A 56421-nucleotide genomic window follows, 5' to 3' on the forward strand; every position below is an offset into this window, starting at 1 on the left:
TGATGCGGTTGATACCGGCGCCAATCACGCCGCGCATACCGGCGGTGCCAAATTCCAGCGGGGCATAGAATGCGTCTTCTTTGGTTTTTTCATCCATGGCCGACAATTCTTGTTTTAAGAAATCGGGCATGTCGGCAAAATCCAACCATTTTTGATACGTTTCTTGATAGGCCATCTGAATCATCCTTTGAGGGTAATAAACGGATTATGAACAAGATTATACGTGATTGCGACGCAATGCGTGCGATAAACCGATATACGGCAGCATCAGCGCATCAAGTAGCCAAGTATGCCCGATGAAGCCACACCGATGATGACAGTAACCAACATCGAAAAACGGCTGGCAGCCAATACAGTCAAGGCGATGGCAATCAGCTCATGTGGTTTGTCTGACACAAAATACGGCGCAATCACCGAAATCAACACGCAGCCGGGCGCCGCTTCCATTACTGTTTGCGCGCGTTTGCTCAAGGTGCGGTTGCGCAGGGCGAAAAAACCGATGAGACGGGTGGAATAAGTCACGCACAACATGGCGCAAAAAAGCAGGAAGGAATCGAACGTAATCATTCTGGTCCCCCCAAAAGATAGGCTGTGAGTAAGCCCGATAATGCGCCGGCCGGTACATACCAAGGGCCATCAATGCTCAAGCAGGTGATGCCTGCCACAATCAGGCTGACAAACCAAGGCCGCGCCGCCGAAAAGCTCTTCCACAAGCCACGCATAATCACCAAAAACACTGCTGGAAACGCCATGCCGAAGCCCCATGCCGCCACATCGCCGAACATCGGGCCGACCGCCGCACCGATGGTGGCAAACAGAATCCAAGTGGTGTACATAATGAAACACGTACCGCCGTAATAGGCAAAATTAAAGCCGCTCAAACCGGCCGCTTTGCGCTTTTGTGCATCAGCCAAGCCCAGCGCCCACGATTCGTCACACATAAAAAACAGCGATGGCAACACTTTTTTCATCGGCGCATTTTTCATATAGGGTGCATAAGCCGCCCCCATCAAAATATGGCGTGAATTGATCATGAAGGTTACGCTGGCAATCAGCAGAATCGGCAGCGGATGCATCCATAAATCGACCGCGGCAAATTCCGAACCACCGGCAAAATTCATCCCCGTCATCAGCATCATTTCCAGCCAACTCATGCCTTTTTGCCCGCCTTGTACGCCCAAAATAATCGCCCACGGCAACAAGCCGATAAGCATGGGCGAGCAGTCTTTGATGCCGCGTAAAAATTCTTGTTTGGGGGAAGCCGTCATGGTGTGGGGGAACATTTCAATATTAAAAAGGCGCATTATACACTCATTGATTTTCAGACGGCCTGTTGATATATTAATCGAATGAATTAGTGCTTTATGATTATAAAAGGGCATAAAGAGAAATGGTACAACAACGTTTTTTATTCATCGGATAGGCCGTATGAAAATCCCTTATGCCTTTTTGTTGACTTGTTTTGTCGCCAGCCAAGTATCCGCGGCGGAAATCACCGTATCCGCTGCTGCGAGCTTGAAAGATGCGTTCAACGACATCATCACGCGCTATCACAAGCAATATCCGCAAAGCAAAATCAAGCTGAATACCGCCGGTTCGGGCGCATTGTTGCAGCAGGCAGTGCAGGGCGCGCCGGTGGATGTGTTGGCGTTTGCTGATGAAGTCACCATGAATCAGGCGCAGCAGAAAAATGTGATTGATGCGGCCAGTCGCAAAACGTTTGCGCTCAATGCCTTGGTGATCGCCGCGCCGAAAAACAGCCGATATGCGGTCACGAAACTCAGCGCTTTACAAAGCCGACAGTTCGGTCGCATCGCCGTAAGCAATCCGGCCAGCGTACCGGTCGGTCGTTACAGCAAAGCCAGCTTGGAAAAAGCCGGTTTGTGGGCAGGTTTGCAGCCGAAAATCATCACCACGCAAAACGTGCGCCAATCCTTGGATTACATCGCGCGCGGTGAAGTGGATGCCGGTTTTGTCTACCGCACTGATGCGGTGCTGATGAAAGACAAGGTCAAAATCTTGGCAACTGTGCCGACACAAAGCTCCGTGTCTTACCCGATTGCAGTGAGCAAAAACGCCAAGCAGGCGGCGGAAGCGAAGCGGTTTGTGCAGTATGTGTTGTCGGCGCAAGGGCAGGTGGTGTTGAACCGTTATGGTTTTAGAAAGCCTTAATGTTTTGAATGAAAAATAAAACAGGCCGTCTGAAAGCATATTTTTTCAGACGGCCTTGAATCCATCTATGAACGAAACTTTACTCACTACCTTATTCCTTTCGCTCAAAATCGCCGCGACCGCCACGCTGTTGAATACTGTGTTGGCGGTGGCGGTCGGCTTTGCTTTGGGGCGTTGGCGTTTTATCGGACGCAACGTGTTGGATACGCTGCTGACCCTGCCGATGGTGTTGCCGCCGACGGTGCTGGGCTATTATCTTTTGGTGGCATTCGGCCGCAACAGCGCATTTGGGGTGTGGTTGAAAGACACGTTCGACATCAACCTGATTTTCACATGGCAGGGTGCGGTGATTGCAGCGATGGTGGTGACGTTTCCGCTGATTTTCAAACCGGCGCGGGCGGCGTTTGAAGAAGTGAATCCGCAATTGGAGCAGGCAGCGCGGGTGTTGGGCTTGAGTGAAGCGGCGGTGTTTTTCCGCGTCAGCCTGCCCTTGGCGTGGCGTGGTATTTTAGCCGGTATTTTGCTGGCGTTTGCCCGGGCCTTGGGTGAATTTGGTGCAACTTTGATGATTGCCGGCAGCATTCCGGGGCAGACGCAGACTTTGTCGATTGCGATTTACGAAGCGGTGCAAGCCGGAGATGATGCGCTGGCCAATGGTTTGGTGGTGCTGGTGTCGGCGGTGTGTATCGTGATTTTGTTGGCCGCCGGACATTTAATGCGCGTGAAAGACGGGAGAAAATAATGCTGTTTGATATTGAATTATATAAAAAGCTGCCGTCGTTTGCCTTGAATGTCGCCCTGAAATCCGATGCGCAGCGCATTGTGATTTTAGGTGCATCCGGTTCGGGTAAAAGCCTGACCCTGCAATTGCTGGCTGGCTTGATTCAGCCGGACAGCGGCCATATCCGTATCAACGGCGAAACATGGGGGGACGAGCGCACAAAGCTGAACACACAAGCGCGCAAGGCCGGTTTGCTGTTTCAAGATTATGCCTTGTTTCCGCATTTGACCGTGGCTCAGAATATCGACTTCGGCTTGAAAACAGGTTGGTGCAACCCAAGTAAAAGGCCGTCTGAAAAAGCGCAGTATTGGTTGGATTTACTTGAATTGGCGCACATTGCCGACCATTATCCCAACCAAATTTCCGGCGGCCAAAAGCAGCGCACTGCCTTGGCAAGAATGTTGATTACCGAGCCAAAATTGCTGCTTTTGGATGAACCGTTTTCCGCATTGGATGCCCAATTGCGCGAACACACCCGCCGCGAAGTATTGGCTTTGCAGCAAGTGGCTGGCGTGCCGATGATTTTGATTACCCACGACCGCGCCGATGCCGAAGCCTTGGGGCAGGAAATTTGGCACATGGAAAACGGGGTGTTGGAGTTGGAGAAAGAGTATTCATATTAAATGATGAATGGAATAAAAGAGCTCAGGCCGTCTGAACGGATTTCAGACGGCCTTTGAGGTATCAATGTTAAAGAATCGGCATAACCTCGCAGGCGCATAGTGGTTTATCCATCATTTAGGAGCGGTACTTTGCGTTATAATCCACGCAAATCATTTAGAAAGGCAGAATCATGAGCATGAACACAGTGGCCGTTATCGGTGCGATGGCGCAGGAAATTGAATTGTTGAAAACGCGTATGGACGACATTAAAGCACATCAATTCGGTAAATTTAATGCCTATGAAGGTACGCTCAACGGCAAGCGCATGGTGCTGGTGTTGAGCGGCATCGGTAAAGTCAACGCTGCAATTGCTACCGCATGGGTGATTCATCAGTTTCAACCCGATTACGTGATCAATACCGGCAGCGCGGGCGGCTTAGGCAAGGGCTTAAAAGTCGGCGATGTGGTGATTGGTGAGCGCGTAGCGCATCATGATGTAGATGTGACCGCATTTGGCTATGTGTGGGGACAAGTACCGCAGCAGCCTGCCGTGTTTGAAAGCGATGAACACTTGATGACCGTAGCCAAAGACGCAGCGCAAGCATTTGAACACGCTCAAGTCAGCCGCGGTTTGATTGTCAGCGGCGACCAATTCGTCCACAGCAGCGAGCGTGTGGCGGAAATCCGCGGTCATTTTAATGATGTGCAAGCGGTAGAAATGGAGGCAGCCGCCATTGCCCAAGCGTGCCATCAATTGAATACGCCATTTGTCGTGATTCGAGCGGTATCCGATTCTGCCGATGAAAAAGCAGATATTAGTTTTGAAGAATTTTTGAAAACTGCGGCAGTGAGTTCGGCGAAGATGGTGATGGAGATTGTCGCCAAGCTTTAAAAAGCCATGCAAAAACAGTAAATTTCCGCTAAAATACACAGCTATTTTAATTCTATTTGGAAGGCCGTCTGAAAGCTTACCGTGTTTTTTCAGACGGCCTTTTGAGCCATCGAACTTCTCATCAAAATAACCACATGAAAAATATCCGAAATTTCTCCATTATTGCCCACATCGACCATGGTAAATCAACGCTGGCCGACCGTTTCATTCAGTATTGCGGTGGTTTGGAATTGCGTGAAATGAGCACGCAGGTGCTGGATTCTATGGATATTGAAAAAGAGCGCGGCATCACCATTAAGGCGCAAACTGCGGCTTTGAGCTACAAAGCGCGTGATGGTCAAACTTACCAGCTCAACCTGATTGACACCCCGGGACACGTTGACTTTTCTTACGAAGTGTCGCGCTCGCTGTCTGCTTGCGAAGGCGCGCTGTTGGTGGTGGACGCGTCGCAAGGCGTGGAAGCGCAAACCGTGGCCAACTGCTATACCGCCATTGATTTGGGCGTGGAAGTGGTGCCGGTGTTGAACAAAATCGACTTACCAGCCGCCGACCCTGAACGTGTGGAACAAGAAATTGAAGACATCATCGGCATCGATGCCATCGGCGCGGTGCAGTGTTCGGCCAAGAGCAGCTTGGGCGTGGAAGATGTATTGGAAGAAATTGTGGCCAAAGTGCCGGCGCCGGAGGGTGATGAAGATGCGCCTTTGCAAGCGATGATTATCGACTCGTGGTTTGACAATTATGTTGGCGTGGTGATGCTGATTCGTATCAAACAAGGCCGTCTGAAACTCAAAGACAAAGTGCGTTTCATGAGCACCAAAGCCGAAACGCAGGTTGAGCAATTGGGCGTGTTCACGCCGAAATCGGTGCAAAAACCGGAATTGAAAGCCGGTGAAGTGGGCTTTTTGATTACCGGCATTAAAGAATTGGGTTCCGCCAAAGTGGGCGACACCATCACACTGATGGCCAATCCTGCTGCCGAGCCGCTGCCGGGCTTCCAAGAAGTGCAAAGTCAGGTATTTGCCGGCCTGTATCCGGTGGAAAGCCACGATTACGAAGCCTTGCGCGATGCTTTGGAAAAACTCCAACTTAACGATGCAGCTTTGAAATTCGAGCCGGAAGTGTCGCAAGCCTTGGGTTTCGGTTTCCGTTGCGGCTTCTTAGGCTTGTTGCACTTGGAAATCGTGCAAGAGCGTTTGGAACGCGAATTCGACATGGATTTGATTACCACGGCGCCGACGGTGGTGTATGAAGTGGTGATGAAAAACGGCGAAAAAATCGAAGTGGAAAACCCGTCCAAACTGCCCGACATCAGCCAGATTGAAACCATTCTTGAGCCGATTATCACCGCGACCATTCTCGTGCCGCAGGAATATGTCGGCAACGTGATGACGCTGTGTAACCAAAAACGCGGCGTGCAGGTGAATATGCAATACATGGGCCGCCAAGTGATGCTGACCTATGATTTGCCGATGAATGAAGTGGTGATGGATTTCTTCGACAAGCTCAAATCCACATCGCGCGGCTATGCTTCTTTGGATTATCAGTTTAAAGAATTCCAAGCTTCTGACTTGATTAAATTGGATATTATGGTCAACGGCGAAAAAGTCGATGCCTTGAGCCTGATTGTGCACCGTCAAACAGCAGTACATCGTGGCCGCGAATTGGCTTCTAAAATGCGTGAGCTGATTCCGCGCCAAATGTTTGACATTGCCGTGCAGGCCGCCATCGGCAGCCAGATTATCGCCCGTGAAAACGTCAAAGCCCTGCGTAAAAACGTATTGGCAAAATGTTACGGCGGCGACATCACGCGTAAGAAAAAACTGTTGGAAAAACAAAAAGCCGGTAAACGCCGTATGAAACAAGTGGGCAATGTGGAAATTCCACAAAGCGCGTTCTTGGCGATCTTGCAAGTGAGTGACAAATAATGGGTACAAATTTATTGTTTGCAGCCATCGCCGCCTTTGTGTTCGGCGTGGTGCTGTATGTGAAAAGCAGCAAAGTGCGCGAAGACAACGGCGAATGGAGCGGCGGCCTGCAATGGGGCTATTTGCTGATGATGATCGGCGTGTTCGGCGTGTTGTCGTTTTTCATGAGTTTTACGGCCGTATTGCTGGTGTTTGTGGTGTTTACCGGTATTGTGTGGTTGATTCACAAAGGCCGTCTGAAAAAAGATCCTGCGCATCAAGATGAAGGTCACTTCACTGATTACATGAGCGGCTTTTTCCCGATTATCTTAATCGTGTTTGTGTTGCGCACCTTTATCGCCGAGCCTTTCCAAATTCCGTCAAGCTCGATGCGCCCGGGTTTGGTGGTGGGCGACTTTATCTTGGTGAACAAGTTTTCATACGGCATCCGCACGCCGATTATCAATAATGTGCTGATTCCGACCGGAAAAGTTGAGCATGGCGATGTGGTGGTGTTTACTTATCCGGAAAATCCGAGCATCAACTACATCAAACGCGCCATCGGTTTGCCGGGTGATGTGGTTGAATATAAAGACAAAGTCTTGAGCATCAACGGCCAAACCATTACCGAGCAATCCGAAGGCATGCAGACTTACGCCGAAAACACCCGCCAATACGGCATGGTGGATATTGAGGCCGAAGCCTTCCGTGAAAACATCGGTAGTCACAGCTTCCAAGTGCTGAAAATGGCTGAGCAGCCAAGCTTCCTGCCGCAAGCCGTGCGCGCCAATTTTGCTCACCGCGAAAACTGCGAATACGCGCAAGACGGTTCCGCCTTTAAATGCACCGTGCCGGAAGGCCATTATTTTATGATGGGTGATAATCGTGACAACAGCGAAGATTCCCGCTATTGGGGTTTTGTCAGTGATAAACTGATTGTCGGCAAAGCATTTTTTGTGTGGATGAACTTCGGTGACATGAACCGAATCGGTACATCGATTAAATAAAAGCTGATATGAAAAGGCCGTCTGAACATCGTTTTTCAGACGGCATTTTGTTATGCAGATTAATCTGCCGATTTACTTTTAAGCGAGCCCAAATAAATCGCCACTAGCGTCATCGCTGCACCCAACCATTGCAAACCGTTGATTGGTTTGTCGAGCCAGAAATAGTCAATGACCAAGGCGGCAACGGGTTCGGAAAGCAGCAGCAAACCGGTGAGTGAGAGCGACAGCAGCGGAATGGCATAAGCAATCAAGCCCCAAGCGAAACACTGCATCACCACGCCGTAAATCAATACCAAGCCGACATCGCGCAAAGTGGTCGGATACAGCGCGCCCGCATCGAAAATCAAGGCCGGCAAAATCAACGACAATGCGCCGCCGAAGCTTAAAATCATCATTAAAGGAAACAGCGCGGTTTGTTCGATTTGATGGGTTTTGCGGATAAAGACCATCGATAAAGCCAACATTGCACCTGAGGCAATGCCGCTGACAAAACCCCACACGGCATCGCTGTTGTAGCCAAATTCCGGGCTGCCAATAAAGGCCACACCGGTGATGGCAATCAGCAAACTGAGCATTTGCAGCTTGCTTAAGCGTTCGCCGAAAAAGAAAAAGCCGATGGCGGATAGAAAAAAGATTTGCAGGCTGTTGAGCAGGGTGGAAATGCCGGGGCCGACGGCGTGGATGCTTTCGTGCCACAACGCCAAATCAAATGCAAGGAACACGCCGGAGAGCAGGGCGGTGTAAACGGCTTTTTTGTTTTGCGGCAATTTTTGGCCGAAAAAGTGCGCCAAAAAGAAAAACACCACGCCGGAAATCGCCAGCCGCCAAAAGGCAATGGCATACGAGCCGACATTGACAAATTTCACAATCAGGCTGCCCAAGCCGAAAATAATGCAGCCGACCACCAGCAGCGGCGCGGCATGTGAGGCGTGTCGTTCAGACATGATGTTCCTATAAATATGGAGAAATCGGGCTTTGGATTGTGCCATATTTTTGGCGTAAATTGAATCATTGTTAAAGGCCGTCTGAAATAAAAAGCCGTCTGAAAAGTAGGGTTTCCATACTTTCAGACGGCCTCATTAATAAATAAGGTTTACACCAAATCTTTTACCGCTTCTTGTTCTTCCAATAATTCTTTTAAAGTCAATGCAATACGCTGTTGGCTGAATTCATCCGACAAATCCAAACCTTGCACAATCTGATAATCGCCATTTTCGCAAATCACCGGAAAGCCAAAAATCACATCTTCAGGAATGCCGTATGAACCATCCGACGGCACGCCCATGGTGACCCATTTGCCGCTGGTGCCCAAAATCCAATCGCGCAAGTGGTAGATGATGGCATTGCCTGCCGAAGCCGCTGAAGATGCGCCGCGCGCTTCGATGATGGCCGCGCCGCGTTTGGCGATTTTCGGCATGTAAACGTCGGTGTACCACGCTTCATCGTGAATCATATCGACTACCGAATCGCCATCGCTGGTGGCGTAGCGGTAATCGGCATACATGGTCGGGCTGTGGTTGCCCCATACGCACATTTTTTCGACCGAAGTGACTGGGCGGTTGATTTTTTCAGCAATTTGGCTGACCGCGCGATGATGGTCAAGACGCATCAAGGCGCTGAAATTTTCTTTCGGAATATCTGGTGCCGATTTCATGGCGATGTAAGTATTGGTATTAGCCGGATTGCCCGCCACCAAAACCTTCACATCACGGCTGGCCACTTTATTCAAAGCTTCGCCCTGTGTTTTGAAAATTGCCGCATTGGCATTGAGCAAATCCGAACGCTCCATACCTTGCGTGCGCGGACGGGCGCCAATCAAAATCGCAATATCCGCATCTTTAAATGCTACTTCCGGGTCATCGGTGGCAAACACATCCAGCAGCAGCGGAAACGCGCAATCGTGCATTTCCATGATTACACCCTGCAAAGCTTTTTGCGCATGTGGCAAATCCAGCAGCTGTAAAATCATCGGCTGGTCGCGCCCCAACATAATCCCGCCGGCAATGCGGAACAAAGTCGCATACGCAATTTGTCCGGCTGCACCGGTGACTGCGATACGGATAGGGGGTTTCAAAGTCATCATCAATCTCCGCAAGAAAAACAAAAGTTTAAAGAAGTAGGATTATAACAAAGAGTGATGGCAATAATGTGGCAAAAAGAGAAAATTTATTACAAAAATAGAAAAGGCCGTCTGAAAAGCAACAATAGATTGTTGCTTTTCAGACGGCCTTCATAGCATGATTATTCACAATTCAAATTTTTGACCTTTTCCGGAAAATCATGCAGCGCGATTTCACACATTTTCACGCGCTGTTTTTCATCGGCAGCAGGCAGCGATTGGCGCAAGAATGTGGTATTGCCGCTCTGAAACAATGCCTTTTTCTCGCCTACCTTGCGATAACACGCCTCCGCACGCTTGAAATATTCTTGGCAAACCGGCGGCATTTCTTCCAAAGCCAAAGGTTTGTGTTTGTGCATACTTCGTGCCGAGGCAGTGGAAGTCGAAGCTGCTATGGCTGCCAGCAGCAGCCACTTGAAAGCATGATTCATCATAAATTCCTTTAAATGATTAACTTCATCATTATAAAGCTGTATATCTACAAAGTCAGAAAAGTGTGCATAAAGTTTGATAAAAGATAAATAAAAGGCCGTCTGAAATCTTTCAGACGGCCGATCAGCCAAAAATATATCAGGCTGCTTTTGAAAATGGTCGGAATGAGAGGATTCGAACCTCCGACCCCCTGCACCCCATGCAGGTGCGCTACCAGGCTGCGCTACATTCCGGTTGAAGAGTAGGAATTATAAGGATTGTTGGGTGGTTTGGCAAACTAGAGGAGGTAGGATTCTCTTCTCTGGTATTTGGCGCTTGTTTTCAGTCAAAATTAATGCCGTCTGAAAGATTTCAGACGGCATTTAGGAAAGGGTAAGACATAAAGTGAGTGAATGTCGCACATCACTTTTGGATTTAGATATGAATTTAAAGTTGACGCAGTTTTATATATTTCATGGCTTTTATTGATTTAAGATATTTTTTAAATACTTACCGGTATAGCTCGCCTTAACCTTCACCACGTCTTCCGGTGCACCTTTGGCAATAATCTTGCCCCCGCCATCACCGCCTTCCGGCCCTAAATCGACAATATAATCCGCCGTTTTAATCACGTCTAAATTATGCTCAATAATCACAATCGAATTGCCTTTGCCTTTTAGACGGCCTATTACTTCAAGTAGTAAAGCAATATCGGCAAAGTGCAAGCCGGTGGTTGGTTCGTCTAGGATATATAAGGTGCGGCCGGTGTCGCGTTTGGATAATTCCAATGCCAGTTTCACGCGTTGGGCTTCACCTCCGGATAGGGTGGTGGCGGATTGGCCGAGGCGGATGTAGCCTAGGCCGACGTCCATCAGAGTTTGCAGTTTGCGGGCGACGGTCGGTACGGCTTCGAAAAAGGTGAGAGCTTCTTCTACGGTTAAATATAGGATTTCGCTGATGTTTTTGCCTTTGTATTGCACTTCCAGCGTTTCGCGGTTGTAGCGTTTGCCGTGGCACACTTCGCAGGGTACATACACATCGGGCAAGAAGTGCATTTCCACTTTAATCACGCCGTCGCCTTGGCAGGCTTCGCAGCGGCCGCCTTTGACGTTGAACGAGAAGCGTCCGACGTTGTAGCCGCGTTCGCGGGCGAGTGGTACGCCGGCGAAGAGTTCGCGGATGGGGGTGAACAGGCCGGTGTAGGTGGCTGGGTTGGAGCGCGGTGTACGGCCGATGGGCGATTGGTCGACGTTAATCACTTTGTCGAGATGCTCGAGGCCGCTGATGCTGTCGTATGGGGCGGCTTCTTCTTTGGCGCGGTTGAGTTCGCGGGCGGTGATTTTCGCCAGCGTGTCGTTAATCAGGGTGGATTTGCCGCTGCCGGATACGCCGGTGATGCAGGTAATCAGCCCCAAAGGCAATTCGAGGGTCACGTTTTTGAGGTTGTTGCCGCGCGCGCCTTTTAATACCAACATGCGGTCGGGGTTGACCGGCGTTCTTTCAGACGGCACGGGAATGGTTTTGCGGCCGCTGAGGTATTGGCCGGTAATGGAATCTTGGCTTTGGGCGACTTTTTCCGGTGTGTCGGCAATCAAGACATTGCCGCCGTGTTCGCCCGCACCCGGCCCCATGTCGATAACGAAATCGGCTTCGCGGATGGCATCTTCATCGTGTTCGACCACAATCACGCTGTTGCCCAAATCGCGCAGACGTTTGAGGGTGGCGAGCAGGCGGTCGTTGTCGCGTTGGTGCAGGCCGATAGACGGTTCGTCCAACACATACATCACGCCGGTCAGGCCGCTGCCGATTTGGCTGGCCAAACGAATGCGCTGCGCTTCGCCGCCGGATAGGGTTTCGGCGGAGCGCGACAGGTTGAGGTAATCGAGGCCGACATTAATCAGAAAGCCCAAGCGCTCGGTGATTTCTTTGAGGATTTTTTCAGCAATTTGCTGCTTATTGCCTTCTAAAGCCAGCGTTTCAAAGAAGTTTAAGGTTTGGGTGAGCGGCCATGCGGAAATTTCGTGCAAAGGCTGTTTGCCGACATAAACATAACGCGCTTCTTTACGCAAACGCGCACCGCCACAGCTCGGGCAGGCGCGGTGGCTTTGGTATTCGCGCAGCTTGTCGCGGATGGTTTCGCTGTCGGTTTCGCGGTAGCGGCGCTCCAGATTGGGGATAATGCCTTCAAAGGCATGGCTGCGTGTGAATGTGCCACCGCGCTCGGAAAGGTATTGGAATTCAATCACTTCTTTGCCTGATCCGTGTAACACGATTTTTTGGATATTGGCCGGTAATTCTTCAAATGGTGTTTTCACGTCAAAATCATAATGTGCGGCAAGTGATTGAATCATTTGGAAATAAAACTGATTTCGCTTGTCCCAGCCGTCAATTGCACCGGCAGCCAAAGACAATTCGGGATGCGCGACAACACGCTCGGGGTCGAAGAAATTATTGCTGCCTAAGCCGTCACAGCTTGGGCAGGCACCCACCGGATTATTGAAAGAAAATAGGCGCGGCTCTAATTCCTGCAAGCTGTATGAACACACCGGACAGGCAAAACGCGCCGAAAACCAATGCTCTTCGCCGCTGTCCATTTCTAAAGCCAGCGCACGTTCTTCGCCGTGGCGCAACGCGGTTTCAAAGCTTTCGGCCAAGCGTTGTTTGATGTTGGCTTTTACTTTCACGCGGTCGATGACCACATCAATATCGTGTTTGATGTTTTTTTCCAGCTTAGGCACTTCGTCCAGCGTATAGACTTCGCCATCGACGCGCACGCGCGCAAAGCCTTGCGCCTGCAAATCGGCAAAGAAATCAACAAATTCACCTTTGCGGCCGCGCACGGCCGGTGCCAAAATCATCACGCGCGTGTCTTCCGGCAAGCCCAACACATGATCGACCATCTGCGACACGGTTTGGCTCGACAAAGGCAGGTCGTGTTCAGGGCAATAAGGCGTACCGATACGGGCATACAGCAAGCGCAAATAATCGTGGATTTCGGTCACCGTACCGACGGTAGAACGCGGGTTGTGGCTGGTGGATTTCTGCTCAATCGAAATCGCCGGCGACAAGCCTTCAATCAAATCGACATCGGGTTTGTCCATCATCTGCAAAAACTGGCGCGCATAGGCCGAAAGGCTTTCCACATAGCGGCGCTGGCCTTCGGCATACAGCGTGTCAAACGCCAAGCTGGATTTGCCGCTGCCCGACAAACCGGTAACCACCACCAATTTATGACGCGGAATATCTAAATCGATGTTTTTTAAATTATGCGTGCGCGCGCCGCGGATGCGGATGGTATCGTTGTCGGAAGCGTTTTTGTGATGATGGTTGCACATAGTGTTTAGGCCGTCTGAAAATAAAATCAAGAATAGGATATTGTAGCATTTTTCGTCAGTTCAACTGATGATGTGCGTCGTTGATTTTTTCAGGCGGCCTGACTATTTGCGCCGATAATCCGTTATAATCACCCAAACCCTATAAATAAAGGAACCTGCATGAACAAACCTTCTTATCCGCACCCGATTATTGCCCGCGAAGGCTGGCCGTTTATCGCCATCGGTTTTATTGCCAGCGTGTTGGTGATGGCCGTTAATGGCTGGTTGTCGCTACCGTTTTGGCTGTTTACCATTTTTGCCTTGCAGTTTTTCCGCGATCCAGCACGCTACATTCCGCAAGATGCGGATGCGGTGTTGAGTCCGGTTGACGGCCGTGTGGTGGTGGTTGAGTGCGCGCAAGATCCATACCGCAAAACCGAAGCCTTGAAAATCAGTATTTTTATGAACGTTTTTAACGTGCATTCGCAAAAATCGCCGGTGGACGGTACCGTCGAAGCCGTTGAATACAACCGCGGCAAATTCCTGAATGCGGATTTGGACAAAGCCAGCACCGAAAACGAACGCAATGCTGTGTTGGTGACCACTGCTACCGGCCGCGAAATTACCTTTGTGCAGGTTGCCGGTTTGGTGGCGCGCCGTATTTTGTGCTACACCCAAGTCGGCCGCAAATTAAGCCGCGGTGAGCGCTATGGCTTTATCCGCTTTGGTTCGCGCGTTGATGTTTACCTGCCTTTGGATGCCAAAGCAGAAGTAGCGATTGGCGATAAAGTGACCGGTGTGAGCACCATCTTGGCGCGTTTGCCGTTGCAATCACCGGATGCCAAACCGTTTGACGATGCGCCGGTGAATGCGGCTAATGCAGCGCTGCAAACAGTGGCAGCAACAGCCCCGCAAACTGCCGAACCAGTGGTGACAGCTGCGGAAAATACTGCCGAAGTCAGCCAAGCAGCGATTGAAGAAGCGGCGGACAAAGTGCGTGAAGCTGCGGCTAAGGCTGTTTAATCTTAAATAGCATGAGATAATGAAAAGGTTTTCAGACGTCTGTCTGAAAACCTTTTTTTATGTATGAAACAAGCGCACGTTTGGCGTGTTTGACGTAGAATAGGCGTTTTAATTCAGGCCGTCTGAAAAAGGAAATCTCTTGAGTAAAGCCCGTTTGTTCCCCGTTGATAAATCTTTGGAAAAACCCGAGCGCGTGATGTTGGTCGGAGTGATGTTGAGTGCAGATTATTCCGGTGCCAATGAATTGCGCGAGCAGTCTTTTCAGACGGCCTTGGAAGAAGCGGCCGATTTGGTGCGGGCAGCCGGTGGCGATTTGGTACAGATAGAAACCGCCAAGCGCGATAAAGCGCATACGGCGTTGTTTGTCGGCACGGGTAAAACCGATGAGCTGGCCGCAGTGGTGAAGCAGTATGATGTCGATTTGGTGGTGTTTAACCACGAGCTGACGCCAACACAAGAGCGCAATTTGGAAAAAGAATTGCAATGCCGCGTGCTCGACCGCGTGGGCTTGATTTTGGCGATTTTTGCCAAGCGCGCGCAATCGCAAGAGGGTAAATTGCAGGTGGAATTGGCGCAGTTGTCGCATTTGAGCGGCCGCTTGGTGCGCGGCTACGGTCATATGCAGAGCCAAAAAGGCGGCATTGGCTTGAAAGGCCCGGGCGAAACGCAATTGGAAACCGACCGCCGCTTGATTAACCAAAAAATCACTGCGCTGAAAAAACAATTGCAAAGCGTGCGCAAGCAGCGCGCCACACGCCGCAAATCGCGTGAATCAGGCTGTCTGAAAACCTTTGCCATTGTCGGCTACACCAATGCCGGAAAATCCAGCTTGTTCAACCGCTTAACCAAAGCTGATGTGTTGGCGAAAGACCAATTATTCGCCACGCTCGACACCACTGCGCGCCGCTTGTTTTTATCGCATGAAGCCAGTGTGATTCTCACAGATACGGTGGGCTTTGTGCGCGATTTACCGCATAAATTGGTGTCGGCTTTTTCGGCTACATTGGAAGAGACTGCGCTGGCGGATGTGTTGCTGCATGTGGTGGACGCATCGAATCCGGATTTTCAACGCCAAATCGATGACGTGAACGAAGTATTGCATGAAATCAAGGCGCATGAAGTGCCGCAATTGGTGGTGTATAACAAAATCGATTTGCTGCCCGAAGGTGAGCGTGAAGCCGGTGTATTGCGCGACCATCGCGGCAAAGCGGTGGCGGTGAATATTTCGGTGGAGAAAAGTTTGGGCTTGGAAGTTTTGCGCGAAGCGATGATTGAATATGCGCTGGTGGATAAGGCCGTCTGAAATGGTTTTATGCCATCATTCCTCTTCGTTGCCAACGACAAAAGAATAATTGAATATTGACGGTTATTGTTATGAAAAAAAGTTGTTTTCACTGCGGACTTGAAATTCCTGAGCATATCCATTTACCCATAATTTATGAAAATGAAGAGCGCGAAACATGCTGTATGGGTTGTCAGGCGGTGGCACAAAGCATCATTGATGCCGGCCTGGGCAACTATTACAAACAGCGCACCGCCGATGCGGAAAAAGCCGCTTTGCCCGAGCAGGATATTTTGTCGCAACTGAAGCTCTATGATCTGCCCGAGGTGCAGGCCGAATTTGTCGAAGTGGGCGAGGGCGACGAGCGCGAAGCGGTGTTGATGCTTGGCGGCATTACTTGCGCGGCTTGTGTGTGGTTGATTGAGCAGCAATTGTTGCGCCTGCCCGGGGTGAAGCGTGTGGATTTGAATTACAGTACCCACCGCGCGCGCGTCTCGTGGAATAACGGCCAAGTCGCGCTTTCGGATATTTTATTGCGTGTGCAGTCAACCGGTTATACCGCATCGCCTTATGATGCGCAGAAAGTGGAAGAGTCGGCCAACAAAGAGCGCAAACAATTTATCGTGCGCTTGGCGGTGGCAGGTATGTGCGCCATGCAAACCATGATGTTTGCCTTACCAACTTACCTTTACGGCAACGACATCGAACCACTTTATCTGCAAATTCTCCACTGGGGCGGCTTTTTGATGGTGTTGCCGGTGGTGTTTTATTGCGCCGTGCCGTTTTACAAAGGTGCGCTGCGTGATTTCAAAAACCGCCGCGCCGGTATGGATACGCCGATTGCGATTGCGGTATTGATGACGTTTGCCGCCGGTATTTACAGCATGGTGCAAAACACCAGCGAAGGCATGTATTTCGAATCGATTGCCATGTTGATGTTTTTTCTGCTCGGCGGCCGTTTTATGGAACAAATCGCGCGACGCAAAGCCGGTGATGCGGCCGAACGTTTGGTGAAGCTTGTGCCTGCGTTTTGTCACCGCCTGAAAGATTATCCGAATAGCGATGAAACCGAAGAAGCCGTGGTCGCCAAATTGCAGCGCGGCGAAATGATTGTGGTGAAACCGGGCGAAGTGATTCCGGTTGACGGCACGGTCTTATCGGGCGAGAGCGAAGTCAACGAAGCCATGCTCACCGGCGAGAGCCTGCCCGTGGTCAAGCGCATTGACGACAAAGTAATTGCCGGCACACTCAATGCCGCCAGCCCGCTGATTATCCGCACTGATACCGTCGGCAGCGAAACGCGTTTGTCACATATTGTGAAACTGCTCGACCGCGCGTTGGCTCAAAAGCCGCGTGTGGCCGAGTTGGCTGAAAAATATGCGTCTAATTTTGTTGCTGCCGAATTGATTTTGGCGGTGCCGGTGTTTATCGGCTGGACTGTATACGCCGATGCCCAAACTGCCTTGTGGATTACCGTGGCGCTGTTGGTGATTACCTGTCCGTGCGCCTTATCGCTGGCCACACCGACCGCGCTGGCCGCTTCCACCGGCGCGCTCGCCAAAGACGGCGTGTTGATTGGTGGCAAAAACGCGCTGGAAGCCTTGGGGCAGATTGATGATGTGGTGTTTGATAAAACTGGCACACTCACGCGCGGTGAATTATCCGTCAGCCGCATCATCGCCTTAGGCCGTCTGAACAATGAAGAAGGCTTAGCCATTGCACAAGCTTTGGAGCAGCAATCCGAGCATCCGATTGCGCGCGCCATCTTGAATCACACGTCCGATAAAACCTTTTCAGACGGCCTGATTGTCGGCCAGCGGGTAAACCGCGTCGGCCACGGTGTCAGCGCGCAAATCACCTTTGGCGGACAAACGCAAATCTGGGCATTGGGGCGGGCAGAGTTTGTCGCCGAAATTGCCGGTGCATTGCCTGAAGCCACCCACATTGCCCACAACGGCAGCATGGTGTTTCTCGGCAACCAAAGCGGCTTTCAGACGGCCTTTTTATTGGAAGACGAAATCAAAGCCGGTGCGGCGGAAATGTTGGCCGATTTGAAAGCCAAAGGCATCCGCCTGCACTTATTGAGTGGCGACAGAGAAGCCGCCGTTGCCCATGTTGCCCAAACCTTGGCGCTTGATGCACATCACGCCGAAGCCACGCCGGAAGATAAATTGAATTATATGGAATCGTTGCAAAAACAAGGCCGCAAAGTGTTGATGGTGGGCGACGGCATCAACGATGCGCCTGTGTTGGCGCAGGCTGATGTGTCTGTGGCGGTGGCCGGTGGTGCCGATGTGGCGCGTGATGGCGCCGATGTGTTGTTGCTCAACGACGATATGCGCATCATACCGCAGATGCTTGACCAAGCCCGCCGAACACGCCAAATCATTCAGCAAAACCTGACTTGGGCAACCGCTTACAACCTGATTGCCGTGCCGCTGGCGGTGTTGGGCTATGTCAAACCATGGATTGCCGCGCTGGGCATGAGTTTGAGTTCGCTGCTGGTGTTGGGGAACGCGTTGAGATTGCTGAAGCGCAAGTAGCTTGTACCGGTTTGTCGAAGGAAAAATCGTTGGATATTCGAGTGTGGTTTCCTCTTGAATAGATTATTGCTTTATGTTATGTCAATATCATTTTATAGATTGAGAGAATATTGACCAGCTTGATGTTTAATCTTTTAAAGCGACAAATTTCCCTGTAAAAGTTGCTGCCAGCTCGCCTTCTGAAAACACGTCAATTTCCAATACCACTTTGCCTTTCCCACGCTTGGCAAATATATCATTCATCTGCTGCCAGCTTTCGGCGGCAACGGGGCGGGTTTGGATGGTTAAATCACCGAGCGCAGGGCGCAGGTATTGGGTTTCGCCTTGTTGAATCACGATATTGCCGGCCGCTTCCGGCAGATGGCTGTGTACCAAAGCCCAGCCGCAGGTAGTGGCGCCTAGGGCGATGGAGCCGCCGAATGCGGTGTTTTTGTGGTTGCGGTTGGGGGCGTGAGGCATGGTGAGAACAATATGTTCGCGGTCGGCTTCCTGCACTTGAATCTGAAGCGCGGCGGTGGCGGGGATGTGGGTGTGCAAAAATGCTTGTAATAATTGTGCTGTCATGATTGGATTGCCTTACGGTTTGGTATAGAATTTCATGATTAATTAGATTGAAAGATTCAATCTTTGAATAGGTCGCCTGATAACGGAATGTGATGATATTTCAAATGACGGCGGACATAAAATAAAACAAGCTTCGGAGTCAAATAATGCGGACTTTTTTCGGCGTGTGTTTGCTGGTCATTGGCGGGTGGGTATTGACGCTTTTGGATATGTTGCTGTTTTTTGATATTTTGGCAGAAATCCGCGGCATGCTGTTCGGCATTTTGGCTTTGTCTGCGCTGGTGTTGATTGCTTTGGGTGTGTTGGCGATGAAAGCACGGCGTTATTATGTGTTGGGTATGACGCTGTTGCTGTCGTCTTTGGTGATGTGGGCAACGGTTATCGGTTTTAGTATTATTGATTCACACCCGCACTGGAGCCGTTATCTGCCGACGGATTTTACCGAATCGTTCAGCAATCTTTCGTTGGCGTTTGCGTGGCTGCTGTTGAAAACCGTGGTTGGATTCGGCTTGGTGTGGCGCTATCGTAAAGCCTAATATTTTCAAGGCCGTCTGAATCGTTCAGACGGCCTTGTTGACTAATCAAGCAAACCAAATTCACCGGCTTTAAACGCGCGGATTTTTTCTAAGATTTCTTCACGCGTGTTCATCACAAATGGGCCGTAGCCGACCACCGGCTCATCAATCGGCACGCCACCGAATAAGGCCAGCTTCACATTTTCGTCTTGTGCCTGTAAACCAATTTTGCCGCTTTCGATTTCAAACGTCACCAATTCGGTTGGTTTGACCGTGCGTCCATTCACCGACACATTGCCGCGTAGGCTTACCAGCATCACGTTGTGATTGGCGGGTAAGTCAAATTCGGCGTGGCCTTGGGCGGGCAGATCCATCGTCCATAAATTGATTTCGCTAAACGTACGCGCAGCGCCTTTCACGCCGTTGAGTTCGCCCGCAATCACGTTCACTTTGGCATCGTCTTGGGGTACTACTGGAATTTTTTCTTTAGGCAAGGCTTGGTATTCGGGGGCAACTTCTTTAAATTCGCGCGGCAGGTTGACCCAAAATTGCAATTCTTCCAGCACACCGCCGCGTTCGCTGAAATCTTTGCTGTGAAATTCTTCGTGCACAATACCACGGCCGGCAGTCATCCATTGCACATCGCCTTCGCGGATAATGCCGCCGCCGCCCGAGCTGTCGCGGTGTGCTACTTCACCTTGCAGCGCGACGGTGACGGTTTCAAAACCGGCATGCGGATGGCTGCCCACGCCGCGTGGTGCGCCGAAATTGGGGGCAAATTCAGTGGGTACGCCGTAATCGAGCATCAGAAACGGGCTGGTCTGTTTGCTGACTTCATCCATGTGGGAAAACAGCGGCGACACGTGAAAACCATCGCCCACCCAATGTTTCGGCGGCGCTTGGTAGATTTGTCGAATGGTGCGCATGGTGTTCCTTGGTTTTATTTAAATGATAAAGTGATTATAAGGGCTATTTTAAAGAAAACAATCCGGTTATACGAAACGATTGCTTTCTTTAAAAGAAACAAAAGGCCGTCTGAAACCAATTGTTTTCAGACGGCCTTAAATAAATATTTAGATTATTTCACCCAAGTTACCAATTCATCGAGCGGACGGCGGAATTTGTGGGTGATTTCTTTGGCTCGGTAGCCGAAAGTACACGCCACGGAAACGCCCCATTCTTCGGGATCAAACAGGCCTTCTTCAACCAAGATACGGTTGACTTCCTTATAATCCAAGCCTTCTACCGGACAAGAGTCAATGCCGATTAAGGCCGCGCCGGTCATCATATTGGCCAAGGCGATGTAGGTTTGTTTGCCGGTCCAGTCAAACAGGGCGCGTTCGCTGCCGTAGATTTCAATGTCGTGTTTTTGGAAATTTTCATAAATCGCCACGCTTTTGGCCATTTGCTCATCGGTCAGGCCGCGTTTTTCCAGACCGGCGCGCAGGAAATCGGAATCATAAGTGGCGTTTTTCTTGGCCAAATACACCACCAAATGACTGCACGCATCCAATTGTCGCGCCATGCCCCAGCTGAAGGGCTTGAGTTTTTCGCGCAATTCGGGGCTTTGAATCACCAGAAATTTCCACGGTTCAGAGCCGACCGAGCTTGGCGACAAACGAGTAAGCTCCAACAGATAATTAAAATCTTCATCGCTGATTTTGCGCTCGGGATCGTAGTAGCAACAGGCCGAACGGAAGGTGAAAGCGTCCAATACTTGTTCTTTAGTGATACCAAACATATTGATTCCTTTACGGGTTTGGAAGTTGAGAAAATTGTTTTCATATTATAGACCTATCTAGGCCGTCTGAAAAAGCATCTCAACAAGATTGTTGTGTAAAGTTCAGATGGCCTCAAGCTGCTGTCCGACAAATTCTACAAACGCCCGCACAATGCTGGAAGGATAGCGGTGTGCCACGTAAATCATCGAAATATCGTAGCGCGGGAAATCCACATCAGCCAAAACTTCCACCAAACCATGCTGCGCGATCAACCGATTGGCCGAATAATCTGCCAATTGGCACACCGCTTTGCCCACGATGGCCATATATTCCAAGGCTGAGCTTTCATTGCAGGCAAACACATAAGGCACAAAATGCGCTTGCTTGCCCACCATCACTTTAAGCGTGTTTTCGCCATTGCGCGCCCAACCGGCCACGGGTAAAGCGGCTAATTCAGTCAAATTTTGCGGGGTACCGAATTTGGTCAATAAATCTGGGTGCGCCACCCATTTCGCGCCGACTGACAATACTTTTTTGGCAATAAAATTGTCGCCGTGCAATTCGCCCATGCGGAAAGCCACGTCAATGCCGTCTGCCGTCATATCCAGCACGCGGTCGGTCATGGTGCAATGTACTTGAATCAACGGAAACTGCGCCTGAAATGCCGCAATCCAAGCCAGCACCGGCGTGCAATCGGGTGGAGCGGAAATGCGTAATAAGCCTTTCAGACGGCCTTGTTCGGCAAACAAGACTTGCTCGGCGTTAACCAGATTATCCATGCTGACATACACCTGCTCATACAGCCGTTGCCCCGCCATGGTCGGCTTCACGCCTGATTTGAAGCGGTCAAACAATTGGATATTCAGCGATTTTTCCAGCTCGCTGATTTGGCGGCTGATGGTGGCAATTGGTACGCCTAATTTTTCTGAGGTTTTCGACAAGCTGCCGTCTTGCACAACGGCAACGAATAAGCGTAGGGCATTGAGGTTCATAAAGTTTCCGTTTATGGAAGATGGATTTCCATTTTAGTGGCTTCTTATTTTGTTTTCAACAAAATAAACTAAACGCCATTCTATTGTTCAATGAAGAGAGCGCCATGTTAGATTTTGAAACCACCGTCAAAACCCGCCAGTCTATCCGTAAATTTCTGCCGACCGAGATGACCGAAGCGGAAATCAAACAGATTCTTGCTGATGCGCAAAATGCGCCGTCTGCCTGCAATACCCAGCCTTGGTTGGTGCATATTGCTTCGGGCGAAACCTTGCAGCGCTTGCACAAAATCATCGGCGAGCGATTCCGCGAGGGCAAATTCAGCCCGGATTTTGAGTTTGACCAAAGCAAATTTACCGGCATTTATGAACCACGCTGGCGTAATCAATATGCGCACGTGTTCACGACCAGCTTCGGTGTGCCGCGTGAAGACAAAGCCGGCCGCCAGCCGGTGATCGAGCAAAACATCACTGGCTACGGCGCGGCGCACATGGCGTTTTTGTTTATGCCGAGCGTGGATAATCATGATGTCAACATCGCTGCCGACATGGGCATGTATTCGCAAACCTTTTTACTGTCGCTGACCGCGCGTAGCTTTGGCGGCATTCCGATGTTGTTTTTAGGTTTGTTTGCCGATGATATCCGCCGTGAATTGGGCGTATCTGATGAATATAAATTGCTGCACGGCATTGCCTTCGGTTATCCGGATTGGGAAGCGCAACAAAACAAAACCCATTTAGGCCGCGTGCTGATTGAAGAGAGCGCAGTATTGCATTGGTAAGCGTTAGGTAGGCCGTCTGAAACATTCAGACGGCCTTTATCATGGTCGCTATGGTTATCTTTAGAAAATTAAATTTTGAACAATATAATGATGTGATAGAATTGTCTTTATTTCATCTAGATAACTGCCATGTACGAGCAACTCAAGCTTTCAAACCAATTGTGTTTTCCGCTTTATGCTTTATCCAAAGAAATCACCCGCCGCTATACGCCTTTTCTGCAAGCGTTGGATTTGACCTATCCGCAATATTTGGTCATGCTGGTGTTGTGGGAACATGGCGAACAAAGCGTGGGCGAGTTGGGCGAAAAGCTGCATCTCGACAGCGGTACACTCACGCCACTGCTCAAACGTTTGCAAGCCAAAGAATTGGTCGAGCGCACGCGCAGCATTGAAGACGAACGCAGCGTCATCATCCGACTGACCAACAGCGGCAGAGCCTTGGAGCACCAAGCGGTAGAGATTCCCGGAAAAATGGGCACATGCCTGAATTTATCGGCTGACGAAATCGCATTGTTGCGCAAAATTGTGGCGCAATCTGTGTAATCATCGAAATCAACCATCTGAATCATGGCAAACCATGATTTTGGTTTTCTTATTAAATTGTAAAAAATATAATTTTACAAAATTATTAAATTGGCACTTAATCAACGTAGCACAGAGGTATTTATGACTGATTTATTCACCCCTTACCCCTTAAACAACGGCGTAACCATCAAAAACCGATTAGTAGTCGCGCCGATGACGCATTTTGCATCCAATCCTGACGGCACATTGGGCGAGCAGGAAGAGCGATTTGTCGGCAACCGCGCCGGTGACATCGGCATGTTTATCACCGCCGCAACCTTGGTGGCGAAAAACGGCAAAGCATTTGCCGGCCAGCCAGAAGCCATCGATGAACATCATCTGGCAGGTTTGAAACAGCTTGCCCAAACCTTGCAAAATCAAGGAGCCAAAGCGATTTTGCAAATTCATCACGGCGGCAAAGAAGCCGTCAAAGACTTGCTCGACGGCCAAGCATTGATTGCACCGTCCGACCATGAGCCAAGCGGTGCCAAAGCGGCGACGGAAGAAGAAGTTTTGTCGCTGATTCAAGCGTTTGCCAATGCCGCCGAATTGGCTATTTTGGCCGGATTTGACGGCGTGGAAATTCATGGTGCCAACGGCTATTTGATTCAGCAGTTTTTCTCGGGCGAATTCAATAAACGCGACGATGCTTGGGGCGGCAGCCTTGAAAAACGTTTGAAATTCCCATTGGCGGTGGTGGATGCCGTTGTAAATGTGCGTAAAAAACACCAAAAGCCCGACTTCATCATCGGCTACCGTTTTTCACCGGAAGAGCCGGGCGAACACGGCTTGACCATGGCCGATACCTTCGCCCTGATTGATGCATTGTGCGACAAACCCTTGCAATATCTGCATATTTCACTGTGGGAATTCAGCAAAAAAGCCCGCCGTGGCGCAGACACCAATCTGACCCGCATGGAACTGGTTCACCGCCAAATCGCCGGCCGCTTGCCTTTAATCGGTGTGGGCAACTTGCTCAGCGGCCAACAAATCCGTGAAGCTTATGCCACAGGTTTTGCAGAATTTATCGCATTGGGTAAAGCCGTGATGATTAATCCAAATATTGGCACGCTGCTGAAAAACGGCCAAGATGATCAGATTGTCAGCACGCTTGACCCGCAAAAAGACGACCATTATGGCATTCCGGATATGCTGTGGGGCTTCTGCCAGCAAGGCGGCCAGTGGCTGCCGCCTGTTCAAGGACAGGATTGGCAACCGGTTGATTTATAAATAGATTTTTGAATTCAATGGTTAAATGATAGGCCGTCTGAAAGCTGTAACAGGTTTTCAGACGGCCTTTTGATTAAGCAGCCGTAAAATAATCCTTTTAAAAATGAAAATATTGTTTTCAAAAATCGCTATTTATCTAAAGATTTGAAAATCCTATACTGAAAGCCTATTCCATCATTTCCAAAAGGGCATGCAATGAAACACATCATGAAACCGGCTTTTTTAGCTTTAGCATTGGCATTTTCAGCAAATTCTTTGGCTTTGGCGCAAAACGCGCCCGATAGCGCTGTGCAACAATGGGTTGCCACGCAAAACATTCAAAAAATCAAAACCCAAGACGGCTTAAAATTGCACTTGCAAAAAGACATTCCACACGCCAAACCCAAAGCCATTGTCGTGATTTCGCACGGTTTGGCGAGCCATTCGGGCGTGTTTGGCGATTTTGCCAAAACAATGAATGCAGACGGCATTGGCGTATACCGCTTTGATCACCGTGGGCACGGCAAATCAGACGGTCGAGACAGCATTCACATCAACAGCTATTTTGAAATGGTGGAAGATTTACGTCTGGTCGTGAAAAAGGCCAAGGCAGAATACCCAAACACGCCTATTTTTGTACTGGGCCACAGCATGGGCGGACACATTTCGGCACTCTACGGCACCAAATACCCCAATGACGTGAACGGCTTTATTTTGGCGGCAGGCGTGCTTCGTTATCATCAGATGAATTTTGGCTACCTGCCACGCCCTGAGCCCAAAAACAGCTTTGTCGATGGTTCGGTTTCTTTAACCACGCTCAATATCCCTTTTGAAGGTGCTGGCTTGTCGCTTGATAATGACCCATTGATGTTAGAAAAATTTTCGGTCTCTTTCCCCAACAGCTTTAAAGAAGGGCTTGAATACCTAAAAGACAACGCCCGCCAATTTACCGCTCCAGTGATGCTGATTAGCGGTAATAAAGATGTGTTCGTTTTACCACAAGATGCCATTGATTTTTATAATGAAACCAGATCAAATGACAAAAGTTTGGTGCTGTATCCTAATTTTGGGCATTTGCTGATGCTTGAAAAAGGCGGGCAAAAAATCAATGATGACGTGGCAGAATGGATTGGCGAGCGTGTGAAATAATTTTTGAGATAAAAACACCGTTTATCGTGGGATAAGCGGTGTTTTTGTTATAAAAATTAAACCCGCCAATCTTCCCCCTGATTCCATTTTTCTACTAAAAAATCCATAACCGTCTGTACATTGTGTGGGCGGTAGGTACTTTGTGGCGTGAGTAGGGCGATGTAGATGTCTTGCAAATCGCTGGAAATGGGTGTATCCGCCAAAATGGGAATAAGTTTGCCCGAGCGGATTTCGTCCGCCACTGCCCAATCGGGCATCATCACAATCCCCAAGCCATTGACCGCCATTTCTATCAAACTCGTGGCGTTGTTGCTAACAAAATAAGGCTGTCCATCAATGATTTGCCCTGCCTTGCCAAACCGCCAATGCAAAACCCCAAGCTGTCCACGATAAAACAAGCCTTGATAATGGGGCAAATCGTCCATGCTTTTAGGTGTGCCAAATTTATCCAAAAAGTTGGGCGACGCCAAAAGAAAATGTCGCTGGCGAGCGATGATTTTCATCTTTAAATTGCTGTCGGCAAGGCTTGCCACACGCACAATCAAATCTGCCGTTTGGCTGTATGGGTCAATAAAATCATCGGTTTGGGTCAGATGAATATTGAGTTTGGGGTAGCGAGTTTGTAGTTCTGGCAAATGGAGCGTTAGGTGTTTTTGCCCGAAAAATACAGGGGCGTTAATGCGGACAATGCCTGTTGGCTCACTGTCGGTTTGGTACATATCATGGTGCAGACGGTCAAATTGGTGCAGTATGGTTTGAGCGTAGCCACAAAACCGCTCGCCAGCTTGGGTAAGCATCATGGAGCGGGTATTGCGATAAAACAGCGTTTGCCCGAAATCGTCCTCCAATTGTTTGATTTGGCGGGAAATCACCGAACTTGCCATGTCATAACGGCGGGCGACTTCGGAAAAGTTTTTCTCTTTGGCAACGGCCAAAAAGATTTCTAGGGCGTGAAAGCTGGTGTTTTTAGGGTTCATTTGTGCGGTTTTGGCAATGGTTTTGCGGTATTTTAGCAAATGGTGATTTAATTTATAGAAAGATTATTGAAATAATTACTCCTTAACGCTTCCAGCACCAGCTCAAACGCCCGTGAATGGTGTTTGCGGCTGGGATAGTAAGCGTAAAACGGCTCATAAGTCATACGATAACCGCCAAGCAGTTCCACCAATTTGCCCGATTGCAAGTCCTGTTCTACCTGTTTCAAGCCGACAAAAGCGATACCCAGATGATTTCTGGCCGCTTGCAAAGGGTTGGTGTTAGCGATGATTTGCGCTTTGGGCGTGTATTCCACCTGCTCGCCGTTCACCAAAAAATCCCACGCAATCGGCGGTCTGTCGGGGGCAAAGCGCACATTGATAAGCCGGTGATTATCCAGCTCGGCAATGGTTTTTGGCAGATTTTTGCCGTGTAAGTATTGCGGCGTGGCAACGATTGCCATAGTCAGCGGCGGCGAGATTTTGACCGCCACCATACCGTCCGCCACTGCGCCGCCCAAGCGTACGCCCATATCAAAGCCCGCCGAGACAATATCCACGAAGTTATTGTCGCCGTGCAGCTCCAGCGAAATCAGCGGATGCACGGTCAAAAGGGCGGCCAGTTTCGGCAGAATGACGGTTTCTATCGCCATTTCACTGGCGTTAATACGTACCGTGCCTGCGATATTTTCCTGATTTTCCGTTAATTTTGCCAAGCCTTCTCCAATTGCCGAAAAATGCGCGGCGATGTCGTTATACAGCGTCAGCCCCTCGGGTGTGGGCGAGACGCTTCTTGTGGTGCGGTTGAGCAGGCGGATATTCAGGCGGTTTTCCAAGTTGGCGATGCTTTGCGACAGGGCGGATTTGGATACGCCCAATTGTTCGCCCGCCTTGGTAAAACTGCCTGCCTGAACGATGGTGATGAATAGATGGAGGTCGTCGAAGCGGGTCATTGTTTCAATCCTCTAAACAGTTTGTTTGTGTAATCGGTATATATTTTAACAATTTATGGGCTTAAGATGTACTCATTCAATATTTTTAATCTGTAAGGAGTTCTGAAATGCCGCAGACCGTTAAAAGTTATGCCGCCTTGTCGGCAAATACGCCGCTTGTACCACACACCATTGAACGTCATGATTTGCGTGATACCGATGTGAAACTGGATATTCATTATTGCGGGGTATGTCATTCCGATTTACATTCGGTCAGGAATGATTGGGGCTGGTCAAGTTACCCGATTGTGCCGGGGCACGAAATTATCGGACGGGTTACTGAAATCGGAGGGAAAGTCAAAAATTTCAAAGTAGGCGATTTGGTCGGTATCGGCTGTATGGTGGACAGTTGCCGTGAATGCCCGCCTTGCTTGCACGGTGAAGAAAATTATTGTGAAAAAGGGCATACGCTTACTTATGGCAGCCTTGATCCTGTTGACGGAATGATGACTTATGGCGGTTATTCAAAGAGCTACACAGTCAATCAGGATTTTTTATTAAAAATCCCTGAAAATTTAGACACCAAAGCCGTTGCCCCTATTTTGTGTGCCGGTATTACCGTTTGGTCGCCCCTTAAACACTGGAATGTCGGTCAAGGTTCAAAAGTCGGCGTGATTGGTTTGGGAGGACTGGGGCATATGGCAATCAAACTGGCAAAAGCCTTAGGCGCGGAAGTTATCCTGTTTTCACGCAGTGTCAATAAATTCGACGATGCCCGCCGTTTGGGTGCAGACCGGGTGATTATTTCAAGCGATGAAACCCAAATGCAAAGCGTTACCAATCAATTAGATGTGATTATTGATACCGTACCGTATGAACATGATGTCAATCCCTATTTGCACACACTGACATTAAACGGGACTTTGGTATTGGTGGGGTTGGTAGGCGAAATTGCAGAAAAAATGCAGACCACGCCTTTGTTACTTGGCCGCCGCTCCATTGCCGGTTCGGTCATCGGCGGCATTAAAGAAACCCAAGAGCTTTTGGATTTTTGCGGGGCGCACAACATTGTGTCTGATGTAGAAATGATAAAAATGGCGGAGATTAACCACGCTTATGAGCGAATGGAAAAATCCGACGTGAAATACCGCTTTGTGATTGATATGGCAAGCTTTTAATTTTTGATTATTTTGGAGAATAACAATGAACGCACAACAAATCACCGACCGCTTGGCACTCAAAGACTTAGTCGACACCTTTTCCAATCTGGCGGACGAGAAAAAAGTCGCCGAGCAAATGCCTTTATTCACACCCGATGCCGTTGTGCATACCTATATCGGTGGCAAGCTGGTGTTTGAGATGGCAGGGCGTACCGAAATAGAAAAAGTGTTTGCCGAATATCTTGCACCTTTTCACAGCGTTTATCATTTGAACGGTCAGCACACCGTTACCTTCCAAGATGAAAACAACGCCACGGCAATCAATTATTGTTTGGTGAAACTGGTGGAAGAAAAACAGGGTAAACAAACCCTGCTAGAACACAGCGTGCGCTACAACGACACCTATACCAAACAAAACGGTCGCTGGCTGATTAAAGAACGTATTGCCGATTTTATGATTAGCGAAACCCGAGTAATTGGCTAAATAGTGATAAACACCGTTTGCAAGCGGTGTTTTTTCTTGCCTGTTTTGCAAAATGGTTTCAGGCCGTCTGAAAGATTAATTCGTGCAATTTAAGCAAAAGAGCTTTGTCATTGATATTGTTTTTACGGAGAAAAGATTGCTTTAAGATGCGCGCATTGTTTTTAATTAAAGAGAGCGTTTCAAATGAGCAAACAAATCCAATTTACAAAAACAGGTTCGCCTGATGTCTTGCAAATCGTTGATGTGGCAGTTCCTGCACCAAAAGAAAATGAAGTGCAAATCCAAATCCAAGCCATAGGCTTAAACCGTGCCGAAATGATGTACCGAGAAGGGGCGTATGTGATTGACCCTGTATTCCCTGCGACTTTGGGTTATGAAGGGGCAGGCGTGGTTGTGGCTATTGGCGAGGGTGTGAACGAAGTTGCCATTGGCGATAAGGTCAGCATTATTCCGTCCTTTATGTTCACCGAATACGGCACTTACGGCGAGATTGTTAATATGCCCAAACACGCAGTCGTCAAGCACCCTGACAATCTGACAATGGAACAAGCGTCCGCCAGTTGGATGGCGTTTGTTACCGCTTATGGCGGACTGATTGAGTTTGGCAAAATACAAAAAGGCGATGTGGTGGTGCTGGGCGGTGCAACCAGTTCGGTTGGTTTAGCCAGTATCCAAATCGCCAAAATGCAAGGGGCAACCGTGATTGCCTTATCTCGCACCCACGCCAAAGGCGATGTGCTTTTGGAAAAAGGAGCGGATTTTGTGATTGCCACAACCGAAGACGATGTAACCGCCAAACTTCTTAAAATCACAAACGGCAAAGGCGTGAATGTGGTGTTTGACCCTGTGGGCGGACAAGAAGCCGCCAAAATCATCAACGCCATGGCACAAGACGGTCGCTATATCATTTATGGGGCGTTAAGCCACGATGATATTGCCGTACCAGTCTTTCCGATTTTGGGCAAACATTTGACCGTGCGAGGTTATGAACTCTTTGAAATTACCACCGTACCTGAAAAATTGGCAATGGCGAAACAATTTGTCTATGACGGCTTGGCAAACGGTCAATTACGCCCTGAAATTGACAAAATCTTTGCCTTTGACGAGATGGTTAAAGCCCACGAATATATGGCAAGCAATCAGCAGATTGGGAAGATTGTGGTGAAGGTTTGATTGTTTTAAGGTAAATATGCCGTCTGAAACTTTCAGACGGCATATCGTTATTTTGCCTGCCGATTAAGCCACCACACCAGCGAGAGCATCACAGGTACTTCCACCAACACACCGACCACCGTTGCCAATGCCGCCCCAGAATGCAAACCGAACAAAGAAATTGCCACCGCCACCGCCAATTCAAAAAAATTACTCGTGCCAATCAAGCACGCAGGGGCGGAAATTTCGTGTGGTAATTTGAGCCATTTTGCCAAAACGTGAGCCAAGGCAAAAATGCCGTAAGTCTGTGCCAGCAGGGGAATGGCAATCAGCAAAATAATCAAAGGGTTGGCAATAATGGTTTGGGCTTGAAAGGCGAACAGCAACACCACCGTCAAAATCAAGCCCATCACGGAAAAGGGTTTTAGGTTGCCTGAAAATTGTGCCACCGATTTACCCGATTTTTGTAAATAAGAGCGGGTAAGCCAGCCTGCCAGCAAGGGCAGCAGCACATACAAAACCGTGCTTAAAATCAAGGTGTTCCACGGAATTTCTATGTCGCTTACGCCGAGCAATACGCCTGCAATCGGAGCATACGCCACAATCATAATCAAATCATTGACCGAAACCTGCACCAAAGTGTAATTGGGGTCGCCTTTGACCAGTTGCGACCACACAAACACCATTGCCGTACACGGTGCCACACCCAGCAAAATCATGCCGGCAATGTATTCTTGTGCCGACTGTGCGTCCACCCAACCTGCAAAAAACACCCGAAAAAATAACCAGCCGAACACCGCCATCGTAAACGGCTTGACCAACCAGTTGATAAATAAGGTTAAAAATAAGCCCTTTGGTTTTTTGCCCACGTCTTTGATTGCCGACCAATCAATCTGAATCATCATCGGATAAATCATCAGCCAAATCAGTATCGCCACAGGCAAATTCACATGAGCCACTTCCAAAGATGCAACCCATTGAAATACATTGGGAAACCAAACACCCAAAATCACGCCCAGCACAATCGCCAACGCCACCCAAAGGCTTAAAAAACGTTCAAACAACCCCATGATTTACTCCTTATGATTAATAATTTCGCCGTCTTCTTTGACAAACGGGGTCGCAAAAGGCGGTAAAAATGCCAAAACTGTTTCGGACGGACGGCATAATTTCACGCCTTTTTCGCTCACCACAATCGGACGATTGATTAAAATCGGTTCACGAAGCATGGCGGTGATGAGTTCGTCATCGCTTAACTTTTCGTTTTGCAAACCAAGCGTTTCATACGGCACTACATTCGTCCTAAGTAACTGGCGGGGCGTGATGCCCATGCGTTTGATTAAATTACGCAAAGTCGCTTCATCAGGCGGATTTTTCAAATATTCAATCATGTGTGGCTCAATACCAGCGTGGCGGATGAGTGCCAGCACATTGCGTGAAGTACCGCAGTTTGGGTTGTGATAAATGGTGATGTTCATAGTTACTCCAATCTTTCAAGAAATATAGAAATATTTGGCAATAATTTTTCAGGCTGCCTGAAAATCACTGGCAAGATTCGCCTGTTTGAGAACAGCAGTTTTGGGTCAGAAAATGGGTCAATGCCATCATCAAATCCAGCTCGGCAAAATAACGCATGTGCCGTCCTTCCTGCACCACACGCACAAGCCCCGAATGCAACAGGCTTTTTAGATGAAAAGACACATTATTCGGGGCAAGGTTAAGCTGTTTTGCCAAGTCGCCAGCAATCATGCCAGTACTGCCTGCGGCGGTAAGTTGTTGAAAAATCGCCAGTCTTATCGGAGAAGACAGGCTCTCAAAGAGTTTGCTTGCTTGTATCGTATTCATAGGCGTAATTATAACAAGAAATTTCAATATTTCAAGTATGATTGAAATGTTTTTTTAATTGCCCGAAACCATCTTTCCAAATCAAAAAACCAACTTCCCATTTTTCGCCATTCTTATTTTAAAAATAAAAACCTATAATATCCCCATACCCTAACCATAAGAGAGAAATAACATGGCTGATTATCTTGATAATTCCAATAAACAAATCAAACTCGCCCTGCAACTGGTTTCAGGCTATGGCGGAGAGTTCCAGTCGTGGCGACTGGCGGACAGCAACGAGCGAGCCTATACCGACATTGATTTTTATGTCCAAATGGCAAAAACGGCTGAAAAAGGCAAAATCCATACGCTCTTTATTGCCGATACCCCGTCTTTTGGCGGGGCGGGCGGTGGCACGGACATTTCTACCCGTTCGCCTGCCTTTCCGCTTGAACCTATGGTTATGCTCTCTGCTGTTGCCTACGCCACGCAAAAAATCGGCATGGTGGCGACTTTTTCCACGACTTACAATTTGCCCTATAATTTGGCTCGTCAATTAAAAACGCTGGACACACTAAGCAAAGGGCGTGTCGGCTGGAATGCGGTTACCACAGGCACACGTGAGACCGCCTACAATTTTGGCGACAAGCCCTTGCCCGACACGAGCACCCGCTACGAAATGGCACACGAAATGGTGGAAGCGGTGCAAACCTTGTGGGGCGGTTTTGGCGAAAATGCCTACATCACGGACAAAACCACAGGCGTATTTGCCGACATGAGCCAAATCAAGCCTGCCAATTACAAAGGCAAGCATTATCAAGTCAAAGGGGCATTGCCCATTCCTGCCACACCACAAGGGCAACCGCCGATTTTTCAGGCAGGCCCAAGCCATGAAGGTGTGGAGCTGGCAGGGCGTTTTGCCAGTGGTGTGTATGCCAATCCCTTTACGATTGACGAAGCGACAGCCTACCGCAATGTGCTAAAACAAAGTGCCATACAGCATGGCAGAGATGCTGATGACATCAATATGTTTAGCGGATTTATGTTCACGATTGGCGATACTTACGAAGAAGCGTTGGCTCGCCGAATGAAGCTCATTGATTTTATGAGTGATGATGAATTTTATGGGCAAATCCGCTATTTGTCGGCGATGATCGGCGTGAATTTGCACGGGCTTGATTTGAATGAGCCTTTGCCAAAATCCTTACAAAACCAAGCCACACCGCACCCACACGACCCACGTTCGCCACGAGCGGTAGAACTCATCAAGCAAGGTATGTCGCCCAAAGAAGCCCTTGCCAATGGCGTGATTAACTATCACCCTGTGGTGGTCGGCACGGCAAGCGATGTGGCAGATTTTATGGAAAAGTGGTTTAAAGCAGGGGCGACAGACGGCTTTTCGCTTGCCCCCGATAGCCAAAAAGGCGTGCGTGAATTTGTGGAAAAAGTCGTGCCGATTTTGCAGGAGCGGGGGATTTATCATGCTGATTATGAAGGCTCAACGTTGCGAGAGCATTTGGGTGTGCCGTATCAGTATGGGTTGAGAAAATAATTTATCAATAATCAATCAGTTAAGGAGATTGAATATGAAACGATTAGTCAATAAAGTCGCCATTATCACAGGTGCCGCCAGTGGCATGGGCGAGACGACCGCTCGGGTGTTTGCCCGTGAAGGGGCGGCCGTGATTATTACCGATGTGCAAGAGCAGGCGATTAAGGATTTGGTTGCCGACATTCAAGGCGAGTATGGCGATGTGGCGTTGGGCATTGTCCACGACATCGCAGACGAGCGGTCTTGGACAAAAGTTATCCAAGAAGTTGTGGCTAAATTCGGCAAAATTGATATTTTGGTCAATAACGCTGCCATTGGCGGTAAAGACTGGAAATACGAAGATGCGTCTTTGGAAGAATGGCAAAAAGTGATGAAAGTCAATGCCGAAGGGGCGTTTTTGGGGATTTGCGCCGTTGTGCCTTATATGAAGAAAAACGACATCAGCTCGATTGTCAATATCAATACCCTAGGCGTACACGTGGCAGGCGAAGGCATTGCGGGTATTTCGTATTCAGCGTCCAAAGGGGCGGTTGATGCCTTGACCCGTGCCATGGCTTCACGTCTGGGCAAATACAATATCCGTGTCAATTCCGTATCGCCCGGTCCGATTTTGACCCCTATGGCAAAGCAGTATTCCAGCGATGCAAAATTGGCAGAAATCGCCAGCTTCAACCCGCTTGGACGCATGGGCGACCCGCTTGATGTGGCACATACCACGCTGTTTTTGGCAAGCGATGAAGTAAAATTCATCACAGGGGCTGAGATTTTGGTGGACGGGGGCTTTAAGATTCATAAGCCTTTGTAAACTTGTTTTTAATTGAGAGGTAGAACATGCCGTCTGAAATTTTTCAGACGGCATGTTTTATTTGTTTGATTCGGATAATCAGCATTCAAAGATTGGATTCATATTGTTCAATAAAATAATCCATTACCGCCCGCACATTGCGTGGCGGTTTTTGCACATTGGGGTAAATCATCGCGATGTGGATGGGTTCCGGTCTGGCAAACCATGAGTATTGCGTCAGAATCGGTAGCAGTTTGCCTTGTTTGACTGATTGTTTGGCCAGCCAGTCGGGGAGCATGGCGATGCCGATGCCGGATTCAGCGGCAGTCAGCAGGCTGTCGCCGTCGTTAACGGCAAAAGCAATCGGTAAAGTAATGCGTTGCCATTGCTTGTGTTGCTGCACAAACCAAGGCTCAACGCCGAGATGGCCTTTGAATACCACGCTTTCATGTTCATTCAAATCCGCCAAGCTGTTGGGTGTGCCATATTTTTGTACATAATCGGGCGCGGCGAATAAAGCATAATCAACCTTGCTTACAATGCGGGCATGCAAAGTGGAATCGGTTAAAGAGCCGATGCGGAAAATCAAATCCGCCCCTTGTTTATGCGGATCGACATAGCTGTCGGACTGGTTTAATTCCAATTGCAATTTGGGGTATTGGCTTTTTAATCCGGCCAAATAGGGCATGATGTGGTGCCTTGTAAAGCTGAGCGGGGCACTGATGCGCACCAATCCTTGTACTTCTTGCGCATAGTCATGCAATTCTTGCACCGAGCCGTCTAACGTTGCCAAAATTTTTTCGGCAGTTTCAAGAAAAATCAGCCCAGCTTCCGTGGGCGTTACCGAACGGGTATTGCGATAAAGCAGTGATGCGCCCAGCGCTTCTTCTAGTTGGGCAATGGTGCGCGAAATCATGGAAGCGGAAACATTTTCTTTGCGGGCGATGAGTGAAAAACTTTGCTGATGACACACTTCAACATAGTAGCGAAATGCGCGGATGTTGAGTTGGTTGAGCTTGGTATAAGCATACATCTGTGCAGATTTTGAAAAAGTATTTTTGAAATTATAGCATTTTTTAGCAATAAAAACGGCTTTAGAATACGGGCTTTTTTATTCAGCACAAGTAGGCAGGTATGCATTTTATTTTAATTCTGATTGTGATTTTGGCGGGCATGGGGCTGTCGGTGGAAGCAGGGCTGCTTGCCACATTGTCCCAAAATGTCGGCAAACTGTGGGCGACTTTCAGCATTTTTTCGGTCGGCTCGGTATTGAGTTTTTTATTGTTGCTGTTTTTTGCGCCGCGCAACACGCCGTCTTTATTCAGCCAACCGAATTGGACGTTGATTGGCGGTATTTTAGGGCCGATTTATGTGGTGATTCTGGCATTGGTAACGCCACAAATCGGGATTGCTTTAACGATGGTGGGCGTATTGTTTGGCCAAGTGGCCAAAAGCCTATTGATCGACCATTTCGGCTGGTTTGGCCTGCCGCGTTTGCAGATTGATAAAAGACGGCTTTTTGCTCTGTTTTTTATTGTATTGGCATTGATTTTAATGATGATTTAAGGGGAACGAGATGACGTTGGTGATGGTTTTATTAGCCGTATTGGGCGGTGCAACATTGAGCGTACAATCGGCAACTAATGGCAAATTAGGCATTCAAGTAGGCGTGTTTCATACGGCCTTTCTGACGTTTTTTTTAGGTATGCTGGTAACCGGATTGGCGATTTTGTTTTTTGAGCAAGGCCGTGAAATTGGTTTGATGGATGTGCCCAAATGGCAGCTGATGGGTGCTTTTTGCGGCGTGCCGTATATTTTAGCCATGGTATTGGCGGTAAAGCGCATTGGCGCAGCGACGGCCACTGTGGCGGTGATTTTCGGCCAATTGTTGATGAGTTTGCTGATTGATAATTTTGGTTGGTTTGGTAATCAGGCCATTGATTTTTCGATGAAACGAGTGATGGCGGCTGCTTGTTTGGCCGTGGCTTTGTATTTTATTTATTCGAGCAATAAAGCGCAGTCGCAAAAATAATGCTAGGCCGTCTGAAAAGAATTTTTTCAGACGGCCTTTTTTATGGTTTAAAGTTTCCAATAATGAAAATTATATTTCGATTTATCGCTATTCTTATTTTTATTTTAGAAATATAAAATACACCCATCCTAATCAAGCAACGAGAAAATATCATGCAAAACCGCATTACTGAAATCCTGAATATCAAACACCCAATCGTGCAAGCACCGATGTCTTGGCTGACCGATGCGCGCTTGGTGGCGGCAGTGGCTGAAGCCGGCGGTTTGGGCTTTTTAGCACCACACGCAGGGCAGACCACAAATCCGACTTCTAATGAAGATGTGATTGAGCGTATGCGCAATGAGATTCGCAAAGTGAAAGCGCTGACAGACAAGCCGTTTGGTGTGCTATTTATTCTGTCTTACGATTTTTCGCTGATTCCGCACATGGTGGATTTGTTTATCGAAGAGCGTGTGCCGGTCGTGCTGGATAATGGCGCACTTGACCCTGAGATTTACGCCAAATTCAAACAAGCCGGTATCAAAATCATTTGCCGCCTGCCGAATCCGAATTTGCCTGATGCATTGAAAGCGCAGGAATTGGGCGCAGATATTTTGGTGTTGACCGGTTTTGATGAAGGCGGTACTTTGCCGATGAAAGAAATGGGCAGCTTTTCCGTGTTGGCCGAATTTGTCGGCAAAGTCGATTTGCCGATTATGCTGGCAGGCGGCATTGCCGATAAACGCAGCGTGCAGGCGGCTTATACCTTAGGCGCGGAAGGCGTGTGGATTGGCACGGCCTTTATCGCCACCGAAGAATGCCGTGCCAGCAAAAAAGTGAAAGATTGGATTGTCGATTCAAGCGCCAATGATTTATTGCTGTTCCGCACCGAGCCTTATTACTACCGTTCGCTGTCGACCGAATTGGCCAAACAATGTTTTGAATTGAGCGAGAGTGGTGCGCCGCGAAGCGAAATCGCCAAGCTGATGAACGCCGGCACGGGTATGCGCTTGGGCATGCTGGAAGGCAATTTCGAGCAGGGTTATGTATCGGTGGGCAACGGCATTTCCGCCATCGATAAAATCAAAACCGTGCAGGAATTGGTGGATGAGTTGATGAACTAAAATGCTTAAATCGAGGCCGTCTGAAAGTGATTTTTCAGACGGCCTTTGTGTCAGGGGAAAGTGTTTAATTATTGTTGCAATCAGATAATTTTTTCATCATATAAACTGATCACGGCAGAGAAGTCCAAATCTTCTTTGCCTTTTTCCGCAAGCTCACGGTAAAGCTTGGTGGCGGCGGCGCCCATCGGTGTGGCCAAACCGGCGGCGGCAGCGTTGCTTTCCGCAATATTCAAGTCTTTGAGCATGAGTGCGGACATAAATCCGTTTTTGTATCCGTTGGAAGCCGGGCTGTTTTCCATTACACCCGGATAAGGGTTGTAGCGGTCGAGTACCCAGTTTCCGCCCGAGCTGGCCGCCATGATGTCGGAAAGGATTTTAGGGTCAAGGCCGTTTTTGACACCGAGGGCAATGGCTTCAGAGGTGGCCGTCATCAATACCGCCAAGAGCATGTTGTTGCAGATTTTGGCGGTTTGTCCGGCACCGTTTTCGCCCGCATGGAAAATGTTTTTACCCATTAATTCAAACAACGGTTTGGCAGCTTCAAAGTCCTGTTTGCTGCCGCCGACAATGAAGCTTAGTGTACCGGCAGCGGCACCGGAAATGCCGCCTGATACCGGCGCGTCCAGAAAACGGAGGCCGAATTTTTGTGCTTCGGTAGCCAATTCGAGGGCTTCGGCAGTGGCGATCGTGCTGCAATCGATAACCAGCGTCTCTTTTTTCAGATGTTTGAACAAACCGTCTTCGCCCATATAAATGCTTTTCACGTGTTTGCCTGCGGGCAGCATGGAAATGACCGCATCGGCATGTGCGGCTGCCTGCTTTAAATCTTCGGCCTGTTGCGCCCCTTGTCCAGTCAGCTTGGCAACAGCTTCGGGATTCAGGTCGGAAACAGTTAATTGGTGGCCGTGTTTCAACAAATTGGCGGCCATCGGCGCACCCATGTTGCCCAAGCCGATGAATAAGATGTTTTGAATTGCCATATGATATTCCTTTGTAAGAGGCCGTCTGAAATCAAAGTTGCTTTTCAGACGGCCTAATCAATCAACAGATTAACCTAATGTCGGCATCGAGAATACCGCACCTTCGCGCACTTCCGAAGTCGGCCAGCGTTGGGTGACTGTCTTGCGGCGGGTATAGAAGCGTACACCGTCCGGGCCGTATGTGCCCAAATCGCCGAAGGCCGACTGTTTCCAACCGCCAAAGCTGTGATAAGCCACCGGCACAGGCAGCGGGATATTGATGCCGACCATGCCCACGGGGATATTGTCGGCAAAGTAGCGTGCGGCTTCACCGTCACGGGTGTAGATGCAGGTGCCGTTGCCGTAAATATGGTTGTTAATCAGCTGCATGGCTTCCTGCATGGTTTTCACGCGGACAACTTGCAAGACCGGGCCGAAAATTTCTTCCTGATAGCTGGTCATTTCCGGTGTCACATGGTCAATCAGGGTGCCGCCCATGTAGAAGCCATTGGCGAATTCTTGCGGTACTTCCGGATTGCGGCCGTCAACCACAATTGTTGCCCCTTGGCTTTTCGCGCTGTCGATGTAGCCTTCGACTTTGGCTTTGTGTTCGGCGGTAATCAACGGGCCGAAGTGGTTGCTTTCGTCGGAGAAGGCACCGACTTTCATGGTTTTCATGCCTTCTTTAATACTGGCCACCATTTTATCGGCGATTTCATCGCCCACGGCCACCGCCACAGACAGCGCCATACAGCGTTCGCCTGAAGAGCCGAATGCCGCGCCGAGTAAGGAATTCACTACATTATCCAAATCCGCATCAGGCATTACGATGGCATGGTTTTTCGCGCCGCCCATGGCTTGGCAGCGTTTGCCGTTGGCCGTGGCCGTAGCGTAAATATAGCGGGCAATCGGGGTCGATCCGACAAAGCTGACAGCTTGTACGCGTGAATCGGTCAGCAAGGTATCCACAGCTTCTTTGTCACCGTTAACCACGTTCAATACGCCGTCGGGCAGACCGGCTTCTTTCAATAATTGGGCAAGGAACAGCGGGGTGCTCGGGTCGCGTTCAGATGGCTTCAAAACAAAGGTATTGCCGCAGACAATCGCCAATGGGAACATCCACAACGGCACCATGGCCGGAAAGTTGAACGGTGTAATCCCCGCTACCACGCCTAAAGGTTGGAAGTCGCTCCAAGAGTCGATGTCGGGACCGACATTTTTGCTGTATTCGCCTTTTAACGCATTAGGCGCACCGCAGGCAAATTCGACGTTTTCAATACCGCGCTGTAGTTCACCGGCGGCATCGTGTACGATTTTGCCGTGTTCCGAGCCGATTAATTGGCAGATTTTGTCGCGGTTTTGCTCAAGCAGCTCTTTATAGCGGAACATGATGCGCGCACGTTTGGCCGGCGGGGTGTTGCGCCATGCGGGAAAAGCGGCCTCGGCGGCGGCAATGGCTTCTTCTACGGTTTTTTGAGAAGCCAAGGCAACTTGCGCCGATACTTCGCCGGTAGACGGGTTGAACACATTTTGCGTGCGTGCCGTATCTTCGATGATTTGTCCGTTGATGTAGTGACCGATGGTTTGAGTCATGATATTTCTCCTTGATAAATGAAATGTGTTGCGAAACAGTAAACAAGCATTTGGAAATGGATGAAAAAGTTTTCAGACGGCCTTACCATAGTTTGCGGTAGAGGTCGATGATTTCGGTATGTTCCGGTACACGGGGATTATTGGCGGGCGAACCGGAAGCCAAGGCTTGCGAAGCCATGGTGTCGATGACATCCTCAAAATCTTCCTGACGCACGCCGAATTCAGCCAGCGTGGGCACACTCAGTTCTCGGTTTAAGGCTTCCAGTTCGGCCAACAGTTTCTGATTGGCTTCGGCATCGGAATCTTGGGCGGTGGCCACCCCGATGGTGCGGGCGCATTCGGCATAACGCTGTTCGGCAGCAGGAATGGAATAAGCAGTCACCGTCGGCAGCAGCATGGCGTTGGATAAACCGTGCGGCACATGGAAAAACGCACCAATCGGGCGGCTCATGCCGTGCACCAACGCCACCGACGCATTGGAAAATGCCATACCGGCCAGCATGGAGCCCAGCATCATTGCTTCGCGGGCGGTTTCGTTTGCGCCGTCGTGATAGGCAGTGCGTAAATTCGGGCCGATCAGCTTCATGGCGGCCAATGCCTGCATATCGCTGAACGGATTGGCTTTTTTGCTGACATAGGCTTCAATCGCATGGGTTAGGGCATCAATACCTGTGTCTGCCGTAGTGCGTGGCGGCACACTTAAGGTGAGAGTGTAATCCACGATGGCCGCTGAGGGCATAAAGCCCAAGCCCATGCAAACCAGTTTTTCACTGGCCGTTTCGTCGGTGATGATGGTGACTCGGGTACATTCCGAACCGGTTCCGGCCGTGGTAGGCACTGCAATCAGCGGCAAGCCTGCTTCGTTGACTTGACGCGGAAACACATAATCACGGATAACGCCGCCGTGTTTACCCATAACCGCAATGGCTTTGGCACTGTCGATGGGGCTACCGCCACCCAATGCAATTACGCTGTCGTAGTCGCCGTGTTGTACCATCTCTACACCGCCCATAATCGATGTATTGGTCGGCTCGGGTACGGTGTCGTCGTAAATATCGGCCGAAATTCCGGCAGCTTTGAGAATATCGGTGATACGGTCGGTATAGCCAAGTTTAACCATCATTTTATCGGTGACAATCAGCGGTTTTTTGCTGCCTAGCGCCGCCAGCGTGGCCGGGATTTGTTCACAGGCATTCTTGCCAATGTGTAATAGGCGGGGTAAAACAATCGGTGCAGACATGTCTTTCTCCTTATTGTTTATCGAGTTCAGAAATAGCTATTTGTTTAAAACAGGTCGTCTGAAAACATCAGTTTTCATGTTTAGGCGGCCTCCAATCTTAAGCGGTTTAAAAAGAGCCGAACATCGTGCCGAGGGTCAGTACCGCTATCAGCGCCCCCAAAGGTACGACCACACACACCACAAACACATCTAAATAAGATTCTTTATGCGTCAGGCCGCAAATGGTCAGCATGGTAATCACGGCGCCGTTGTGCGGCAGGGCATCCAAACCGCCGGAAGCAATCGAGGCCACGCGGTGCATCAGTTCCGGCGAAATACCGAAATCTTTGGCCAACTGCATATAGGTATCGCCCATCGCACTCAAGGCAATACTCATACCGCCCGATGCCGAGCCGGTAATGCCCGCCATGACGTTGATCACAATTGCTTCCGAAATCAGCGGATTACCGGGCGAAATGCCGAGCATAAAATCGCGCAGAATCACAAAACCCGCCAAAGTCGCAATTACCGTGCCGTAGCCGACTTCCGAAGCCGTGTTGAAAATCGGCAGCAGCGAACCCATCGCACCGTCGTTAACCGACTTTTTCAGGTTGCGCCAGTATTTCATGTTAGCAAACACCAGCAGCAGACAGCCGGCCGCCAAGGCCACGATAATTGCCCACAAACCTGCTACTGCATTAATGCTTACCCCGCCGAATTTTTTGTCGGCCAAATAGGCAGTATCCATCATCGGCAACATGAATTTTGTCAATACATAGTTCAATGCAATCACCAAAACAATGGGTGCAATCGCTCCCCATAATGGCGGTAAATGTTTGAAATCTTGTTCTTTAACATGACTGTCGTAATGCTCTCCATAACCTTCGCCGGCAGCTAAAGCTCTTTTCAGACGGCCTTTCATCCACCATGTTGCTCCGACAAACATAATCAGCGCAGCAATCAAACCTAAGCCTGGTGCCGCAAAAGCATCGGTTTGGAAGTACGGCATCGGAATTGCATTTTGAATGGCGGGCGAACCCGGCAGCGCGGTCATGGTGAAAGTCAGCGAGCCAATGGCAATCGCGCCGGGAATCAGGCGTTTGGGGATATTAATTTCACGGAATAAAGCTGCTGCAATTGGGTACACCGCAAATGTCACCACAAACACCGATACACCGCCGTAGGTCAAAATCGCTGAAGAGAGCGCAATCGCCAAAATCGCCTGTTGTTTACCCAAACGCTTAACCAGCGAATAAGCAATTGTATGTGCTGCTCCAGAATCCTCCATCAGTTTGCCGAACACAGCACCCAGCAGGAAAATCGGAAAAAACTTCACCGCAAAACCGCCCATGCCCTGCATAAACACTTGCGTATATGTACCCAGTAACTCATTGGAAGGCGCACTGAACAGCACCGCTAGCATCGCCAATACCGGTGCCAATATCAACACACTGTGGCCGCGGTAGGCTAGGAACATCAGTAAAAGTAGGGATAGAATTATCCCGGTCAGGCTCAACATAATCTTCCTCCTTTGTAGATATTTTTATAAAACGATACATTTTGTATCGTTTTGCGAAATATAAGACAAAAAAATCAACTGTTCAATATTGAATATATGAAGATTGATGAATTTTTTATATAACTACATGATTTAAAATGTAATTTATTAGATTTTTTGAAGGATTAGTACAAAAGATTTATGATTGGCAGAAAATCACCTAAAATATAGGTTTTATTTCAAACTTTAATAATTCGCTTCATGAAAGAAAATGACTCAAATAGAGGCTCGTCGATAACACGGGTTTTGGAAATAATGGAAGCGGTGGCAAAGGCAGAAAGACCACTGTCGCCGCATGATTTGATAAAGGATTTGGGCATTCCTAAACCGAGCTTGCATCGTTTGCTGCAGCTGTTGGAAAACGAAGGATTTATCCAGATTGATTTACAGGGAGGGTTGGTACCCGGAGCACGGGCACAGCGGATGAGCATTAACATATGGCAGAACAAACGCTTTAAAGCCGACCGTGAAGCGATATTGACCGGATTATCGGCCAAAGTCGGTGAAACCTGTGGCATCAGTATTCCGCACGGTAATGTGATGGCCTATAGTGATCGCGTGCAAACCAACTGGCCTTTGCAGGTTTATCTGCCCGTAGGCGCACAAGTGCCACTTCACTGCACTGCCGGCGGTAAGCTGTATTTGAGCACTTTGAATTCTGCCGGGCGCAAACGTCAGGTTGAAAATATGACTTTGACACGTATGACCCAAAATACCATTACCGAACCAGATATGCTTTTGGCAGATGTTAAAGCTACTGAAAAACGAGGCTATGGCATTGATGATCAGGAGTTTATTGCTGGATTGGTAGAGGTTGCTGTACCAATTAATGATAAAAATGGCCATTTTCTCGGTGCTTTACTGACGCACGGGCCAATCATCAGAAAATCTTTGGAAGAATTGCTCGAATTTTTACCGGATTTGCAGCAGGCAGCTAAAGAAATAGAAGCACTTTTGGAATCTTAAATGACTACAACCATGCCGTCTGAAACATTCAGACGGCATGGTTGATAATTTTATATTATTGGAAGGCAGCCATGAACAAATGGGACGAACGCTACGCCGCCGATGAATTTATATTCGGCACTGAGCCGCATGAGTTTATTCGCCGTATTCAGCCGTATTTGCCTGCTTCAGGGCGGGCATTGGATTTGGCGACCGGTGAAGGGCGCAACGGTGTGTTTTTGGCGCAGCAGGGTTTGCTGGCGGAAGGGGTGGATTTGTCGGTGGTGGGCATTGCCAAGGCGCAAAAGTTGGCGGCGTTGAAAGGCGTGGATTTTGCCGCATGCGTGGCTGATGTTGCTGAGATGGCGATGCCGTCTGAAACCTATGCGGTGATTAGCTCGGTTAACTGCCATTTTGCTGAACCGGTGCGCAGCCGTGTGGCGCAGAATATTGTTAACGCGCTGGTTTCAGACGGCCTGTTTGCCGGTGTGTTTTTCCATCCTGAACAAGCGGCATTGGCAAAAGGGCCGAGCGACATCAATATGCTGGCTGATTTGTCTACGCTTCAGACGGCCTTTAGCGGTTTGGATTGGTTGATTGCCGAACACCATCACACAGGTGAAGGCGATGATGCCAAATCGGTGATTTATTTATTGGGAAGAAAGGCCGTCTGAAAATAAAGGTCTCTGGCTTTCATTTCAGACGGCCTTTGCCTTTTATCGGCAAGCCAATAGCGTTATGATGCCAATCATGAACAATGAAATGATGTGAATCAATATGGAAAAACTGTTCGACATCAACGAGCGCGGTTACAGCGTGCGTTGCAAATTATTTTACGAAAAAGACCTGCATACGGTGGAAAATGTGGTGATTGTGATGCACGGTTTCGGCAGCAGTAAAGACGGCCGCTCGACGGTGAAATTTGGTGAGCGCTTGATTGCCAAGTATCACAATTATGCCGCGCTGGCGTTTGATTGGCCTTGTCATGGGGCGGATGCGCGTAAAAAATTGCTGCTGGATGAATGCCTTGCTTATTTGTCGCTGGTGGTTGAATATGCGCAAACACAGCTTGGCGCCAAACGCGTTTATGCTTATGCCAATAGTTTTGGCGGCTATCTCACGCTGAATTACATGGCGCAAAACGGCAATCCGTTTCACAAAGTGGCATTGCGCGCGCCGGCGATTCAAATGTATCAAACGCTACTGGATAATATGTCGGCAGACGAGCGCAGCAAGGTAGAGAAGGGTAAGGAAGTGTTGCTCGGCTTTGAGCGCAAAATGAAGATCGGCAAAGATTTTTTGGAAGCCTTGCAAGTAGCGGATGTGATGCAGCACGATTATTTGGACGATGCGGACAACCTGTTGATTCTACACGGTACGTCAGACGAGATGATCGACATCAGCGTGTCGAAAACTTTTGCTGAAAACAATGTGGTCGAATTGATTGCGGTGGAGGGCGCGGATCATCCGTTTTCCCAACCCAAGCATATGGACGTGGCGATTCAGAAAATTATCGGTTTCTTCGCCGATTAAGGCCGTCTGAATGCTGAATATTTTTGCTAATGCGATTGAGCCGCGTATTTTCAGACGGCCTTTGTTATAATGTTAACCGATTAATTTTTTGAACCCTGTCAACATGACTGAAAGCAACAAAGACCTGCTCGGCTCCGCTTGGATTATTGTGGCCGCAGTGGGTTTTACCATTATGAACCTGTGCATCAAAGCGGCTTCGCAGGAATTTGGCTTGAATAGCGGCGAGCTGGTGTTTTGGCGCATGAGTTTTGCCGCGCTGGTGTTGGGCTTGATGGCCAAAATGCGTGGCGAAAAATTCGGCTCTCCGCATTGGAAGCTGCATCTCAACCGCAGCGTGGTCGGCACCTTGGCGATGTTGTGTCTGTTCTACGCGGTGATGCATTTGCCGCTGGCGACGGGTGTGACGCTGGGCTATACCTCGTCGATTTTCTTGGCAGTATTTTCGTTTTTGGTGTTGAAAGAACGTATCGCGCTGTATACGCAGGCGGTGCTGGTGTTGGGTTTTATCGGTGTGGTGGTGTTGCTCAACCCATCGTTTGAGAGCGGTCAGGTGTTTCCGGCGCTGATTGGTTTGGCCGGTGGCGCGATGTCGGGCTGGGCGTATATGCAGGTGCGCGAATTGTCGCTTTTGGGCGAACCGGGCTGGCGGGTGGTATTTTTCCTGTCGATTACCGGCATGACGGTGTCAGCGGTGTGGGCGAGCGTTTCCGGCTGGCATGCGTTATCGTGGGATAGCGCCCCATATTTATTGGGCATTGGTGCCAGCGCGACGGTGGCGCAGTTGTGCATGACCCATGCTTATAAGGTGGGTAATAAATTTACCGTGGCATCCTTGTCGTATTTAACGGTGGTATTCGCCGCTTTGTCGGGCATGTGGCTGCTGGGCGATAAAATCACTTGGCAGGAAGTGCTCGGTATGATTATTATTGTGGCTAGCGGTGTATTAAGCGGCATTAAGCCGGTTTGGATAAAGCGGCTTTTTTTCAAATAAAACGAGGAGCAAAACATGATTTCTATCCGCGAGCAGTCTTACGGCCTGAATGTGGCCTTGTATAACGAATTTACCTTAGATGATTTCCGCGAATTGGAGCAGGCTTTGCTCAACTGCAAACAAAAAATCCGCCTGCCCGATATGCTCTTGGATATGACACTTCTGAAAGACTTCACCATCGATATGGCGGTGGAGCAGATTAAGTTTTTAAACGAACACGAAGACGATTTCGGCCGCGTGGCTGTGGTGACCGACGACATTTGGATTAAGCTCGGCGCACGTTTGTCCAGCCTGATTACCAACCAGCATCCGAAATATTTTGATGATGTGGCCGAAGCGCAAGCTTGGCTGTTGGAGCGCAATTCCAAATAATGATTTAAGGCCGTCTGAACATGATTCAGACGGCTTTTCGCTTTGCAAACATAAAGGAACGAATATGCATTACCACACGATTAACCAAGATTTAAACATGAGCCGTTTGGTGCATGGCTACTGGCGCGCGCATGAATGGCAATTAGATGCCCAAGGCTATTTGAAGCTGATTCATGAGGTGTTGGATTTAGGCATCAACACTTTCGACCATGCCGCGTGTTATGGTGGTTTCATCAACGAAGGCCAATTTGGCGAAGCATTGAAATTGGAAAAAAGCCTGCGCGATCAAATGGCGATTGTGAGCAAATGCGGCATTTCGTTCCCCAACGAAGCCTTGCCACAGATGAAAAGCAAATTTTATGACAACAGCGCGGAACATATTATCTGGTCGGCCGAGCGTTCGGTCAAAGAATTAAATTGCGATCATCTCGACTTATTGCTGATGCACCGTCCGTCACCTTGCCTGAACCCAGAAGAAGTGGCGGCAGCGTTTGATAACCTGCATTCGCGTGGCTTGGTGCGCCATTTTGGTGTGTCAAACTATTCCACTCAAAAATTCAATATGTTGCAATCATATGTTAACCAAACCTTGGCGACCAACCAAATCGAGATTTCTCCTTTGCACATCGTCCCATTTGAAGACGGTAGCTTGGATTATCTCTTGGAAAAACGCGTCAAACCAATGGCATGGTCGCCTTTGGCCGGCGGTCAATTGTTTGATGGCAGTGATGAACAAAGCCAACGCGTTGTCCAAGCTTTGTTGAAAGCAGGTGAGGCTTACAACGAAACCCGCATCGACACGCTGGCCTATGCTTGGTTGCTTAACCACCCGAGCGGCATGATGCCGATTGTCGGCTCCAGCAAAATCGAGCGCGTGAAAAATGCCGTTGATGCGCTGACTATCCGTTTCAGCGAAGAAGCATGGATTAACGTGTACGCCGCTGCATTGGGGCATGAAGTGCCTTAATGGTCGGTACTTGGCATCCTGCCCTTTTTATGCCTGCATAAGGGGGAAGGATGCTCACTTAAGAGAGTCAGTCAGTTTCGTAGCGAAAATGCTTTTTCCACATCAAGCAAGCCAGCATCACGCATGCACCGATACCACACCACATCATATCGGCCTGCGTATCCCACTCATAGCCTTGCGTGCCTAAAAATGCTTCCGCGCTTTGGCCGCTCAACACTGCCACCAGCCATTCAATCAATTCATATACCGCGCTAATGGCCATACATACACAAAGACTGAGGAAAACCAACCATTTTCGGCTGGTGATGACTTGGTTTCGCCACAATATTTCCGCTGCAATAACCGCCGGTGAAAAGCCCTGCATAAAGTGGCCGAGTTTGTCGTAATTGTTGCGCTCCCAGCCCATCGGCTCTTTCAGCCAGTCAAACAGCGGTACTTCGGCGTAAGTGTAATGCCCGCCAACAATCAGCACCACCGCGTGAAACGTCATCACCCAATAGGCAAAATCGCTGAAGCGGAAGCGGCGGTAAGTCGCCAGCAGTAAAGCCGTACCTATAACAGCCGGCGCCACTTCCAAGCCCCAAGTCGGGTAGTCTTTTGGGCTGATGCCCGACCAAATTAACGTCGCGCCGACAATCGCCAGCATCAGATGATAACGGTTCATAAGTATCTTAAAGAATCAAAATGGCATAATAGCAAAAAGGCCGTCTGAAAAATATGTTTTCAGACGGCCTGAGACCTTTGCAAAACCCTAGATTTGAGTACAGTTCAAAGTTGTAGCAGCGCATAAAGCGCAGGCATATCATAAAGATAGGCAAACTTTCGAGCAGCGCACAACGAAGAAATGTGCCAAAGATAGGGATTTTGCAAAGGTCTCGGCCTTAATCATCATTAACTGATTAATTACATCACATCACATCACATCCAGCGTCTCAATGCCGAGCAAATCCAAACCTTGTTTCAGCGTATCGCCGGTGAGCTTGGCCAACTGCAAACGCGTGTTGCGTGTTTGACCTTCAGCTTTCAAAATCGGGCAGGCTTCGTAGAAGCGTGAGAACAGCGTCGCCACTTGGTAAAGATAGGCGGCCAAGTAGTGTGGATGGCTGCTCTCGGCGGTGCTGCGCAATACGTCTTCAAATTTCAGCAACTCCAGAGCCAGTTGTTTTTCCAAAGGCTCGGTCAAAGCCAAAGGGGTGGCTGCATCCCATTCGCCGGCTTTTTTGAACACGCTTTGCACGCGGGTGTAGGCGTATTGCAGGTAAGGCGCGGTGTTGCCTTCAAAGCTCAACATCGCATCCCAATCGAACACATAATCGCTGGTACGGTTTTTGCTCAAATCGGCGTATTTTACGGCGCCGATGCCGACGGTTTGGCCGATTTGGGCGACTTCTTCCGCGCTCAAAGCCGGGTTTTTGCTTCGCACCAATTCGGTGGCACGCTCAACCGCTTCATCGAGCAGATCCACCAGCTTCACCGTGTCGCCCGAACGGGTTTTGAATGGTTTACCGTCTTTGCCCATCATGGTCCCAAAGCCGATGAATTCCGCTTCCACGTTTTCCGGTAAGTAGCCGGCTTTGCGCGAAGTGGTGAAGAGCTGTTCAAAATGCAAACCTTGGCGGTGGTCAACGATATACAGCAAGCGCTCGCCTTTCAGACGGCCTATGCGGTAGCGCACGCAAGCCAAGTCGGTGGACGCATACAAAAAGCCGCCGCCTTGTTTTTGTACGATAAACGCCGCCGGTTCGCCTTCTTTGTTTTTGAATTCTTCCAAAAACACCACTTTTGCGCCTTCGTCTTCAACCGCCAAACCTTGCGCCACTAAGTCATCGACCACCGGCTGCAAGTCATCGTTGTAAATCGATTCGCCCGCCACGTCTTCAGGGCGCAGCTTCAAGCCCAGCGTGTCGTAAACGGCTTGGGCGTGGCTTAAGGAAATCTCGACAAACTGCTTCCACAAGGCCAACACGGTTTCATCACCGCCTTGCAGTTTCACCACATATTCGCGCGCAGTGTCGGCAAATTCAGGGCTTTCGTCAAAGCGCACTTTGGCGGCGCGGTAAAATTGCTCCAAATCGGCCAGTTCAAATGCGGCATTGTCTTTTTGCTGCTCCACCATATAGGCCACCAGCATGCCGAATTGCGTGCCCCAGTCGCCGACGTGGTTTTGACGGATGATGTTGTCGCCCAAAAATTCCAATACGCGCGAAATACTGTCGCCGATGATGCTCGAACGCAAATGGCCGACGTGCATTTCTTTGGCCAAGTTTGGCGAAGAATAATCGATGACCACGGTTTTCGGGTTAGTATTTTTAGCCACGCCCAAGCGGGTGTCGTTTAAGGCCGTCTGAATGCTTTGTGCCAAAAAATCAGCGTGTAAGCGCAGGTTGATAAAGCCCGGGCCCGCCACTTCGGCAGATTCGATAACGGCATTACCGGCCAGCGCATCGGCCACTTTTTGGGCCAGTTCGCGCGGATTTTGCTTGGCCTGTTTGGCTGCACCCATCACGCCGTTGATTTGAAAATCGCCGAAATCGGCATTTTTGGCCGGTTGCAACACAACAGGCGCACCGGCAATACCGGCGGCGGCGAAAGCAGCTTCGGCTTCATGCGCTACGGTTTGGTGTAAATTCATGGTGTTTCAGTCTCTTAAATAAATGCAAATCATGCGGTCATTTGTTCAGGCGGTATTTTAAGGGAAATCGGCGCTTTAAGACAGTGTAAAGGCCGTTTGAACAGGATTATTTTTCAGCAGCTTTTATTTACAGCAGCGACTGATGGCGCACAATCGCCCGAATCACGGCGCGGTTGGGATGCAGCGCGGCTTTCAGGCGAGGGGATAAAAGCTGCGGCAGGTTTAAGATTTCCGCCGCCAGCGATGCGGCGCAAATCGGTGCCGTTGCCAAACCGCGCGTGCCGTGAGCGGTGTTGAGCCAGACGTTGGGCAGGTAAGGGCAGGGGTCGGTCAGGTGGTAATGTTTGTCCAAAGCCAGCTTGGCGTACACGTCCTGCATGGCGGCAATATCGCCCAAGGCACCGATCATCGGCAAATGATCCAAACTGTCGCAGCGCAAAGCAGCATGACCGTGGGCTTCGGCCAAAGGATTGAGGCCGTCTGAAAACAGGGAATCAGCCAAAGCGGGCTGTAAATCATGCAAAGCGGCGCGGTTTGCTGATTCTTCGTGTTGATGCCACGCTTCATCGCTGCTGTTTAACACAAACGTCGCGCCGTAGCAGTGTTGCCCCTGCCAGCTCGGACTGATGTAGCTTTCTCCCGATACGGCGCAACGCAGTTTGGCCGACAACGCGCTCGCTTTGGCGACACCGGTTTGACCGCGGATTTGGCGAAACGGCAACGCGGACACGTTGCGCTCGGGTGAGTTGGGGCTGTGCGCGCCCATGCAATAAATCAGGTGTTCGGCGGTGAAACTGCCTTGCGTGGTGTGCGCCGTCCAAGCCGTGCCATCAAATTCGGCGAAAAGCAGCGGCGCGTGTTCTTGCACATCAATCAAGGGGTGATTCAATAAAGCGCGCACCAAAGCAGGCGGATTGAGCCACACACCATGCGGCCAATAGAGGCCGTCTGAACCAATATTGATCCCCGCGATTTCTGCCGCTTCTTGCTGGGAAACGGTGCGGTATAAATGCGCATGATGGTGCTGCAAACCTAATGCCTGATTGCGTTTGCGCTCGGCTTCGTTGAAATTGACGTGCAACACGCCATCGCCGCCCCAAGCGTGTTGTTCGGGCAGCAAATCGGCCAACAGCCGCCGCGTGTGGCCGTAGCCCGCCAGCAGCAATTCGGTTTGCTCGGTCGGGTGTGGTGAGATTTTGGCATACAGCAAACCTTGGCGGTTGCCCGAACCAGCGCTGGCAATATGCTTGGCTTCAAGCACGGTCACGCGCACGTCGTGTTCGGCCAATTCCCGCGCGGTGGCTGCTCCGGCGATGCCTGCACCGATGACGATGGCGCTGGTGGGTTTGGCTTGGTTTTCCGTCGGGCGGAACCACGGTTTGACTGTGGTTTCACGTTGCGTGACGGGCGCGGTTTGCCATTGCAAAACGTGTGGAAAATGCGTTTGAATATCGGCAGCGCTTTCAGACGGCGCCAGCCACAAATGCACATCGGGCAACACGTTGGCCAGCACATTCATGGCATTGAATTGCAGGCAGCCGATTTTGTGCGCAATGGCTTCGGCCAAAGTTTGCTCTAAGGCGCAAGGGTTTTCAGACGGCCTGAATAGCGGTATTTTCTGATCAGGCAGGCACACCGCCCAATAAAGCGGTTTGGCATGGCTGTCGAGCGTGCGCACGAGTTCGGCAAGCGTGGGGATGCCGTTCCAAGCAAGGTAATTCATGATGAGGCCGTCTGAATAAAATACGTATTGTAATGCGGAAATGCGCTTTGTTGATTGCGCTGCCGCAAAAGCGCTTATTTTTCAGACGGCCTTTGCTTTATAATAGGCCGTCTGAAACGCTGAACCTAAGGAACACGCATGACCCGAATCCGAACCAAAATCTGCGGTTTTACCCGTCCTGAAGATGCCCGAGTGGCGGCGCAATTGGGCGTGGATGCTGTCGGGCTGGTGTTTTTTGCCAAGAGCAAACGTGCGGTGGATATTCAACAGGCGCAAGCGATTGTGGCTGCATTGCCGCCGTTTGTGACGGTGGTGGCGCTGTTTGTGAATGAAACAGCCGAGCAAATCCGTGAAACGCTGCGCCAAGTGCCGATTGATGTGATTCAGTTTCACGGTGATGAAGACGATGAATTTTGCCGCCAGTTTGACCGCCCATATCTGAAAGCCGTGCGCGTGCAAAACGCGGCAGACATTCAGACGGCCTCAAGCAAATTCCCTCATGCCCGCGCGGTGTTGTTTGACGCGTATCACCCCAATGAATACGGCGGCACGGGCTTACAGTTTGACTGGAAACTGCTCGCCGATTACCGCGACAAACCGTGGGTGTTGGCAGGCGGCTTGAATGCCGGCAATGTGACCGAAGCGGTACGAATCAGCGGCGCGACGGCGGTGGACGTGTCCGGCGGAGTGGAAAGCAGCGGCGGTATTAAAGATGCGCAAAAAATGGCGGCGTTTTTGCAAGCAGTGGCAGAAGTGGGTATGCAGCGATGAGCAGCGAACCCATCGTAGAAACCCATCCTTTCCCGCCGATTCTGCCGCCCAATGCTACGGCGATGATGATGGGCACGTTTCCGCCCAAAGACGACAAACGCGCCATGCAGTTTCACTACCCGAATTTTCAGAATGATATGTGGCGTATTTACGGCGAAGTGTTTTTCGGCGACAAAACGCATTTTCAAAGGCCGTCTGAAAAAGCGTTTGATGCGGAAAAGATTATCGCTTTTTTGCATGAGCGCGGCATTGCTTCGTGCCCGACGGTGTGGAAAGCCGTGCGCGAACAGAACAACGCTTCGGATAAGTTTTTGAAAGTGGTCGAGGCGGTGGATTTGGCGGCGGTGTTGCACAAGCTGCCGCATTGCAGGCATGTGTTTACCACCGGCGGTAAGGCCACGGAAGTGTTGCTCGGTTTGCTGCCCGAGAAAACCGCGTTACCGAAAACGGGTGAAACCATCGATTATGTGTACCAAGGCCGCGCCTTGACGCTGACACGTTTGCCGTCCACTTCACGCGCGTATCCTTTGAGTTTTGACAAGAAAACGGCGGCGTATCGGGCGTTTTTTGAGTTTGCAGGCTTATTGTAGGCCGTCTGAAAAAACAAGGATTTTTGCACGCGGATAAGCGCGTTCACACGAAAAATATGTGTATAATCGGCATTCATTAAAATTATTGTTTTTAGACGGCCTAAATATCCATCAGGCCGTCTGAACCCCCACACAGGAATTCATTCATGCAAAATTATCAAGCACCCGACCAACAGGGCTTTTTCGGCGAACACGGCGGCCTGTATGTTTCAGAAACGCTGATTCCCGCGCTGGAAGAATTGAAACAGGCTTACGCCGAAGCGAAGCAGGATCCTGAATTTTGGGCGGCATTCGAGCATGATTTGAAACATTATGTCGGCCGCCCGAGCCCGGTTTACCATGCCGAGCGTTTGAGCGAGCATTTGGGCGGTGCGCAGATTTGGTTGAAACGCGAAGACTTAAACCACACTGGCGCACATAAAGTAAACAACACCATTGGTCAGGCGCTGTTGGCCAAGCGCATGGGCAAAAAGCGCGTGATTGCGGAAACCGGCGCCGGTCAGCACGGTGTGGCTTCGGCCACGGTAGCCGCGCGTTTCGGCATGACTTGCGATGTGTACATGGGTGCAGATGATATTCAGCGCCAAATGCCGAATGTGTTCCGCATGAAATTATTGGGTGCGAACGTGGTTGGCGTGGAAAGCGGCAGCCGCACCCTGAAAGATGCGATGAACGAAGCCATGCGCGAATGGGTAGCTCGTGTGGACGATACTTTCTACATCATCGGCACCGCCGCCGGCCCTGCGCCTTATCCTGAAATGGTGCGCGATTTCCAATGCGTCATCGGCAACGAAGCCAAAAAGCAAATGCAGGAAGCCATCGGCCGACAACCTGATGTTGCCGTGGCCTGCGTGGGCGGCGGCTCGAATGCGATTGGTTTGTTTCACCCGTATATCAGCGAAGAAAACGTGCGCTTGGTGGGTGTGGAAGCGGGCGGTCATGGTGTGGATACACCGGAACACGCCGCGCCGATTACTTCACGCGCACCGATTGGCGTGTTGCACGGTTTCCGCAGCTATTTGATGCAAGATGAAGACGGCCAAATTTTAGGCACGCATTCGGTGTCGGCCGGTTTGGACTATCCGGGCATCGGCCCCGAACACAGCCACCTGCACGACATCGGCCGCGTGGAATATACCGTGGCCAATGACGAAGCGGCTCTGAACGCGTTTGATTTGCTGTGTCAATTTGAAGGCATTATTCCGGCACTCGAAAGCGCACACGCTTTGGCTTGGGCGCTAGAAAACGCGCCGAAAATGGGTAAAGACCAAGTGATTTTGGTGAACTTGTCCGGTCGTGGTGACAAAGACATCAATACCGTGGCAACATTAAAGGGCATTGAATTGTAATTTTGATGAAAAGAGGCCGTCTGAAATACTCAGACGGCTTTCTTGTTTAAAATAAAAATGGCAAACATCTATTGTCCAAGCAGGTTGTGATGCTATGTTTGGATTATAATACGAGATAAAACCTATTTGAAAAACATATCTTTTTTGTCATAATTTTTTAATTTTACCATTCACACATGAACATAAGACGATTACTGCTGCGCTTATTACCACGTTATGCGGTCGGGCGCCTTTTGATTTATGCGCGACTTATGCGCGTAGAAAAACCCATCGGTACGTTATTATTACTGTGGCCGACTTATTGGGCGATGTGGGTTGCTGCTGAAGGTTATCCAGGGCATACCGTTTTTTTTGCTTTTACCATTGGCACATTTCTCATGCGCAGCGCCGGTTGTGTGATCAATGATTTTGCCGATCGGGATTTTGATGGTGCGGTCGAGCGCACGAAAAACCGTCCGTTTGCTCGCGGACAAGTTACCAAGGCCGAAGCCTTGCTGCTGACCTTAGTTTTGTGTTTGATGGCAGCAATGTGCTTGGTGCCGATGAATGCGCTGACTTGGCTGATGAGTTTGCCTGCTTTATTTTTGGCGATGACTTATCCGTTTACCAAGCGTTTTTTCCCGATTCCGCAATTTTATCTGGGCTTGGCATTTTCATTCGGCATCCCGATGGCGTTTGCCGCTATTACCAATGATGTGCCCCCGATTGCATGGCTGATTTTTGTTGCCAATGCCTTGTGGACGTTGGCTTACGATACGATTTACGCCATGGCTGACAAAGAGGATGATTTAAAAATCGGCATCAAAACATCGGCCGTCACTTTTGGGCAGCATGATATTGCGGCAGCCATGGCGTTCCATTTCGGATTTACTGTGCTGATGGTGGCATTGGGTGTGCAAATTGGTGCGACATGGCCTTATTGGCTGATGTTGCCGGTGACGGTTTGGTGGCAGATGAACCAATATCAGGCGATTAAAACGCGCGACCGCCAAGTATGTTTTCGTATCTTCTTGGAAAACAACCGCATTGGCTTGGCTTGGTTTTTAGGCTTGCTCGGTCATTATTGGTAAAAGTTGGTTTCAGAAAAATGGCGTGAAGGCCACCTGAAATACCCGTCGTTAAGGCGGGTATTTTTATGGCTAAATAAATTTGACGGATTGAAACAGGTTAACGGAATTTAGAAAATCTATTGTGGCTGGTTTGAGAAATAGTACGGATTAATGGCATATATTATGGATTAGAATTTAAATAATTCTTTTATTTTAATGAGTTAGTATAAAAGTAAAGCAAGCTGTTGATGTTAAAAATCATTAAAATACCGTCTGAAAGCGTAAGGTTTTTAGTGTAAATTGTACACTTAGGATTGAGATTTGTGCCGACTGTCGGTACAATTCCACCTTGTTTTGCTACCTCTTAAAAGAGATTCCTATGAGCCTGATTGGCGAAATTCTACCGTTGTCCCATATTGAATTGGATGTGGAAGTCAGCAGCAAAAAACGCTTGTTTGAACAAGTTGGTTTGTTGTTGGAAAACGAAGCAGGGCTGCCGCGTGCAGATGTGTTTGAATGCCTGTTTGCCCGCGAAAAATTAGGCACCACCGGCTTGGGGCAGGGTGTGGCGATTCCGCATGGCCGCGATACCTGCGTGCAAAAAGCGGTTGGTGCGTTTATCCGTA

At 49.5% G+C, this 56421-nt stretch carries 57 protein-coding genes and 1 tRNA gene (2 of these 58 cut by a window edge); 33 read left to right on the forward strand and 25 right to left on the reverse strand.

Features of this window, described 5'->3' with window-relative positions; genetic code table 11:
• From ACM67B_RS04050 to ACM67B_RS04060, 3 genes are all read right to left on the reverse strand, one after another.
• Positions 1 to 175: the 5' portion of a phospho-sugar mutase gene (locus ACM67B_RS04050; protein ID WP_416190250.1), read on the reverse strand. The gene continues 1544 nt to the left of window position 1, outside the view; the window shows 175 of its 1719 coding nt (coding positions 1-175); the start codon lies at positions 173 to 175; its stop codon lies beyond the left edge, outside the window.
• Positions 176 to 267: 92 nt separating this feature from the next.
• Positions 268 to 567: an AzlD family protein gene (locus tag ACM67B_RS04055; RefSeq protein ID WP_416190251.1), complete on the reverse strand. Its 300-nt coding sequence runs from the start codon at positions 565 to 567 to the stop codon at positions 268 to 270.
• Positions 564 to 1268 carry an AzlC family ABC transporter permease gene (locus ACM67B_RS04060; protein WP_416190516.1) on the reverse strand — a complete coding sequence of 235 codons (705 nt, stop codon included), beginning with the start codon at positions 1266 to 1268 and terminating at the stop codon, positions 564 to 566. The genes ACM67B_RS04055 and ACM67B_RS04060 overlap by 4 nt, the downstream gene beginning before the upstream one ends.
• 160 nt (positions 1269 to 1428) lie before the next feature.
• Between ACM67B_RS04060 and modA the strand changes: the two genes are divergently transcribed.
• The 6 genes from modA (at position 1429) to lepB (ending at position 7362) form a co-directional block, all read left to right on the forward strand.
• Positions 1429 to 2172, forward strand: a complete 744-nt coding sequence (gene modA, locus ACM67B_RS04065) for a molybdate ABC transporter substrate-binding protein (protein WP_416190252.1) — start codon at positions 1429 to 1431, stop codon at positions 2170 to 2172.
• Between the two features lie 67 nt (positions 2173 to 2239).
• On the forward strand, positions 2240 to 2914 hold the full coding sequence (modB, locus tag ACM67B_RS04070; RefSeq protein ID WP_416190253.1) for a molybdate ABC transporter permease subunit: 675 nt from the start codon (positions 2240 to 2242) through the stop codon (positions 2912 to 2914).
• Positions 2914 to 3576, forward strand: coding sequence for a sulfate/molybdate ABC transporter ATP-binding protein (locus ACM67B_RS04075; RefSeq protein WP_416190254.1), 663 nt, complete (start codon positions 2914 to 2916; stop codon positions 3574 to 3576). The genes modB and ACM67B_RS04075 overlap by 1 nt, the downstream gene beginning before the upstream one ends.
• A 170-nt stretch (positions 3577 to 3746) precedes the next feature.
• Positions 3747 to 4448: a 5'-methylthioadenosine/adenosylhomocysteine nucleosidase gene (locus ACM67B_RS04080; protein WP_416190255.1), complete on the forward strand. Its 702-nt coding sequence runs from the start codon at positions 3747 to 3749 to the stop codon at positions 4446 to 4448.
• A gap of 134 nt (positions 4449 to 4582) precedes the next feature.
• Complete coding sequence (lepA, locus tag ACM67B_RS04085; RefSeq protein ID WP_416190256.1) at positions 4583 to 6376, forward strand: translation elongation factor 4; 1794 nt, start codon at positions 4583 to 4585, stop codon at positions 6374 to 6376.
• Entirely contained in the window at positions 6376 to 7362 is a 987-nt protein-coding gene (gene lepB / locus ACM67B_RS04090; protein WP_416190257.1) for a signal peptidase I, read from the forward strand. The genes lepA and lepB overlap by 1 nt, the downstream gene beginning before the upstream one ends.
• Before the next feature lie 59 nt (positions 7363 to 7421).
• Here lepB and ACM67B_RS04095 read toward each other — a convergent pair whose 3' ends face one another.
• From ACM67B_RS04095 to uvrA, 5 genes are all read right to left on the reverse strand, one after another.
• Positions 7422 to 8306, reverse strand: a complete 885-nt coding sequence (locus tag ACM67B_RS04095) for a DMT family transporter (RefSeq protein WP_416190258.1) — start codon at positions 8304 to 8306, stop codon at positions 7422 to 7424.
• A gap of 149 nt (positions 8307 to 8455) precedes the next feature.
• Entirely contained in the window at positions 8456 to 9442 is a 987-nt protein-coding gene (locus ACM67B_RS04100; RefSeq protein WP_416190517.1) for a malate dehydrogenase, read from the reverse strand.
• A 161-nt stretch (positions 9443 to 9603) separates the two neighbouring features.
• Positions 9604 to 9915: a hypothetical protein gene (locus tag ACM67B_RS04105; RefSeq protein ID WP_416190259.1), complete on the reverse strand. Its 312-nt coding sequence runs from the start codon at positions 9913 to 9915 to the stop codon at positions 9604 to 9606.
• 154 nt (positions 9916 to 10069) lie between these two features.
• Positions 10070 to 10146, reverse strand: a tRNA-Pro gene (locus ACM67B_RS04110).
• A 228-nt stretch (positions 10147 to 10374) separates the two neighbouring features.
• Complete coding sequence (gene uvrA / locus ACM67B_RS04115) at positions 10375 to 13227, reverse strand: excinuclease ABC subunit UvrA (protein WP_416190260.1); 2853 nt, start codon at positions 13225 to 13227, stop codon at positions 10375 to 10377.
• A gap of 159 nt (positions 13228 to 13386) precedes the next feature.
• Between uvrA and ACM67B_RS04120 the strand changes: the two genes are divergently transcribed.
• The 3 genes from ACM67B_RS04120 (at position 13387) to ACM67B_RS04130 (ending at position 18054) form a co-directional block, all read left to right on the forward strand.
• Positions 13387 to 14229 (forward strand): phosphatidylserine decarboxylase, encoded by an 843-nt coding sequence (locus ACM67B_RS04120; RefSeq protein WP_416190261.1) that lies wholly within the window; start codon positions 13387 to 13389, stop codon positions 14227 to 14229.
• Positions 14230 to 14368: 139 nt separating this feature from the next.
• Positions 14369 to 15532 (forward strand): GTPase HflX, encoded by a 1164-nt coding sequence (hflX, locus tag ACM67B_RS04125; RefSeq protein ID WP_416190262.1) that lies wholly within the window; start codon positions 14369 to 14371, stop codon positions 15530 to 15532.
• Between the two features lie 71 nt (positions 15533 to 15603).
• Entirely contained in the window at positions 15604 to 18054 is a 2451-nt protein-coding gene (locus tag ACM67B_RS04130; RefSeq protein WP_416190263.1) for a heavy metal translocating P-type ATPase, read from the forward strand.
• 126 nt (positions 18055 to 18180) lie between these two features.
• Here ACM67B_RS04130 and ACM67B_RS04135 read toward each other — a convergent pair whose 3' ends face one another.
• Positions 18181 to 18618 (reverse strand): YiiD C-terminal domain-containing protein, encoded by a 438-nt coding sequence (locus ACM67B_RS04135; RefSeq protein WP_416190264.1) that lies wholly within the window; start codon positions 18616 to 18618, stop codon positions 18181 to 18183.
• Between the two features lie 146 nt (positions 18619 to 18764).
• Here ACM67B_RS04135 and ACM67B_RS04140 point away from each other — a divergent pair, with 146 nt between their 5' ends.
• On the forward strand, positions 18765 to 19154 hold the full coding sequence (locus ACM67B_RS04140; protein ID WP_416190265.1) for a hypothetical protein: 390 nt from the start codon (positions 18765 to 18767) through the stop codon (positions 19152 to 19154).
• 41 nt (positions 19155 to 19195) lie between these two features.
• Here ACM67B_RS04140 and ACM67B_RS04145 read toward each other — a convergent pair whose 3' ends face one another.
• The 3 genes from ACM67B_RS04145 to ACM67B_RS04155 form a co-directional block, all read right to left on the reverse strand.
• Positions 19196 to 20059 (reverse strand): pirin family protein, encoded by an 864-nt coding sequence (locus ACM67B_RS04145; protein WP_416190266.1) that lies wholly within the window; start codon positions 20057 to 20059, stop codon positions 19196 to 19198.
• Positions 20060 to 20211: 152 nt separating this feature from the next.
• Positions 20212 to 20874, reverse strand: coding sequence for an NAD(P)H-dependent oxidoreductase (locus ACM67B_RS04150; RefSeq protein ID WP_416190267.1), 663 nt, complete (start codon positions 20872 to 20874; stop codon positions 20212 to 20214).
• 102 nt (positions 20875 to 20976) lie between these two features.
• Positions 20977 to 21846, reverse strand: coding sequence for a LysR family transcriptional regulator (locus tag ACM67B_RS04155; RefSeq protein ID WP_416190268.1), 870 nt, complete (start codon positions 21844 to 21846; stop codon positions 20977 to 20979).
• 104 nt (positions 21847 to 21950) lie between these two features.
• Here ACM67B_RS04155 and ACM67B_RS04160 point away from each other — a divergent pair, with 104 nt between their 5' ends.
• The 4 genes from ACM67B_RS04160 to ACM67B_RS04175 all read left to right on the forward strand — a co-directional run bounded on the left by ACM67B_RS04160 (position 21951) and on the right by ACM67B_RS04175 (position 25547).
• Positions 21951 to 22625 carry a nitroreductase gene (locus ACM67B_RS04160; RefSeq protein ID WP_416190269.1) on the forward strand — a complete coding sequence of 225 codons (675 nt, stop codon included), beginning with the start codon at positions 21951 to 21953 and terminating at the stop codon, positions 22623 to 22625.
• A 129-nt stretch (positions 22626 to 22754) separates the two neighbouring features.
• On the forward strand, positions 22755 to 23168 hold the full coding sequence (locus tag ACM67B_RS04165; RefSeq protein WP_416190270.1) for a MarR family winged helix-turn-helix transcriptional regulator: 414 nt from the start codon (positions 22755 to 22757) through the stop codon (positions 23166 to 23168).
• A gap of 123 nt (positions 23169 to 23291) precedes the next feature.
• The gene (locus ACM67B_RS04170) at positions 23292 to 24419 is read left to right on the forward strand and encodes an NADH-dependent flavin oxidoreductase (protein ID WP_416190271.1); all 1128 of its coding nucleotides are present in this window, start codon (positions 23292 to 23294) and stop codon (positions 24417 to 24419) included.
• A 207-nt stretch (positions 24420 to 24626) separates the two neighbouring features.
• Positions 24627 to 25547, forward strand: coding sequence for a lysophospholipase (locus ACM67B_RS04175; RefSeq protein WP_416190272.1), 921 nt, complete (start codon positions 24627 to 24629; stop codon positions 25545 to 25547).
• Between the two features lie 56 nt (positions 25548 to 25603).
• Here the strand turns inward: ACM67B_RS04175 and ACM67B_RS04180 are convergent, their stop codons facing one another.
• Together ACM67B_RS04180 and ACM67B_RS04185 are read right to left on the reverse strand one after the other, a co-directional pair.
• Entirely contained in the window at positions 25604 to 26524 is a 921-nt protein-coding gene (locus ACM67B_RS04180; protein ID WP_416190273.1) for a LysR substrate-binding domain-containing protein, read from the reverse strand.
• A 47-nt stretch (positions 26525 to 26571) separates the two neighbouring features.
• On the reverse strand, positions 26572 to 27474 hold the full coding sequence (locus tag ACM67B_RS04185) for a LysR family transcriptional regulator (protein ID WP_416190274.1): 903 nt from the start codon (positions 27472 to 27474) through the stop codon (positions 26572 to 26574).
• Positions 27475 to 27581: 107 nt separating this feature from the next.
• Here ACM67B_RS04185 and ACM67B_RS04190 point away from each other — a divergent pair, with 107 nt between their 5' ends.
• From ACM67B_RS04190 to ACM67B_RS04200, 3 genes are all read left to right on the forward strand, one after another.
• Positions 27582 to 28631 (forward strand): NAD(P)-dependent alcohol dehydrogenase, encoded by a 1050-nt coding sequence (locus ACM67B_RS04190; RefSeq protein WP_416190275.1) that lies wholly within the window; start codon positions 27582 to 27584, stop codon positions 28629 to 28631.
• Positions 28632 to 28656: 25 nt separating this feature from the next.
• Positions 28657 to 29097 carry a nuclear transport factor 2 family protein gene (locus tag ACM67B_RS04195; RefSeq protein WP_416190276.1) on the forward strand — a complete coding sequence of 147 codons (441 nt, stop codon included), beginning with the start codon at positions 28657 to 28659 and terminating at the stop codon, positions 29095 to 29097.
• A gap of 183 nt (positions 29098 to 29280) precedes the next feature.
• Complete coding sequence (locus ACM67B_RS04200; protein WP_416190277.1) at positions 29281 to 30270, forward strand: zinc-dependent alcohol dehydrogenase family protein; 990 nt, start codon at positions 29281 to 29283, stop codon at positions 30268 to 30270.
• A gap of 47 nt (positions 30271 to 30317) precedes the next feature.
• Here ACM67B_RS04200 and arsB read toward each other — a convergent pair whose 3' ends face one another.
• From arsB to ACM67B_RS04215, 3 genes are all read right to left on the reverse strand, one after another.
• Positions 30318 to 31319, reverse strand: coding sequence for an ACR3 family arsenite efflux transporter (arsB, locus tag ACM67B_RS04205; protein ID WP_416190278.1), 1002 nt, complete (start codon positions 31317 to 31319; stop codon positions 30318 to 30320).
• 3 nt (positions 31320 to 31322) lie between these two features.
• Positions 31323 to 31727, reverse strand: a complete 405-nt coding sequence (gene arsC / locus ACM67B_RS04210; protein WP_416188907.1) for an arsenate reductase (glutaredoxin) — start codon at positions 31725 to 31727, stop codon at positions 31323 to 31325.
• 64 nt (positions 31728 to 31791) lie between these two features.
• On the reverse strand, positions 31792 to 32094 hold the full coding sequence (locus tag ACM67B_RS04215; RefSeq protein ID WP_014550505.1) for an ArsR/SmtB family transcription factor: 303 nt from the start codon (positions 32092 to 32094) through the stop codon (positions 31792 to 31794).
• Between the two features lie 172 nt (positions 32095 to 32266).
• On the opposite strand from ACM67B_RS04215, the gene ACM67B_RS04220 reads away from it, so the two are divergent.
• Together ACM67B_RS04220 and ACM67B_RS04225 are read left to right on the forward strand one after the other, a co-directional pair.
• Positions 32267 to 33625 carry an NtaA/DmoA family FMN-dependent monooxygenase gene (locus ACM67B_RS04220; protein WP_416190279.1) on the forward strand — a complete coding sequence of 453 codons (1359 nt, stop codon included), beginning with the start codon at positions 32267 to 32269 and terminating at the stop codon, positions 33623 to 33625.
• Positions 33626 to 33659: 34 nt separating this feature from the next.
• Positions 33660 to 34430, forward strand: a complete 771-nt coding sequence (locus tag ACM67B_RS04225) for an SDR family NAD(P)-dependent oxidoreductase (RefSeq protein WP_416190280.1) — start codon at positions 33660 to 33662, stop codon at positions 34428 to 34430.
• 85 nt (positions 34431 to 34515) lie between these two features.
• Here the strand turns inward: ACM67B_RS04225 and ACM67B_RS04230 are convergent, their stop codons facing one another.
• Positions 34516 to 35442 (reverse strand): LysR family transcriptional regulator, encoded by a 927-nt coding sequence (locus ACM67B_RS04230; protein ID WP_416190281.1) that lies wholly within the window; start codon positions 35440 to 35442, stop codon positions 34516 to 34518.
• A 101-nt stretch (positions 35443 to 35543) separates the two neighbouring features.
• Between ACM67B_RS04230 and ACM67B_RS04235 the strand changes: the two genes are divergently transcribed.
• From ACM67B_RS04235 to ACM67B_RS04245, 3 genes are all read left to right on the forward strand, one after another.
• A complete protein-coding gene (locus tag ACM67B_RS04235) occupies positions 35544 to 35975 on the forward strand; it encodes a DMT family transporter (protein WP_416190282.1) in 432 nt (143 codons plus the stop codon).
• 10 nt (positions 35976 to 35985) lie between these two features.
• Positions 35986 to 36441: a DMT family transporter gene (locus ACM67B_RS04240; protein WP_416190283.1), complete on the forward strand. Its 456-nt coding sequence runs from the start codon at positions 35986 to 35988 to the stop codon at positions 36439 to 36441.
• 152 nt (positions 36442 to 36593) lie between these two features.
• Positions 36594 to 37544 (forward strand): NAD(P)H-dependent flavin oxidoreductase, encoded by a 951-nt coding sequence (locus tag ACM67B_RS04245; protein WP_416190284.1) that lies wholly within the window; start codon positions 36594 to 36596, stop codon positions 37542 to 37544.
• Between the two features lie 80 nt (positions 37545 to 37624).
• Here the strand turns inward: ACM67B_RS04245 and mmsB are convergent, their stop codons facing one another.
• From mmsB to ACM67B_RS04265, 4 genes are all read right to left on the reverse strand, one after another.
• On the reverse strand, positions 37625 to 38518 hold the full coding sequence (mmsB, locus tag ACM67B_RS04250; protein ID WP_416190518.1) for a 3-hydroxyisobutyrate dehydrogenase: 894 nt from the start codon (positions 38516 to 38518) through the stop codon (positions 37625 to 37627).
• Positions 38519 to 38593: 75 nt separating this feature from the next.
• Positions 38594 to 40096, reverse strand: a complete 1503-nt coding sequence (locus tag ACM67B_RS04255) for a CoA-acylating methylmalonate-semialdehyde dehydrogenase (protein WP_416190285.1) — start codon at positions 40094 to 40096, stop codon at positions 38594 to 38596.
• Positions 40097 to 40178: 82 nt separating this feature from the next.
• The gene (locus ACM67B_RS04260) at positions 40179 to 41336 is read right to left on the reverse strand and encodes an iron-containing alcohol dehydrogenase (RefSeq protein ID WP_416190286.1); all 1158 of its coding nucleotides are present in this window, start codon (positions 41334 to 41336) and stop codon (positions 40179 to 40181) included.
• Positions 41337 to 41442: 106 nt separating this feature from the next.
• Positions 41443 to 42834: a GntP family permease gene (locus ACM67B_RS04265; protein WP_416190287.1), complete on the reverse strand. Its 1392-nt coding sequence runs from the start codon at positions 42832 to 42834 to the stop codon at positions 41443 to 41445.
• Positions 42835 to 43074: 240 nt separating this feature from the next.
• On the opposite strand from ACM67B_RS04265, the gene ACM67B_RS04270 reads away from it, so the two are divergent.
• From ACM67B_RS04270 to ACM67B_RS04295, 6 genes are all read left to right on the forward strand, one after another.
• On the forward strand, positions 43075 to 43839 hold the full coding sequence (locus tag ACM67B_RS04270; RefSeq protein WP_416190288.1) for an IclR family transcriptional regulator: 765 nt from the start codon (positions 43075 to 43077) through the stop codon (positions 43837 to 43839).
• Positions 43840 to 43910: 71 nt separating this feature from the next.
• Positions 43911 to 44492, forward strand: coding sequence for a class I SAM-dependent methyltransferase (locus ACM67B_RS04275; RefSeq protein ID WP_416190289.1), 582 nt, complete (start codon positions 43911 to 43913; stop codon positions 44490 to 44492).
• 103 nt (positions 44493 to 44595) lie between these two features.
• Entirely contained in the window at positions 44596 to 45351 is a 756-nt protein-coding gene (locus ACM67B_RS04280) for an alpha/beta hydrolase (RefSeq protein WP_416190290.1), read from the forward strand.
• Positions 45352 to 45454: 103 nt separating this feature from the next.
• Positions 45455 to 46342 carry a DMT family transporter gene (locus ACM67B_RS04285; RefSeq protein ID WP_416190291.1) on the forward strand — a complete coding sequence of 296 codons (888 nt, stop codon included), beginning with the start codon at positions 45455 to 45457 and terminating at the stop codon, positions 46340 to 46342.
• A 15-nt stretch (positions 46343 to 46357) separates the two neighbouring features.
• Positions 46358 to 46714, forward strand: a complete 357-nt coding sequence (locus ACM67B_RS04290) for an STAS/SEC14 domain-containing protein (RefSeq protein WP_096295476.1) — start codon at positions 46358 to 46360, stop codon at positions 46712 to 46714.
• Between the two features lie 64 nt (positions 46715 to 46778).
• Entirely contained in the window at positions 46779 to 47681 is a 903-nt protein-coding gene (locus ACM67B_RS04295) for an aldo/keto reductase (RefSeq protein ID WP_416190292.1), read from the forward strand.
• A gap of 67 nt (positions 47682 to 47748) precedes the next feature.
• On the opposite strand, the gene ACM67B_RS04300 is transcribed toward ACM67B_RS04295, so the two are convergent.
• The 3 genes from ACM67B_RS04300 to mnmC all read right to left on the reverse strand — a co-directional run bounded on the left by ACM67B_RS04300 (position 47749) and on the right by mnmC (position 52036).
• Complete coding sequence (locus ACM67B_RS04300) at positions 47749 to 48345, reverse strand: DUF2238 domain-containing protein (RefSeq protein ID WP_416190293.1); 597 nt, start codon at positions 48343 to 48345, stop codon at positions 47749 to 47751.
• Between the two features lie 249 nt (positions 48346 to 48594).
• Positions 48595 to 50313 (reverse strand): arginine--tRNA ligase, encoded by a 1719-nt coding sequence (gene argS, locus ACM67B_RS04305; protein ID WP_416190294.1) that lies wholly within the window; start codon positions 50311 to 50313, stop codon positions 48595 to 48597.
• A 127-nt stretch (positions 50314 to 50440) separates the two neighbouring features.
• A complete protein-coding gene (gene mnmC / locus ACM67B_RS04310; RefSeq protein ID WP_416190295.1) occupies positions 50441 to 52036 on the reverse strand; it encodes an FAD-dependent 5-carboxymethylaminomethyl-2-thiouridine(34) oxidoreductase MnmC in 1596 nt (531 codons plus the stop codon).
• 138 nt (positions 52037 to 52174) lie between these two features.
• On the opposite strand from mnmC, the gene ACM67B_RS04315 reads away from it, so the two are divergent.
• The 5 genes from ACM67B_RS04315 to ptsN all read left to right on the forward strand — a co-directional run.
• Positions 52175 to 52807, forward strand: a complete 633-nt coding sequence (locus ACM67B_RS04315; protein ID WP_416190296.1) for a phosphoribosylanthranilate isomerase — start codon at positions 52175 to 52177, stop codon at positions 52805 to 52807.
• A complete protein-coding gene (locus ACM67B_RS04320; protein ID WP_100564200.1) occupies positions 52804 to 53397 on the forward strand; it encodes a DNA glycosylase in 594 nt (197 codons plus the stop codon). Before ACM67B_RS04315 ends, ACM67B_RS04320 begins: the two co-directional genes overlap by 4 nt.
• Before the next feature lie 146 nt (positions 53398 to 53543).
• Positions 53544 to 54746 (forward strand): tryptophan synthase subunit beta, encoded by a 1203-nt coding sequence (gene trpB, locus ACM67B_RS04325; RefSeq protein WP_416190297.1) that lies wholly within the window; start codon positions 53544 to 53546, stop codon positions 54744 to 54746.
• A 176-nt stretch (positions 54747 to 54922) separates the two neighbouring features.
• Entirely contained in the window at positions 54923 to 55816 is an 894-nt protein-coding gene (gene ubiA / locus ACM67B_RS04330) for a 4-hydroxybenzoate octaprenyltransferase (RefSeq protein WP_416190298.1), read from the forward strand.
• A gap of 358 nt (positions 55817 to 56174) precedes the next feature.
• A protein-coding gene (gene ptsN, locus ACM67B_RS04335; protein WP_416190299.1) for a PTS IIA-like nitrogen regulatory protein PtsN crosses the window boundary here: on the forward strand, positions 56175 to 56421 show its 5' portion. It continues 203 nt past the right edge of the window; the window shows 247 of its 450 coding nt (coding positions 1-247); its start codon is at positions 56175 to 56177; the stop codon falls past the right edge of the window.

Source organism: Neisseria sp. CCUG17229 (genome assembly GCF_047839235.1).
GTDB lineage: Bacteria > Pseudomonadota > Gammaproteobacteria > Burkholderiales > Neisseriaceae > Neisseria > Neisseria brasiliensis.

Bases quoted from the DNA above. Each gene is read 5' to 3' on its own strand.
- ACM67B_RS04055 (WP_416190251.1), bottom strand. From the start codon at position 567: ATGATTACGTTCGATTCCTTCCTGCTTTTTTGCGCCATGTTGTGCGTG.
- ACM67B_RS04060 (WP_416190516.1), bottom strand. From the start codon at position 1,268: ATGACGGCTTCCCCCAAACAAGAATTTTTACGCGGCATCAAAGACTGC.
- modA (WP_416190252.1), top strand. From the start codon at position 1,429: ATGAAAATCCCTTATGCCTTTTTGTTGACTTGTTTTGTCGCCAGCCAA.
- modB (WP_416190253.1), top strand. From the start codon at position 2,240: ATGAACGAAACTTTACTCACTACCTTATTCCTTTCGCTCAAAATCGCC.
- ACM67B_RS04075 (WP_416190254.1), top strand. From the start codon at position 2,914: ATGCTGTTTGATATTGAATTATATAAAAAGCTGCCGTCGTTTGCCTTG.
- ACM67B_RS04080 (WP_416190255.1), top strand. From the start codon at position 3,747: ATGAGCATGAACACAGTGGCCGTTATCGGTGCGATGGCGCAGGAAATT.
- lepA (WP_416190256.1), top strand. From the start codon at position 4,583: ATGAAAAATATCCGAAATTTCTCCATTATTGCCCACATCGACCATGGT.
- lepB (WP_416190257.1), top strand. From the start codon at position 6,376: ATGGGTACAAATTTATTGTTTGCAGCCATCGCCGCCTTTGTGTTCGGC.
- ACM67B_RS04095 (WP_416190258.1), bottom strand. From the start codon at position 8,306: ATGTCTGAACGACACGCCTCACATGCCGCGCCGCTGCTGGTGGTCGGC.
- ACM67B_RS04100 (WP_416190517.1), bottom strand. From the start codon at position 9,442: ATGACTTTGAAACCCCCTATCCGTATCGCAGTCACCGGTGCAGCCGGA.
- ACM67B_RS04105 (WP_416190259.1), bottom strand. From the start codon at position 9,915: ATGATGAATCATGCTTTCAAGTGGCTGCTGCTGGCAGCCATAGCAGCT.
- uvrA (WP_416190260.1), bottom strand. From the start codon at position 13,227: ATGTGCAACCATCATCACAAAAACGCTTCCGACAACGATACCATCCGC.
- ACM67B_RS04120 (WP_416190261.1), top strand. From the start codon at position 13,387: ATGAACAAACCTTCTTATCCGCACCCGATTATTGCCCGCGAAGGCTGG.
- ACM67B_RS04130 (WP_416190263.1), top strand. From the start codon at position 15,604: ATGAAAAAAAGTTGTTTTCACTGCGGACTTGAAATTCCTGAGCATATC.
- ACM67B_RS04135 (WP_416190264.1), bottom strand. From the start codon at position 18,618: ATGACAGCACAATTATTACAAGCATTTTTGCACACCCACATCCCCGCC.
- ACM67B_RS04140 (WP_416190265.1), top strand. From the start codon at position 18,765: ATGCGGACTTTTTTCGGCGTGTGTTTGCTGGTCATTGGCGGGTGGGTA.
- ACM67B_RS04145 (WP_416190266.1), bottom strand. From the start codon at position 20,059: ATGCGCACCATTCGACAAATCTACCAAGCGCCGCCGAAACATTGGGTG.
- ACM67B_RS04150 (WP_416190267.1), bottom strand. From the start codon at position 20,874: ATGTTTGGTATCACTAAAGAACAAGTATTGGACGCTTTCACCTTCCGT.
- ACM67B_RS04155 (WP_416190268.1), bottom strand. From the start codon at position 21,846: ATGAACCTCAATGCCCTACGCTTATTCGTTGCCGTTGTGCAAGACGGC.
- ACM67B_RS04160 (WP_416190269.1), top strand. From the start codon at position 21,951: ATGTTAGATTTTGAAACCACCGTCAAAACCCGCCAGTCTATCCGTAAA.
- ACM67B_RS04165 (WP_416190270.1), top strand. From the start codon at position 22,755: ATGTACGAGCAACTCAAGCTTTCAAACCAATTGTGTTTTCCGCTTTAT.
- ACM67B_RS04170 (WP_416190271.1), top strand. From the start codon at position 23,292: ATGACTGATTTATTCACCCCTTACCCCTTAAACAACGGCGTAACCATC.
- ACM67B_RS04175 (WP_416190272.1), top strand. From the start codon at position 24,627: ATGAAACCGGCTTTTTTAGCTTTAGCATTGGCATTTTCAGCAAATTCT.
- ACM67B_RS04180 (WP_416190273.1), bottom strand. From the start codon at position 26,524: ATGAACCCTAAAAACACCAGCTTTCACGCCCTAGAAATCTTTTTGGCC.
- ACM67B_RS04185 (WP_416190274.1), bottom strand. From the start codon at position 27,474: ATGACCCGCTTCGACGACCTCCATCTATTCATCACCATCGTTCAGGCA.
- ACM67B_RS04190 (WP_416190275.1), top strand. From the start codon at position 27,582: ATGCCGCAGACCGTTAAAAGTTATGCCGCCTTGTCGGCAAATACGCCG.
- ACM67B_RS04195 (WP_416190276.1), top strand. From the start codon at position 28,657: ATGAACGCACAACAAATCACCGACCGCTTGGCACTCAAAGACTTAGTC.
- ACM67B_RS04200 (WP_416190277.1), top strand. From the start codon at position 29,281: ATGAGCAAACAAATCCAATTTACAAAAACAGGTTCGCCTGATGTCTTG.
- arsB (WP_416190278.1), bottom strand. From the start codon at position 31,319: ATGGGGTTGTTTGAACGTTTTTTAAGCCTTTGGGTGGCGTTGGCGATT.
- arsC (WP_416188907.1), bottom strand. From the start codon at position 31,727: ATGAACATCACCATTTATCACAACCCAAACTGCGGTACTTCACGCAAT.
- ACM67B_RS04215 (WP_014550505.1), bottom strand. From the start codon at position 32,094: ATGAATACGATACAAGCAAGCAAACTCTTTGAGAGCCTGTCTTCTCCG.
- ACM67B_RS04220 (WP_416190279.1), top strand. From the start codon at position 32,267: ATGGCTGATTATCTTGATAATTCCAATAAACAAATCAAACTCGCCCTG.
- ACM67B_RS04225 (WP_416190280.1), top strand. From the start codon at position 33,660: ATGAAACGATTAGTCAATAAAGTCGCCATTATCACAGGTGCCGCCAGT.
- ACM67B_RS04230 (WP_416190281.1), bottom strand. From the start codon at position 35,442: ATGTATGCTTATACCAAGCTCAACCAACTCAACATCCGCGCATTTCGC.
- ACM67B_RS04235 (WP_416190282.1), top strand. From the start codon at position 35,544: ATGCATTTTATTTTAATTCTGATTGTGATTTTGGCGGGCATGGGGCTG.
- ACM67B_RS04240 (WP_416190283.1), top strand. From the start codon at position 35,986: ATGACGTTGGTGATGGTTTTATTAGCCGTATTGGGCGGTGCAACATTG.
- ACM67B_RS04245 (WP_416190284.1), top strand. From the start codon at position 36,594: ATGCAAAACCGCATTACTGAAATCCTGAATATCAAACACCCAATCGTG.
- ACM67B_RS04255 (WP_416190285.1), bottom strand. From the start codon at position 40,096: ATGACTCAAACCATCGGTCACTACATCAACGGACAAATCATCGAAGAT.
- ACM67B_RS04260 (WP_416190286.1), bottom strand. From the start codon at position 41,336: ATGTCTGCACCGATTGTTTTACCCCGCCTATTACACATTGGCAAGAAT.
- ACM67B_RS04265 (WP_416190287.1), bottom strand. From the start codon at position 42,834: ATGTTGAGCCTGACCGGGATAATTCTATCCCTACTTTTACTGATGTTC.
- ACM67B_RS04270 (WP_416190288.1), top strand. From the start codon at position 43,075: ATGAAAGAAAATGACTCAAATAGAGGCTCGTCGATAACACGGGTTTTG.
- ACM67B_RS04275 (WP_416190289.1), top strand. From the start codon at position 43,911: ATGAACAAATGGGACGAACGCTACGCCGCCGATGAATTTATATTCGGC.
- ACM67B_RS04280 (WP_416190290.1), top strand. From the start codon at position 44,596: ATGGAAAAACTGTTCGACATCAACGAGCGCGGTTACAGCGTGCGTTGC.
- ACM67B_RS04285 (WP_416190291.1), top strand. From the start codon at position 45,455: ATGACTGAAAGCAACAAAGACCTGCTCGGCTCCGCTTGGATTATTGTG.
- ACM67B_RS04290 (WP_096295476.1), top strand. From the start codon at position 46,358: ATGATTTCTATCCGCGAGCAGTCTTACGGCCTGAATGTGGCCTTGTAT.
- ACM67B_RS04295 (WP_416190292.1), top strand. From the start codon at position 46,779: ATGCATTACCACACGATTAACCAAGATTTAAACATGAGCCGTTTGGTG.
- ACM67B_RS04300 (WP_416190293.1), bottom strand. From the start codon at position 48,345: ATGAACCGTTATCATCTGATGCTGGCGATTGTCGGCGCGACGTTAATT.
- argS (WP_416190294.1), bottom strand. From the start codon at position 50,313: ATGAATTTACACCAAACCGTAGCGCATGAAGCCGAAGCTGCTTTCGCC.
- mnmC (WP_416190295.1), bottom strand. From the start codon at position 52,036: ATGAATTACCTTGCTTGGAACGGCATCCCCACGCTTGCCGAACTCGTG.
- ACM67B_RS04315 (WP_416190296.1), top strand. From the start codon at position 52,175: ATGACCCGAATCCGAACCAAAATCTGCGGTTTTACCCGTCCTGAAGAT.
- ACM67B_RS04320 (WP_100564200.1), top strand. From the start codon at position 52,804: ATGAGCAGCGAACCCATCGTAGAAACCCATCCTTTCCCGCCGATTCTG.
- trpB (WP_416190297.1), top strand. From the start codon at position 53,544: ATGCAAAATTATCAAGCACCCGACCAACAGGGCTTTTTCGGCGAACAC.
- ubiA (WP_416190298.1), top strand. From the start codon at position 54,923: ATGAACATAAGACGATTACTGCTGCGCTTATTACCACGTTATGCGGTC.